This window comes from Helicobacter zhangjianzhongii (assembly GCF_030249855.1).
GTDB classification, from domain to species: Bacteria; Campylobacterota; Campylobacteria; order Campylobacterales; family Helicobacteraceae; genus Helicobacter_B; species Helicobacter_B zhangjianzhongii.
Window position 1 is genome coordinate 57,092 of record NZ_JANURN010000003.1, and the last position, 57,671, is coordinate 114,762.

Below are 57,671 nucleotides of genomic sequence, written 5' to 3' on the forward strand. Positions count from 1 at the left end.
GCCCTTAGGATTTTGCTAACAGGTGCTAGCCACGGACCGGATTTATCCAAGCTCTATGCGATTTTGCGACCGCATTTGCGGGAGGTTGTGGTGTGTGTGGGGAGCTAGCTTTGTTTGGTGGGGATTTGGCTTTACTAAAGAAGCCTGCTTGCGTGCCCCCGCCTTGCACCGCTTCGCTTGTTTTGCGCGATAAATCGTGGATTCTACGGCGCGGGCTTGCTCATTATCACCTAGATAAATCCCTGTGGGCGCGCCTTGAAAGCCTCACCGCAATGCTTAGAATCCTTAAAGAAGACAATCAGGGCGGTTTTGAAAAATCGCCCTCCTTTTCATTGCGAGAAAATCCGCAAGGATTTTTGTGGCGATCCACAAACCTTATCGCACTCCTAGAATCCACTTTTAGAAATTGCGGACAAAAATACAAAATGGATTCTAAAGGGCATAATGGATTGCCGCGCCTTGCTGTCGCAAGGCTCGCAATGACGACAAAAAAGTTTTTTCAAAAAGTGGATTCTAGGGAAATGCCAAAAATCCACAAACCTAGAATCCGCGTTTGAAAAACGCTTTAAAACGCCATAGGATTTTAAGATGTTTGACAAAAAGGCTCAAAGGTTAAAGAAGTCGCAGGCGGAAGGATTTTTGATGAAAAAGCGGGGTTGCGCAGCCTTTTGTGCGGAGATAAGCCTTGAGTGGCTATCGCACAAACAAAAGGCAAACTCCCCGCTTTTTCGCAAAAAGCCAACGCCACACTAAAAAAGGAGATGAAAAAATGGGAATTATCATTACCTCTATCGCCAATATGCTTCATATGCTAATTTGGGCATATATGTGGGTGCTAATTATTGCAGTCTTTCTTAGCTGGGTGCGTCCAGATCCTAGCAACCCTATCGTGCAGGTGCTTTACCGCCTAAGCTATCCGGTGCTGGATTTTGCACGCAGGAAGCTATATTTTCTTGTGTTTAATGGTGTGGATCTCTCGCCTTTAGCAGTGATTATTGGGCTGCAGATTTTGGATCAAGTGATTATGCAAGTGGCGTTTGCCCTAGCTCGCTAGCAAGGAGGGAAAATGCGTTTTATACTATTTGCTTTTTGTCTATGTGCCGCCCTATCTGCCAAGCCCTTGCTCACTCTAAAAGAGCTAGGATCCAAGCCTAAAGGCATTGCAAGGGATTTTTATATCTGGGAATTTATCAGCGATAAAGACACAAGCCTAGAAGAATCGCTTAAAGCGTATGATCTTGTGTATAGAGAGATCCCCAAGCTCAAATCCGCCCTGCAAGCCAAGGGCTACCACCCCAAGATACCCAAGAACATCGCCTGCGCCAAGCTCCCTATCACCGAGCTTGTAAAGCAAGATGAGCAGTGCATAGCCTTTGGGCTAAAGCTCTCCCAAGTCCCTACAATGCCCGCTAGTCAAATCACCACCTTGCAGCAAAAGCTAGCCAAAAGCCCAAATCTCCTTGCAAAAATAAAAATCCTGCGATCTAGCGATATAGCTCAAGCAATGTTTGCCGCAAATGCGCAAGTCTTTGCCGAGATTTTCAACGCCCTAACCTATCAGCAAAAGCTACAAATCTTTGCCAAAAGCCCAGATCCAAAAGCGATCCAAAGACTTGCCAACCAAAACGCCAGCTCCTTTAACCGCGTGTTGCAGCATATCATTTTGGATTCTAGGCTCCTAGCCTTTAAGCAAGCAATCGCCAAAGCAGACATCACCACTTCAGATAGCAACACTTTCTTCCTGCTAGGGATCAATGAGCTACTCAATGACTCCAAACAGCAAGCACTGCGGTATTTTGAGCGATCAAGAAATGCAGCTATTGATCCGTTTTTCAAAGATAGGGCGATGTTTTGGCAATACCTTGTAAGCGGCAATGTAGCGTTTCTGCACGATTTGCAGACAAGTAAATTTGTGGATATTTTTTCTATCTATGCGAATCAAAAGCTAAAAACAAAGCCAAATTACGAGATTGTATCAAGCTTTGATGGGCTAATCCTAAAAAAGCCCCCTATCAATATCAGTGATCCATTTGCGTGGCAAGTGGCAAGAGATAGTATCGGCTCTATCAAGGATATGACACGCTATGAAGAAGAAGTCAATAGATTCTACACGATTGATACCACTCCGCACCTAGCGCATTTCAGCAATCGTATCACTAAATATAGCGTGAATTACTACATTATGCCCTATGTGGATTTGGTGCATTGGCGCGATGATAAGCAAAAGGCGATGAGCCTAGCCATAGCCAAGCAAGAAAGCCACTTTATCCCAGCTCTTGTCTCGCGCTCTTACGCGCTTGGTATGATGCAGATTATGCCCTTTAACTTAGAGCCCTTTGCCAAAAAGCTTGGGATCAAACATAAGGTTACTTTAGAAGATTTGTTTAAGCCAGAGTTTGCCTACACCTTTGGGACGATGTTTTTAGAAGAGCTAAACGATGAGTTTAAGCACCCGCTTTTTGTCGCGTATGCGTATAATGGCGGTCCGGGATTTTGGCGCAGGACATTGGCGAAGGGGCAGCTATTTGTAAAAAATCGCAAATATGAGCCCTGGCTCTCTATGGAGCTAATTGCCAATGAAGAGCCTAGATTCTATGGTATGAAAGTGCTAGCAAACTACATCATCTATCAAGAGCTTTTGGGACATAAAGTGGATATAGAATCCTTGCTAAAACAAACCCTACGCTACTAGGGTGCAATAGATTCTAGCAAAGACTCTAGCCCTAGAATCCACTTTTTTAAAAGTGGATTCTAGGGAGTAGGCGATTCAGTCTTGGGCGAGCAATTCACGCCATTGAAAAAATTTAGGGCAGTCACTATCGCCAAGATAGCTCCTACCCTAAATTTTTTCAAAGCACGCAAAGCCCCACCGCAACTCTTAGAATCGTGTTGAAGTAAAACAGGTTTTGTAAAGCAAACCAAGCTTTTTGAAGTAAAACAGGCTTTGTGAAAAAGCCCATTTTCTCTCACTCGCGAGCCGATAAAGTCGGCGTGGCAATCCATAGCATAATCCTAGAATCCACTTTTTTAAAAGTGGATTCTAGGACTTTCTATCGCTAGTATCTCTCTATGGCTACTGCGCTTGGGCGCGCTCTTGTGCCATTTGCTCCACTTCTGCGACAAAGGATTCTAGGAGCTTTTCTTCTGGGAGCTTGCGTAGCACTTCACCCTCTTTAATGATCATTCCTGATTTATGCCCAAAGGCTATGGCAATATCCGCGTGCTTTGCCTCTCCTAAAGCATTCACCGCACAGCCCATAACGCTTACTTGCAGCGGCGTGGTGATATGGCTTAGTCGCTTCTCCACCTCTTTTACCATACTGACTAGATCTGCTTGTATGCGCCCACAAGTAGGACAGGAGATGATAGTGATGCCCTGCTTCTGCCGCCCGCTATATCGCAAGATCGCGCGCGCTAGGGCGATTTCTTGCTCTAGCTCGCCGGTGATTGAGCAGCGCATCGTATCGCCAATGCCCTCCATAAGCAGCCCCCCAAGTGCCATAGAAGACTTAATCGTGGAGTGAAACATCGTCCCTGCTTCTGTAACGCCTAGATGAAAGGGGTATTCCACAAGTGGGCGTAGCATTCTATATGCTGCCATTGTGCGCTCCACATCGCTGGCTTTGAGCGAGACTTTGAGGTTTGTGAAGCCAAAATCCTCTAAAAGCTTGATATTGTATAAAGCAGATTCCACCATACCCTTTGGAGTCGCGCCATACTTTTCTTCAAACTGCTTCTCTAAACTGCCGCCATTAACACCTATGCGGATAGGGATATTACGCGCATTGCACGCATCTGCCACGGCTTTGATCTTATCCTTTGAGCCGATGTTGCCCGGATTTATGCGGATGCAATCCACCGACTCTGCGGCGATAAGCGCGTATTCATAGCGGAAGTGTATATCAGAGACAAGCGGCAGCGGGGAGATCGCGCGCAAGTCTTTAAGCGCGTGGGCATCTTTGAGATCGCTTACTGCCACACGCACGATGTCCGCTCCAGCCAAAGCCAAGCGATCTAGCTGCTCTTTTGTAGCCTGTATGTCTTTGGTCTTGGTAAATGTCATACTCTGCACAGATATAGGCGCATCGCCACCGATAGCGACATTGCCAACTAGAATCTGCTTTGTTTTATAGCGCGGAGGAAGTGTGCTTGAAGTAGTGGTATTTGGCTCTAGCATAGTGTATCCTTAAGAGGTTGAAAGATTTGGGGCATTATAGCAGACTTCATAGCGCAACCACAAACACACCAAAATATGCTAAAATCCGCGCAAATACCAAGAAGAAAGACTCCAAAATGCACGAATACTCTGTCGTAACAGCCCTACTAGAGCAATGCGATCACTACGCGCTAGATTCTGGTGCGAGTAAGATAGAGAAGATTGTCGTGGGTATTGGCGAGCATAGCGGCATAGAAGTAGCTTTGCTACAAAGTGCGTTTGAGACCTTTAAAGAAGAGAGCATTTACACAAAGCACGCGCATTTAGAGATACAAATCCAGCCCATAATGCTTGCGTGTAGCTCTTGTGGCACTACTAGTGCGCCAAAGCAGCAAGACTACGCCACTTGCCCACAATGCGCGAGCAAGAGTGTGCAAATCACGCAAGGCAGAGATATGCTACTACTGCGGCTAGAAATGCTAGAGTAGGCAGATCAAGGAGAATCTATGGATACCCCACTTACAAAAGACTTGCTAAAAGACCTTGTCAAGCACGCCGATGAGCTGACTTTAGAGCAGATCAAAGAGAGCTGGGAGCTTGCTGGGGTGATCATAGATAAGGCAGATTCCTTGCAAAAAGAGCTGCAAAGCTACAAAGATGAAATCCTAAGCTCACAAGCCACGCTAAAAGACTTGCGCGCCAAAGAGAGTGCGCTAAAAGAGCAAATCCAAAAGCTAGAATCCAAAAAACGCAATGCGAGCAATGAGCTAGCCAAACTCCACGATGAAATCAGCGTGCAAAAAATCATAACCCAAGCCAAAAAAGCCAAGCTAGAGCTACAAGAATCGCGCAAGCAGATCCTACCCGGCAGCCTAAAAAGCGTGCAAATCTACCTAAAAGATGGCTCCATAGCCAAAGCAAAACCCGCGCAAAAAATCTTTAGCGAAGATGTGTATAAAAAATATCGCGTAGCATTCAAAGAAAACCGCACGCTAAAAATCCACATCTCCTCCCTTGAGCTAGAAAATAAACGCCTGCAAATCGAGCTACGCGACTTTTACTCCGATCTTGCCCTAGAGGGTATGGGCGCACTAGAATCTAAAGCCACGCAAGAGCAGCAGCTCCCCCTAGACTCCAAAGACATCATCGCCACAGAAGAGGATTTGAGCGATTTTAAAAAAATGCTTCAAGACCACAAACGCAAAAAAAGCAAGCCCCCCAAACACTAGCCCCCCAAACGCGCCACAAAGCCATTTGTCTAAATCCTAGCCTGCCCTTAATCTACCCCAAAAACCACCGCCAATATACAAAGGCAAAGATACTCACCGCTACAATCCCCACAACACTTAGCAAAAAGCCAAATCGCACCATATCCCACACTTTGATACCGCCTTTTTCAAAGACTATGGCATTAGGCGGTGTGGAGATAGGAATCATAAAAGAAAAGCTCGCACAAATTGTGATAGCAAGCATTGTGATTGTCGGCTCATCTGCGACCAAAAACGACTGCGTAGCGGTATAAATGATAGGTAGTAAAATAGCAATAAGTGCCGTTGTGCTTAAAAAGCCTGTGGCGATAATCGCACAAACACAAGCAAGGAGTAAAAATACAAAAAATGGCAAATTAGCAAAGCGCATAAAATAGCTTTCAAACACCCCGCCAAGCTCGGATTGAGAAAAGGCAGTGGCGATACAAAACCCCGCACCAAACAAAAATATCAGCTCATAAGGGATAGACTTAGAATCGTCCCAATCCAAAAACCCAAGCTTTGGCACAAACATAAGTAGCCCAAAGGCTAGTAAAATCACATTTTCATTTAGCCCCAAGCCATTGTAAAAAGGCTTAATAGGCGAGTTTAAAAATAACACAACAAGCAAAAGAGCGATGAAAAATAATAATCGCTTATGTTCAGCACGAACTTGTATATTTTCAAACGCCTTAAACTCCACGCTATGACCTTGTGTGCCAAAAGAGAGTATATAAATCATCGTATAAAGCATAAGGCAAGTAAGTGGAGCCATCATAAAAATCCAAGTGGTAAAGCTTATACCATCAAAGCCAAGCTTTTCTAAGAATCCTAGAAAGATAAGATTAGGCGGTGAGCCAATAGGCGTTGTAATCCCGCTGATACTCGCCCCAAATGCCACGGCGAGTAAAAAACGCATTTTAAGAAAATAATCCTGTGTGATTGATAAGGCAATAGGCAGGAGCAAAATCGCGGTTGTGGAGTTTGATAAAGCTGTGCCAAGCACACAAGAGGCAAGCCCCAAAGCAGAGATAACACCCTTAGGATTTTGCGGAAAAAGGGAGAGAAACTTTTTAGCGATGATTTTATGTAGCCCAATTTTTTCTGTGGCGGTAGCGAGCATAAAGCCACCCAAAAAGAGATAAATGATAGGATTAGCATAATTTGCCGTAGCACTTTTGGTATCAAGTATGCCAAAACTTGGGAAAAGGATAATGGGCAAAAGTGAGACAACGCCTAGCGGCAGGGCTTTATTCGTCCAGAGTGCAACAAGCAGGGCAATAATGCCAAGCAAGGCTGAAACCTTAAAAGACGCTCCAAGATACACTCTTGCCACAATCGCTGCAATAATGCCAAGCACAAGGGCAATGCCCACACCTAGAATGATTTTTATCACTCGTTGCTCTTGCGGGGTGGATTTTTGAGCGGAATCTAGCAGGGTGGATTCTGTGGAGTTGAGATTAGATTCTAGTAGAGAGTCTTTGGCAGAATCTAGCAAAGTGGATTCTAGCTTAGGTGGTAGCCTAGAGTCTTGCGCGCTAGAATCTAGGCTAGATGAAGCTTGTGTAAGATCTTTTTCCTGTGTGGTAGGCTGTGTAGATTCGTGCATAGATTTTCCCCTGCTGAGTCTTGCGCAATTCTAGCACACATTAGCGTGATATGGCTACTTGGCTCCTAAGGCTAGATCTAGTATTCACACCGCCCACTTATGCACTGATTTAAAAGCTCTGGCAAGGGCAAAAGTCCATTCCCTCTCCTATCGCTCCCATCACCACTGCAATCGCTCAAAGACACAATGCCTTCAAAGCCATTGCGATATGCCCTATCCACAGAAAATACCCCAAGCCCCACGACATTGATATGTCTCCCTGCAAATCGCCCCAGCCGCTCTCTAAGCTCGGCTACACTATTTGCAGGCACTAATCTCGCCCGATACTCCTCCATAGTTACAAGAGAGTTTGCGGGGATTGTTACCACGCCACTTTGCAAGCGTAAAACAGGCACAGCGTGCGCGGTTAGCGTGCGTAAATCTGGATCAAATCTCGCCATTGTAAAAAGAAACACACTCCCAGCAGGGGAGTTGATCACGCGCTGCATAAGGCTATCTACTTCAGCTTGTGTTACCCCTTGCCCAAGCATTGTCCAATCATACTGCGGCAGCATAGAAATACTGCTTGCATACGCCCTCTCCACATTGCGCAAAAACGAATCCCTACGCCCTGTAACAGGATAATTATAGTAGCTCATAATATCTTCTAGCGTTTGGTGCAAGATAGAGTTTCTAGCTTGAAAGGAGGGGAAAGGATTCCTACCCGGTGCTGTGTCAAAAAAATATCCGCCACTTGTAAGAGGGGTTTGAAAATGCAGTAGCTCGGCTATCATTTGATATGCTTGTAGCAGACATACACCGCAAATCCCACTTGCAGGGGTTGTCATATCTGTGCTGTAATCAATGGCAAAAAGCCGCTGTATCCACTGCTCACTTAAATTAAAGCTTGGTGGCAAGGGCGGGATATTTGTCTTTTTCTTATAGGGATCCCCAAGCCAATGCCCCGGAGCTGGACAATTATGCAAATTCCTCCCGGCATTCGCATAAATAAAGCGCAGCCACACTTCCATATAAGGATCAACAACAAAGGCAGAAGTAGGGCTTTTGCCCGTGTCTTTGGCGATATATCGCTTATTGACCGTATAAGGCACACCCCAATAATATCCATAGCGCGTTACACGCAGGATATTGCCATCTTTATCCTCAAAGGAGTAGAGATTCTGCCCCACAGGGATAGGCTTAAAATATGCACGATTGACTTTAGGGGGCTTTGTATCATCGCACAATGCCCACCACACCCAGTCCCAATTTTGCTTGCGTGTATCAGAATACATACAATACAATCGCCCTGTTGGCTCATAGTATTCTGCGATATGCCCACTCATTAGGTTGTAGTATAAAATCATCGTGTTTTTATCAGAATAATTACTGCGCAAAAAGTAGCGTTGCTGCCCATAGCGATCGATCAAATCCCAGCCAATCCACATAAAAATACTTAGATTTCCGGGCATAGCGATTGTCTTTGACCACTCTGTCATACTTGATGAAAGCTTATGAAAAAAGAGCTTTTTATCCCTTGGCTTTGCGGCATAGAGATAGCTACCATCATCTTTAATGCTATAAAATGCCTCGCGTGAGACAAACCGCCCATTTTGGACTTTCCACTGCTGGGCTTTGAGATTGATGACACAAGGGGAAAGGAAGAGATAGTCAAATGTCTTTTCTCTCGCCCATACAGAATCTGGCGCAGTCAAGCAAAGCCAAGTTTTGTTGATATTAAAGCCAATGCGCCCAAAGGCATCAAATCTAGCTGGGATTGCCCTCCTTGATGAGCAATCCACAAGCCCAATATAAGAGTAATGAGCTGCGTAGCTTGAAAAAGTAGGTGCATAGCACAGCTTGTAGCCTTTAGATGTAACAACCTGCAATGACCTATCTTTAGGCGGCTGGACTTTATGCTGCACCACAGGAGCAGGCTTAGATTCTAGCACTTCTGCCACTAACGGATATAAAGCACTTTGCAAGGCAAAGGCTATGGTGAATAATACTTTCATATATACTCCTTTGTTTGGGGTATATCAATATACTGCCACTTGTTCTAATGATTAGTTAATACCTTAAGAATTAAATACAAATCCATTGATAAGTAGTGTAAGTATCTCGTATAAATGAAGAAAAGTGGGACCTTGCACCTTAGAAATGCGACTAATGCTATCGTGTAGAATCTACACTGCTTGATCTATGCCAAGCAGTGTGCCATCATCTAAAAGGCTGGATAAGACTAGATCCCGCCATTTTCTTGGAAATCTACTTGATCTTGCTCAGGAGCCTTTGGGCTATCGCCGGGCACCTCTGCTACTTTTGGACTAGATTTTGGCTTATCATTGCTAAAGGGCGGTCCTTTGGCGATGATTTTGGTAAGCTCTGCGGCACGCTTGGCGTCCATTTTAGCTAGGATCTTTGCCATCTCCGCAGCAGTGAGTGATGAGAGTATAGTCGCTGCTTCTGCATCATCTAGCTCTGCGATAATTGGCGCGGCTTTAGAATCTTTCATACCAGAAAAACTCTTTGCGACTTTAGTGTTTGCAGATGATTGGATCTCTTTTAGCAAGGCTTCATTTTTAGCGATCAGTGCCTCTATGGCTTTTTTCTTATCATCTTGAAGTTTTGCTTGCTTTTGGGCTTCTTTGGTAGCTTCTTCTATTTTAGCTTTCAAGGCTTGCTCTTGCTCTTGTAGCTTTGCCTGCTTTTGATCTAGGATATTTTGTGTGGCATTTTTGTAGGCTTCGAGATTTTGCATTTTTTCATTCAAGGTGCGTAAGTTTTGAGCGATTTCATCTTTACGCGCTTCAAAGATTGCATTACACTGCAAAAGCGCGTCAGGATTTGGCTCCTTTTTCTCCGCATAGACCACAGACAACACACACACCAGCACTGCTACTAAAATTCTCACAATGGCTCCTTTTTGTAAAGTAGGATTGCAATTTCATCAAGCTCTTTGCGCTCTTTTTGCTTAAGTGCTTTAAGAAACTTTTCGCGCTCTTTATCGCGGATATGTTTAAGCTTTTCAAACTCCACACACAGCAGCCGATACTCTTGCTCTAACTCCTGTATCCGCGCCTTGTCGTGGGCGATCTGCTCTTGTATAGAATCTATTTCAAAGACAAACGCCCTTCTTTTGGCATTGGCTTGGAGAAACACACTAAAATCCCCTGACTGCGGGAGATTCATCGTGGCGATTTGCTCGATTAGCCCATTGACTTGGCTTTGCTTGGCGGCGATTTCGTTGTTGTAGCGGACAATATGCTGCTCACATAAAGAGAGCTTTTGCTCTTGGGCTTTGATAAGCTTGTCAAATGGTGTTTTCATCAAAAGTGGATTCTAGCGATAAATGATCTCGCTTCTCTCTGCACCTGTTGAGATAAGGGCGATTTTCACCCCCACAAGCTCCTCTAAACGCGCGATATACGCCTTTGCATTTTCTGGCAGGGCATCATAGCTTTTCACCCCCTTGCTCATCTCTCCAGCCCAGCCGGGCAGGATCTCATACATTGGCGTAGCATTTTCTAAATCACTTGGCACATACTCAATCTTTCGCCCTTGGTATTGATATGCCACACACACAGCAATTGTCTCAAATCCATCTAGCACATCAAGCTTCATCAGCGCGATTTTATCACAGCCATTAAGCTTGCACGCATAGCGCGCAGCAAGGGCATCAAAGCTCCCGCACCGCCGCTCGCGTCCCGTAGTCGTGCCAAATTCCACACCCTTATCGCGCAAGATCCTCCCATACTCACCACAATCTTCAGTAGGGAAAGGTCCGTGTCCCACGCGCGTGCAGTAAGCTTTCATAATCCCAAGCACGCTAGTAATATCGCGCGGGGCTAGCCCACTCCCAGCGCAAGATCCTGCGGCAATAGTAGTCGAGCTTGTTACAAAGGGGTAAGTGCCGTGATCAATATCAAGCATACTGCCTTGTGCGCCCTCTAGCAAAATCTTTTTGCCCTGCTCTTGTGCTTCCCAAAGTAGCGCAGTCGTATCAGTGATGAAGGGCGATAGAATCTTATGGGCGGATTCTAGGGACTCTAAGCTTGCTTGCACAAGCTCTTCTACACTAGAATCTAACACACCAGATTCTATCAAGCTCTGCACGCGCTCACTTAAACGCGCGGTGATGGCTTGCCTTTGTGCGGGGAAGTTGCGCACATCACACGCCCTTAGCCCTATACGCGCGATTTTATCCGTATAGCAAGGTCCTATGCCCTTTTTGGTCGTGCCTATGGCGTTTGTGGATTCTAGGCTAGAATCCACTTTTTGATGAAAGGGCAGGATAATATGCGCCCTATCAGAGATAAACAGCCTCCCAAGCAAAGCCTGCTCGCCGCCAAATTGTCGCATTTCTTCAATGAGTGCGCTAGGCTCGATCACCACGCCATTGCCAATGATATTTAGGCAATTAGGCGTGATGATACCTGAAGGGATTAGGTGTAAGGCGTATTTTGTATCACCCACAACAATAGTATGCCCAGCATTATGCCCTCCTTGATAGCGGACAATATAGTCATAATCCTTTGCCAGCACATCGACAATCTTGCCCTTGCCCTCATCACCCCACTGAATCCCCACAATCAAATCTGCCATATACTCTCCTTACTCTTTTGCTAAATTATGTGCCAGAATATGACCAATCACATTATCCACATAAATCCCAAACCCACAGCACAAGCACTCTTGGATATTGTATTTACCGCCAAGCACAAGCGTGTCATTCTCGCTAAAAATACGGAAAACCACATCATCATAATAATCCACAAGCGGCAACTCAAGCGGCGAGATTAGGATATGCTCATACCCACACGCGTGCGCTTTATGGGATAATCGCTCTAGCTCAAAGCGCACAAACATCGGCGCATCTGGCAAGAAGCTATCAAGATCGTGCAAGCTATTGATACGCAAAAGATCTTGCACAAAGCGTGCTTTTTGCGCGATCTGGCGCAGTGATAGGGATCTGTAAGTGTCTTTATCTATGCCAATTTCTGCTAGGGTAAGCTCTAGAATCTTAATATTGCTAAATTGCAATATCGCCTTAACACCACAACGAGACAAAATCTCAAGCCCAATACCAATCATACTCTGCAAATTTCCATCGTGGATGGATTCTGCGCCGATTTGATAAATCTCATTAGTAGGATAGCTAAACACAGGCTGGATATAAAACCACTTCTTATGGCTAGTCGCTCGCCCTAGCCTTTTGGTGATCGTGCGGATAGTATCGATTGTGGAGTCATAGCGCAGAGAGATTTGGTGATTGTTTTGGCTACTTAGGCGGATCAAATGCCGATCGGAGAAGTTTTGCTGATGCTCAAGGTAAGAAAAATACGGCGTAACCACTTCTTCAAAATTATGGCGATAGAATATCTCGCACGCCGCACTCTCTAGCTCGCGCTTGATCCTAGCACTCTTGCCAAAATACAGCTTCGTCCCCTCTGGGATCTCGTGTTCAAAAACCATAGCCACTCTTTACATAAATAGTGAATTGACACTTTCATTGTGGTAGATTCTACGCACAACTTCCGCAAACAATGGCGCGACATTTAGCACGGTGATCTTCTCACACGCTTTATGCAAGGGGATAGAGTTGCTTACAATCACCTCATCTAGCACGCTCTCTTGTATGCGAGAAATCGCCGGACCGCTTAAAATCGCGTGTGTGCCTAGAGCCATCACAGAAGTAGCACCTTTATCTTTGAGTGCTTGAGCGGCTTTGCACATTGTCCCAGCAGTATCGATCATATCATCGACCAAAATCACATCTTTACCACTCACATCACCGATGATATTCATCACTTCACTTTCATTTGCCCTCTCCCTGCGCTTATCGACAATGACCAAATCAAGCCCAAGCTTTTGCCCAAAATACCTAGCCCTAGCCACACCGCCAATATCTGGGCTAGCGATGATGGGATTTGGGAGCTTTTTGCTACGGATATGATCTTGGAAAATAATTGAGCCATAGAGATTATCCACCGGAATATCAAAAAAGCCCTGTATCTGCCCTGCGTGCAAATCCATAGTGATCACGCGATCAATGCCCGCATTTTGGATAAGGTTTGCCACAAGCTTGGCAGTAATTGGCACGCGTGGGGCGGCTTTGCGATCCTGCCTCGCATAGCCAAAGTAAGGGATAATCGCCGTGATAGAGCTAGCAGAGCTGCGCTTAAAAGCATCGCTCATAATGAGTAGCTCCATAAGATTGTCATTTGTGGGCATACAAGTAGGCTGGATTATGAAGACATCTTTGCCTCGCACAGATTCTTGGATCTGCACGCCAATTTCGCCATCGCTAAAGCGATTGATCATAATTTTACTAAGCACGACATCTAAATGCTTGGCAAACTCCTGCCCAAACTCTTTATGTGCATTGCCACTAAACACCTTAAACCCTCTCATACATAACCTTTCTTCATTAAGATATACACTGCATCTGCCCTAGATTATAGCACATTTTCTATCGCCTTATTTATGCGATCAAGCCGACATTCTAGCGCGTCATTTTCTGCGGCAAGATTCTTGCAGGCTACAAGTGCCTTTTGCAATGTCTCATCACACAAACGCCCTTGTGAGATAATTTGCTCTCCAAGTGCCAAAAGCCCATATCGGCTATCTTTGTATCGTGGATTTGAGCTGTGCTTAGATCTCTCAAAATAGCAAGCAGATTGTGGTGTGCTAGGCAGGGGGGCTATCTCTTCTATGGAGTGTAGTGAGCTTTCTAGGTGATTATGCTTAATAAGCTTAGGCGGACTATCTTTATAGAATCTAAAAAGCCTTTCTTCTCTATGTCGCTCATCGCGCACACAGCCGACAATCTCACCCTCATAGCGGATAAAAAATAGCGAAGCAATCCGCCCATTGATCGCCATACTAGGATGGCTTAAGACAATATCTGCTTGCAAGCTTGTAGGATCAAGGGTAAATGCCTCATACAAGGGCAGATGTGGGACAATGCTTGTATGCGTGCGAGCCACAGGCACACTAGAGCCATCATTAAACACATCAATATACCCTAGATACTCCACACGCATTGTCTCATCGCCCAAAGCAAAGTCCTCTTGCCATTTGCTCAAAGCCTTTTTACTAGAATCCACCCCATAGCCCGCACGAGCAAGATCGCTTGCTAAATGCTCTTCCTTGCCATCATCACGCAGCTGTGCGCTATAGGGGCAAAGATTTGGGCGATTTTTCTCCTGATAGTGCATAATGGCATAAGTAGGCGCAGGGTGCGTAAATAGCGGACTTGGGACAAGATAGATTCTATCGCCCCCGATGATATAGAGCCTTTCATCAAAAGGCAGCAGCAATAGCTCATCGACAAAATACGGCAAGCAGGCAACACCCTGCGTTGTAGCAACCCCTTTAGAATCCTTAGTGATAATCCCCACACAAGATCGCGCCCCTTGTGTAAAAATACGCACAAAAGCCTCTTGGCTCTGCCCATAGCTAGAAACAAACCAATGCGCACTAGCTGCTGGGGCATTTGTAGAATGCTCTAGCAGCAATGATGACACAACGCGCTTAAAACTAGGCAGGGCTACTTCTGCCCTAGAATCTAGGAAAGGCACAAGGGGCTTAGGCACACGCTCCTTGCTCCCGCCTGCGAGCAAATATGCACGGATATATGCCGCCAAAGTGCGCAAATGGTAGAATCCATTTAGGCGATACTCTAGCATTGCTAGAGTGAGATAGATCTCCTTATCATCGCGCTTTGCCCGATCATCTCTCATCGCTTGAAATAGCACGGCTTGTGCTTGTAATAATCTCTTCCTTGATGCTAGCTCTTTTTCAAAGGCTTTGGCACTTATGCGAAGTATTGCGCTTGGGGCAAATGCCAAGGACTCTGGGCTTTTATCGTGGATAAATGGCGCAAATGGATTGGCAACTAGGGGGAAAACGCCCAAGCTAGATTCTAGCTCCTTCGCCCTAGAATCTATGGCAATAGGCGTAGGAGCTGGGGTAAAAAACCGCACAAAATCCCTAGCCCCCACAAAGCTAAATGCCCTATGCTTGCACGCAGGATCCGCACTCTTTCTAGCACAATCTATGCTCACACCTAGCGCGACTGATACGCCAAGCACACAGCACACAAGCAATCTCATCATAGCCGCACCAGCTTCGCGCCATAGCCGCCCATATTTGGCGGTGCATCGCTAAAGGACACGACTTTAGGGTGATTTTGCAAAAAGTCTTTTACCACCGCTGAGAGCACCCCTGTGCCAATGCCGTGGAAAATCAGCACCTCATCAAAGCCCGCGATTAGGCTATCGCTGATAAAATCCCCAAGCTTTTGCAAGGCTTCTTCTGCTCGCAAGCCGTGTAAGTCTAGCTTCACACTTGCTTTTGGGGTATAAGATAGAGTCGTTTTTGTCGCATTGTGTGCTTGTAAGCTAGCTTTGTTTGGGCTCTTAAGCTGGCTTTTTTCTACCTTTAGGCGCATACCAGATTCTAGCTCGATAAGACAATGCCGCTTTTCACTGCGGAGGATACGCGCATTGCACTCTCCATAGCGTGCCAGATCCCCTGTGGCAAACTCCTTATGCACAGGCTTTGGACTAGGCGGAGACTTGGGCTTGTGGCGCACAATCTCGTGTGCGCGGTTGAAGTTTCTATGCAGATCTTCTTGCGTGTTTGCCTGTGCTTTTAGGGCTTGCAAGGCTTTGTTAAAAGTGGATTCTAGCTCCCTTTCCCTTGCTTTGTATGCCCGCTCTAGCTCATCGATTTTCTCACTATAAGCCTCTTTGGCATTGCGAGCCTTTTGGATACGCTTTTGTAGCTCTTGGGCTTTGGACTCTAGCTCTAGGCTAAGGCTGCTGCTTTGCTCTATAAGGGCGTTTAGCCGCTCTTTATCACTGCCATAATGCTCTTTGGCTCGCGCGATAATATGCTTTGGTATGCCAAATTTTTGCGCGATTTCAAAGGCATAGCTTTTACCAATACTGCCGTGCAAAAATGTATAGCTAGCGCAAGATTTCTCCACATCAAACATCGCGGCTGCTAGCTGGATCCTAGGATCTTTTGCCATAAGAGAGGCTAGGCGTTTGTGGTGGGTGGTTACTACAAGCTTGGCGTGCCTATCAAGCAAAAGCTCTAAAAGCACCTTATACAAGCTAGCAGCCTCGTCGGCATCTGTGCCTAGCTCGATTTCATCAATGCCTAAAAGCATATCATCTTTATCTAGCTGCCGGCTAAGCTCTAGCACCCTACCTGCAAAGGTGCTTATATCATCTCTAGAGCTTTGAGGATTTGAGATAATGGCATAGATATGCTTGTAGTGGGGGATATGGCTTTTGTGGGCGTTGATTTTCATAGGCAGCAAAAGCTTTGCCAAAAAGGCTGCACTTAGGAGTGATTTTAGCAGCATTGTCTTGCCCCCGGCATTGACGCCTGTAAGCAGCAGCAAGCCTTTGTCAAAGGTTAGGGTTAAGGGTTTGGGATTTTTCAAAATAGGGTGGCAGAAGCTATGAAGGATTATGGTTTTATTAGAGGATTTGGCTTTGTTTGGTTTTGGCGTTGGCTTTTCTAAAGAAACTTCGCTTCGCTTGTTTTGCGCGCTTTTCTGAAGAAACTTCGCTTCGCTTGTTTTGCGGGAGTCTGCGGCGAGGGCTTGGCTCTCCGCTAGGTAAATCCCTTCGCCCTCTCCTCGCCACGCGCAACCCACAAAACCAGCGACAGCGGTGCAAGGCGGGGGCACGCAAGCAGGTTTCTTTAGAAAATCATCACACAACGAAGTTTCTTTAGAAAATCCTTCCGCCTGCGAGTCGCTATCAAACACATTTTCTACTTTTTCATTTTGCGGCGTGTTTAAACTTTCAGCATTTTCCCTAGAATCCACTTTTTTACTAACGCCGTTTTTATCGTCATTGCGAGCAAGCGCGATAGTGCTTGCGTGGCAATCCATAGTTTTTGCGCTAGCAAAAAAAGCATTCCTAGAATCCACTTGCGTGGATTCTTTTGTGGATTGCCACGCCACTGCTTCCGCAGTGTCTCGCAATGACAGATCGCCACCCCTAGAATCCACTTTTTCAAAAGTGGATTCTAGCTCCGTCTGCTCGCGGCAGGATTTTTCACACTCAGCCCCTTTTTCTTTTTCTAGGATTCTAGGAATTGCGGTGGGGCTGTGGGAGCTTTGCGGATTTTGGGGAAAAGTGGATTCTAGGGGTGGCGTTGTTTCTGTAAAGCCATTTTGGGATTCTAGGGATTGGGCGGATTTTGCTTGAAGTTGCTCGCGGCAGGATTTTTGCGCTAAAAATGGGGCTTTGCAAGGCGATTCAAGGGATTTACCTTGCGTGGTAATGAGCGCAGAATCGCCGCCGCAATCGCCATTTTTAGCCAAAAAGCCAACGCGCCCATCAAAAACAAACTCTAGCCCTAGATCTTTAGCAAACCCCACCCTCCCACACAACAAATCCACCACATCAAACTGCCTATCCAAAAACCGCAAAAACCTAAGCTCCCCACGCGCAATCTCGCTAAGACTCTCACAAAGCTTGCGCACCTCTAGAGCATACACATCGCGCAGCTCTTGGAGCTTATCATAGAGCCTAGCAATCTCACTTGGCAGCACATAGAAAAACCCTCCTTGCGTGCGATCAAGCACAGAGCCCTTAAGCACGCGCGTGTAGCCCGCCTTTAGCAAGAGAGTTTGCGCATCATAGATGAAGTGGATTTGCTTATCCACAAGATAGGGGGCTAGACTCTCTTTTGCTAGCAGGGCATTAAGAGCTTGCTGGATGGAGCCTTGCGTGCTGGAGAGCTGTGCGCGCAAGTTATCAATATGAGCAAATCGCCCTGCTTGTATCTCGCCTTTTTCATCAAAGATACAAAACGCCTGAAGCAAATGCGCTGGGATAAGGATCTTTGCCACAAAAGCGTGGAATTGAGACTCTGGGTAAGGGTGCAAAGTCTCTTGCAAAGTGGCAAAAAACTCTAGCTCCCTAGCAAAGCCCCAAATATCTTGCAAGCTTAGCGTGCCACGCTTTTGCAGGAGTAAAAATGCGTGAGAGAAGTCCGCAAGAGCTGGCAAAGAGGGGAGCTGCATAGAATCCATCTCGCGCAACATCGTGTGATAGAGCTGCATATCACCTTGCAGATAAAGCAGCTTGGGGCGAGCTAGATAGGTATGAAAACGCGTGAGAAACTCATCTAGATCAAGGGCTTGGGCTAGATGAGAGTCTTGATGGGTTAGCATTAAATTGCCTTTTTGTAGTGCAGGCGTTGGCTTTTTACTAAAGAAACTTGCTTTGGCTTCGGCTTGCACCGCTTTGCTTGTTTTGCGAAAAAGCGGGGAGTTTGCCTTTTGTTTGTGGAAAAGCCAACTAGGCTTATCTCCGCACAAAAGGCTGCACAACCCCACTTTTTCATCAAAAATCCTGCCGCCTGTGGCTCGCTATCAAACACACTTTCAGTCCCTCTATTTTTGCCGCACAATCCTGCCGCCTCGCTATCAAACACGCTTTGGGCTTTTGTATTTTGCGGCTCGTTTAAACTTTTTGCATTTTCCCTAGAATCCACTTTTTGACTTGCGGCTATTGCTCCGTCATTGCGAGCGGATTGAAAATCCGCGTGGCAATCCACTCCCCCCACTCTGTCATTACAAGCAAGCACAGCAGCGATTGCGTGGCAATCCACTTTTTGCGATTTTTCAAAAGTGGATTCTAGGGGGTTGATATATTTTTGTATGGATTGCCACGCCGACAAGTCGGCTCGCAATGACAATAAAAAGGCTTCAATCCTAGAATCCACTTTTTCTAAAGAAGCTATGCTTTGTGTTTTGTGTTTGTAATTTTCAAAAGTGGATTCTAGGATTTTGGCGTTGTTTTTGTGGATTGCCACGCGAGCAAAGCTCGCTCGCAATGACGAGGGGGCGGATTTTTCAAAATCGCCCTGATTGTATTCTTCAAGGATTCTAGGAATTACTAAAGAAACCTGCTGCGGCTTCGCCTTGCACCGCTTCGCTTGTTTTGCGGTATTGCTTTCAAAAGTGGATTCTAGGATTTCAACTTGTTTTGTAAAGCCGCTTTGGGATTCTAGGACTTGTGTGGCGTTTGCATATCCAGCCCATTTTTCTTCAAGGATTCTAGGAATTGCGGTGGGGCTGTGGGAGCTTTGCGGATTTTGGGGAAGGTTAGCGAACTTGGCGTTCGTGCCTTTCACAAAATCCGCAACACTGCCGCATTGCTCACCCAAAGCTGAATCCCCGCCAAGCAAAGCCGAATCCTTACACTTTCTCACAGCTTCTCCACTTCTTGCAACACCATCATCGGCACCCCCCTATACGCATCCATCTGCATACTAAAGCTCGCTAGAATCCACTCTTTGACCCTAAGCTCCTGCTCGCAAAAAAAGCAAATCCCCCAAAGATCCGTGCCAAAAAACCGCAGCTTTTTATGCTGCTTTATGGGGCTTATCTGGCGGATTTGTAGCCTAGCTTGCAAGATAGGCTTTGGATTGCCCTGCCCATAAGGCTCAAATCTCTGCAAAAGCGCAAATAGCTCTGTGTCAATATCTTTAACATCAATAGGCAAAATCTCAAGCCCCTCTTGCGTGCTTTGGCATTGTGGTAGCTCGCACAAGCCCTCCAAATACGCACATAATCTATCAAATCGCTCACACTCCACACTAAGCCCAGCCGCCTTGCTATGCCCGCCAAATTCCCCTAGAATCTCCCTAGCCCCAAGCAGCACACTCATCAAATCCGCCTCGCCATAGGATCTCGCACTGCCCTTTAGCATAGATTCTAGCCCTAGCTCCTTAGTGCGTGCTAGCACGATAGCTGGCTTTTTGTAGTGGTTTGCCATTTGCGCAGCGACAATGCCTAGCACCCCCTCGTGCCAATCCTCTCCCTTTGCAATCACGGCATTATCATACACAATGGCAGTGGCTATGGCGGATTCTAGCACGGATTTTGCCGTGTCTTTGCGCTTTTGATTGAGCCGCAGCAACGACTCTAGCCCAGAATCCAACGCCCTAGCAAGCTGCGTGCTAATAGGGGCATTAGACTCTTGGCTTGCGTGCATATTTGCCTCTAAGCTACTAGAATCTAGCAGCAAAAACTCACTAGCAATGCGCCCTTCTTCCATACGCCCAGCAGCATTGAGTAAAGGTGTGAGTGAAAAGGAAATATCCGTAGCAGTGATATAGCGCGTCTTTAGGCGGGATTGCAGCTTTTGCAGGGCTGGGATTTGCGAGCTAGGCAGCTGCTTTAGCCCATAAAGCACGATGCATTTGTTGATTTGAGTAAGCGGCATCATATCAGCAATGGTTGCTAGCATCACAAGCTCTAAAAGCGGCGTGATTGCCACACTAGCCCCTAGGGCGATCTTTAGCCCCGCGCAAAAATACCACGCCACAAGCGCACCGCAAATTTCTTTTTGCGCAAAGGTGCAGTCCTTTTGCTGGGGATTTATAATGAAATCCGCATTAGGCAGCGTATCTTTGGGGATATGATGATCTGTGATGATAAGCGCGATGCCTTGCTGCTTACAATACTCTGCGGCTTCATAGGCGGTTATGCCATTATCCACGGTGATGACTACATCGCTTGGATTAGCTTCAATAATCGCCTTTGACACACCATAGCCATCGCTAAAGCGGCTTGGGATCACATAGCTAATGTGCTGATAGCCAAGCAAGGCAAAAAACTTCATCATAACCACACTAGCAATCACCCCATCAACATCATAATCCCCCACCACTAAGATCTTGCACTCTGGATTCTCGCGCATTTTTTGTGCTAGAAATTTACATGCCTGCTCGCAGGATTTGAGCTGATATGGGTGAGGGAGGGTTGATAGCGTGGGGAAGTCCCACTTCTTGGTGCGATCGTGTAAAAGGGTGTAGATGTCCTCTTTACTAAGCGGGCGATGAGACATCTTAGCTCTTTGGGTTAGATTTGGATTCTAATGCCTTTTTCACAAAGGCTAAGATGATAGGATTTGGGGCTTGCAAGCGCGAGGTAAATTCTGGGTGAAACTGCACGCCGATGAAAAAGGGGTGCTTCTCTAGCTCGATAGCTTCAATAAGCCCGCTCTTTGACTCACCGCTGATAGTCATACCATTTTTTTCTAGCAAGGCTCGGTAGGCGGGGTTTGCTTCATAGCGGTGGCGGTGGCGTTCTTTGATGATTTTGGCGTGATTGTAAGCAGTGGCGATATGGCTTTTAGGGCGTAGCACGCACTCATACTCACCAAGCCGCATAGTCCCGCCCATAGGGGACTTGATCGTGCGGATCTGGGAGTTGCCGCATTGATCGATGAAGTCTTCTATCAAGTAAATAAATGGGTAGGAAGTATCAGGGGCAAACTCACTAGAATCCGCTTTTTCTATGCCTAGCACATTACGGGCAAACTCTATAATACTTAGCTGCATTCCCAAGCATATCCCTAAAAATGGCACTTTATGCTCCCTAGCATAGCGGATCGCCAAAATCTTGCCCTCTATGCCACGGCTGCCAAAGCCCCCGGGGATCAAAATCCCATCAACATCACTTAGCTCCTCGCCTTGTGTATGCTCTAGGGCTTGGCTATCAATCCACTTAATATGCACGCGTGTGTCGATGTTTGCCCCTGCGTGGATTAGGGCTTCGGTTAGAGATTTGTAGGATTCTTTTAGGTGGAGATATTTCCCTACAAAGGCGATTGTAATCTCATCTTTTGGCGAGATGATCTTTTTTACCAGCATATCCCATTCATTCATATCTGGCGCGATAGGCTCAAGCGCGAAATGCCTAGATACAGGGGTTAAAATCCCCTCTTTTAAGAAATTAAGCGGGCATTGATAGATACTTTTAGCATCAAGGGCTTCAATCACGCTATCATCAGCCACATCGCAGCTCATCGCAAGCTTTTTCTTAAGCTCTTTGCTTAGAGGCTTTTCAGCCCTAGCGATGATGATTTGCGGTGTGATCCCTATGCGGCGTAGCTCTTGCACAGAGTGCTGGGTGGGCTTTGTCTTTAGCTCACCTGCTGCTCTAATGAGCGGGATAAGTGTTACATGGATACTTAAGACTTGCGTATTGGGCAGCTCGTGTTTGAGCTGGCGCATAGCCTCCAAAAATGGCAGCCCCTCAATATCTCCCACCGTGCCTCCTAGCTCGATGACTAAGAAGTCATAGCCCTTGCCCACAGCCTTTATGCGGCTTTTTATCTCATCGACAATATGCGGGACTACTTGGATCGTTTTGCCTAGATAATTGCCCTTGCGCTCATTCTCTATGACAGAGAGATAGACCTGCCCTGTGGTGAAATTATTGCCTTTGCTAAGGCTTGTGTTTAAAAATCGCTCATAATGCCCTATGTCTAAATCCGTCTCTGCGCCATCGGCTGTTACAAACACTTCTCCGTGCTCTAGCGGACTCATCGTGCCCGGATCGATATTGATATATGGATCGATTTTTAGGATATTGACCTTATAGCCACTTTGCTTTAGCAAGGTCGCTAGCGATGATGATGAAATCCCTTTCCCCAGTGAGCTTAACACCCCTCCTGTAACAAATATGTATTTTGTATGTGCCATTATTGAATCCTTACAATTTAATCCTTACATTACATTGCGCAACATTACACAACATTGCGCATCTGCGCTTGTATCACCTATGATTATGCTTACAATCCTATACAAAAACCCCTTACAAAGTTATTATTTTTAGATTTATATTTTTGTTTTACAATATTTAGCATAGCAAGGTTACTAAATGCGTAGCCTATATGTTTGTAAGGATATGAAGTATGATGATGTTTTGCCTTTGTTATGTGCTTTTTTTGACCATTCCTAGCATTGTGATTGATATACTGCAAATCTACCATATCAAAGCCTTTGCCAAGCGACAAGCCGTAATACTCCAGCCCAAAGACTATGTAGTCTCTGCTAGCTACTCTTTGGCAAACTTGCGCCTATCCATAATTAGCCATATTTTTGAAGCACTGATTTTTATCGCGTGGGTGAGCTTTGGACTTGCGGCGTGGCAAGACTTTTTGGCAGAAGAAGCAGCCTTTGGCTTCATCATCTTTGTGCTAGGATTTGTGCTGATTAACGCTCTCTTGCAGCTTCCTCTTAGCGCGTATAAGCAGCTGCGACTAGATAAACTCTATGGATTCTCGAATGTAACTTGGCAGATCTTTTTCATCGATACACTAAAGAGCTTCGCGCTTATAGCAGTGTTTGGATTCTTAGTGCTATGGCTTTTGCTTATTGTGATGGATTATGCGTATTGGTGGCTAGCGGGATTTGGCGTGGTATTTTTGCTTATGGTAGTGATCAATGCCCTATATCCCACGCTTATTGCACCTATTTTTAATACCTTCACACCGCTTAATAACCAAAACCTCCAAGACAAAATCCAAGAGCTTATGAGTAAAGCTGGCTTTAAGGCAAATGGGATTTTTGTGATGGATGCAAGTAGGCGAGATGGCAGGCTTAATGCGTATTTTGGTGGATTGGGGAGTGCGAAAAGAGTCGTGCTATTTGACACACTATTAGAAAAGGTAAGCTCTGAGGGCTTGCTTGCGATCTTAGCCCACGAGCTTGGGCATTTTAAGCACAAAGACATAATAGTCAATTTGCTGCTCTCTAGCGTGCTGCTCTTTGGGCTGTTTTTTGTCGCTGGGCATTTGCCTGCGGGGCTGTTTGATACATTGAGACTGCAAAACAACCACGCCACTTCACTGACGATTTTACTGCTGATCGCGCCTATTGTGTCCTTTTGGCTAATGCCGCTTATCGGCTATTTTAGCCGCAAGGCAGAATACCGCGCAGATGCTTATAGTGTCTCACTCACTAGCGCACACTGCCTAAAAGAAGCCCTAATCCGCCTTGTCAATGAGAACAAAACTTTCCCCCACTCCCACCCTGCTTATGTGTTTTTCCACTATACACATCCGCCGCTTTTAGATCGGCTAAAAGCCCTTGATATACCGCAAGCACATTGACCTAGCGCGATGGATATAAACACAGCCCTACAACACGCGCTTGCTTGCTTGCGCCAAGCCCATCTAGCCACTTCTCAAGAAGCCCCCCACCAAGAAACAAACCACCAAGAAATCTGCCAAGCCCCCGCACCACGAGCAAGGCTAGAGGCTGAAATCTTGCTAGGCTTTGTGCTAGGCAAAGAGCGCGTATGGCTACACACACACGATAGGCAAAAGCTAGATTCTAGGGAGCAAGAGCGGTTTTTCTCTCTCATTGATCAAAGAGCCAAAGGCTGCCCGATAGAGTATTTGACGCATAGGGTGAGCTTTATGGATTTTGAAGTGTTTGTGGATCCTAGTGTGCTAATCCCTCGCCCAGAGAGTGAGATTTTGGTGCAAAAAGTATGCGAGACTCTAAGCCACGATCAAAGCCCACATTTAACGCTTATCGAAGTGGGCATAGGCTCTGGGGCACTTAGCATAGCCATAGCCCGTGCATTCCCAAAACTCTCTATCATCGCCACAGATATTAGCCAAGCAGCCTTGCACACCGCTGCGCGCAATATCGCGCATTTTGACTTACAAGAGCGCATTATGCTTAGACATACTTCCTTGCTTGATGGCATAGATACTAGCTCCATCTCGCTAGTATTCTCAAACCCTCCCTATATCGCCACATCTTACCCCATAGCAAAATCTCTTAGCTATGAGCCTAGTAGCGCGCTCTTTGGCGGCGAAAAAGGCAGTGAAATACTTGAGAGTCTAATCGCTAAGTGCAGCACACACAAAATCCCCTACCTTGTGTGCGAAATGGGCTATGATCAAAAGCACCGCCTAGCACAAGTGCTAGAATCTAGCGGCTATGAAGCAGAGTTTTACACAGACTTAGCGGGGCTTGATCGTGGGTTTGTCGCTAGGCTTCAAAGCTAGCCCAAACACAAGAGATAAGCAAAGCCCTAAGGCTCAAGGCTTAGTGAAGGCACAAGTCGTATGCGGAATCCACTCTCCCCCACAAGCTCTATATACTCATCATTACCCTGCACGATAAATCGCCCATTAAAATTACGCGCAAAAATAGCTTCAAGATTGGATTCTAGGGCTTTAGCACACATCTTTTTACTCAAGCCCCCTGCCCCCACGACTAGCACCTTGCCTCCACCTTGCACTTGATATGGAGCAAAGAAGTTATTACACCCCACAATGCCACTTACCTGCGAGGAAGAAAAGAGCAAAAAGGCATTTTCTATCTCATAAGGCACAGCGATCTCATACTCGCCAAGCTGCATAAACTCTACTTCAAATCGCCCCACCTTGCCAAGTGTATAAGCACTCACACCAAGCAAGCTTTCACTAGCATTTAGCACGCTGCACATAAGCCCAAATAACAGCACCCAAAGCACTTTGCACACACGCATAATCTCTCCTTATCAATACAGCACCAAGCTCTTGCTATCATAGCTATAAATCCCAAACACCACGACATATAGCACAAATACAAAGCCTAGATTCTCCCACACCACACGCGGGATCTCCAAACGCTTGAAGTAATAAAACCCCCATTCAAACACCGCCAAAGCAAGAAATACCCACACGATTTTGCCCCCATACAGCGCAAAAAGCATCGCGTAATTTTCATTGCTAAGCAGAGCCAAAGCCTCTAGCACACTTGCGTGAAATCCGGGCACAAGATCGCTAGAGACTAAGCTAGGATAGGCACAAAGCAAATAGAGTAGCAATAGCAGCACATAATGCTGGAAAATCTTCAGCCTATCGCTAAGGATCAGCGCGAAAAATAGCACCAAAATCCCTATGAAATTCTCCGCATACAATGTAATAGCCCCAATAAAAGGCAAAAACACTAGATAAAAATACTGCAAAAAAGTGGATTCTAGCGCGGGGTCTAAAGTGGATTCTAGCGGAGAGCTAGCAGGCAAGGAGCGGGTATCAATCATCTCTAGCGCACTAGGTAGCAAGATAGCAAGCATAACAACATAGCCAAGAAACAGCATAAACATCTTGGCATTATAGCTACTAGAAAACGCGCTAGAGACAATCTGCTTGCAAAGCTTTATCATAGGTTTTGGCTATTTCAAGCTCTCATCAATGAGTGCGTAGAGGCGTTGGCTAAAGTCTTTGGCACTATCAAGACTGCCAGATTCTAGGAGTCTAGCACTATCATAGAGCAAATGCGCGACTTCTTGCGCCTTGCTAGAATCCACTTTTATAAGCTTGCTAAAAATGCTGTGATTGACATTGATTTGCACGCTTTTTTTGCCCTTTGGCAGCTCCTGCCCCATTTGACGCATAAGATTTACCATCATCGCATTTTGCTCCTCGCCCAAAAGCGCGATAGGCGAGCTTAGGCTAGCACTTAGCTCCACGCTAGCGATCTCTTCGCCCAGCGCATCTTTGAAAGCCTGCACGATAGGCGCAAATTTCTTGCTTGTCTCTTCATCGATTTTTTCTTCTCCAAGCTCTTGCAAAGCCTCTTTGCTTGTGGCGTCTTTTAGCGGGGTTTTGTCGTATTCTCCCACGCTTGGCATTACAAAGCCATCGACCTCATCGCTTAAAAGCAGCACATCAAAGCCAAGCTTTGTGTATTTCTCTAATAATGGCGAAGCTTTCAGCAGATCTTTATTCTCACCGATGATATAGTAGATACTTTTTTGCTCCTTTGGCATTGCTTGCTTATAGTCCTTTAGGCTAAGGTTTTCCGCCTTGCTGCTATCAAATCGCAAAAGCTCTAGAATCTTTTCTTTGTTTTCATAATCACTATATAGCCCCTCTTTTAGCACCCTGCCAAACTGCTCATAAAAGCCCTTGTATTTCTTGCTATCTTTGGAGAGCTTTTCTATCTCGCTTAAGATTTTCTTGGTGCTAGCGGATTTAATATTGGCTAGAATCTTATTTTGCTGCAAAATCTCGCGGCTCACATTAAGCGGGAGATCTTCACTATCAATCACCCCACGCACGAAGCGCAAATACTGCGGCAAAAGCTCCTTGTCATCATCAGTGATGAACACGCGCTTGACATAGAGCTTCACGCCAGAGCGATAATCCACGCGGTAGAGATCAAAGGGCGCGACAGAGGGGATAAAAAAGAGCGTGGTGTATTCTAAATTGCCCTCCACTTTTGTATGCACATAGCTTAGTGGCTCGCTATTATCGTGGGCAAAGCCTTTGTAAAACTCTTTATAATCCTGCTCTTTTAGCTCATTTTTGGGGATTTTCCACAGGGCTTTGGCAGTGTTTAGCTGCTCGCATTTTTGCAGCACTTCATCATTTTTGCCCTCTTTTTTCTCCTCTTCTGTGGCGTATTTTGTCTCCTCATAGTGCAGAAAAATCGGGAATCCAATGTGATCGGAGTATTTTTTGATGATAGATTCTATCTCCCAGCGACTTGCAAAATGCTTCTCATCATCTTTCAAATATAGCGCGATCTCTGTGCCGTGCGTGTCTTTCTTGCATTCAGTGATTTCATACTCTCCACTGCCATCACTCACCCAGCTAAATGCTTGCTCCTGCGCGGCTTTTTTGGTCGTTACCACTACCTTTTGTGCCACCATAAATGCCGAGTAAAATCCCACGCCAAATTGCCCGATAAGTGCGGAGTCTTTTTTCTTATCGCCGCTTAGGGCGTTTAGGAAACTTTTTGTGCCGGATTTTGCGATTGTGCCTAGATTGTCAATGAGCTCTTGCTCACTCATACCAATCCCAGAATCCACTATTTTTAGCACGCCCTTTTTCTCATCGAAGTGAATATCAATGCGCGGCTCAAAGGCGATATGCTTAAACCCATCATCGCTAATAGTGAGATAATTAAGCTTATCAAGCGCATCAGAAGCATTGCTTACAAGCTCGCGCAAGAAAATCTCTTTGTTTGAATAGAGTGAATGGATCATAAGATCTAGCAGCTGCTTAATTTCTGTTTGAAATGCCATTTTCTTTGCCATTGTGTATCCTTTGTAAAAATTTTGGCAATTATAGCAGGGAATTGATAAATATGCAAAAACTTTATATGATAACTATAAATCTTAGTGAGCCTATCTAACATAGATTTTATGACACTTTACACTAAACTATCCTTGCACAACCCCTACAAAAAGTGGATTCTAGCGGTGCGTTTGTGGAGTTGTGGGCGTGTGGGAACTTTGGGCAAAAGTGGATTCTAGTAGAGTGTGGGAGTGGAAGATATAGAGAGTGAGAAAAATAGAAAATAGATTGCCCTGCCGCCATTATCGGCTCACAATGACAGAAAAGGAGCTTTCACACCAGAATCCACTTTTTGCGATTATTGTGTTTTTAATGCTTATGGATTACTAAAGAAGCTGCGCGTTGCCACGCTCGTTTCACTCGCTCGCAAGTGAGAGAATTTATGCTTTATCCCTAGATCCTCGTTTTCTAAAGAAGCTGCGCGTTGCTTGCTTTGCGTTTTGTTAGCATTATTTCCAAAAGTGGATTCTAGGGATTGTGTGTTGTTTGTATGGATCGCCACGCCTTGCTGGCACAAGGCTCGTAATGACAGAAAAGGCGTTTTCACAAAGCCTGTTTTACTTCAAAAAGCTTGGTTTGCTTACAAAGCCTGCTTTACTGCCGCACGATTCTAAGAGTTGCGGTGGGGTCCTTGCGGGCTTTGGGGCAATTTGGGGGTGGGAGTTACCTAAGCGGTAATGACTACCCCCCAAATTGCCCCAATCGCGTCAAATTGCTCGCCCAAGACTGAATCGCCTACCCCCTAGAATCCACCTTGAAAGGGTGGGCAGAGATCGGCTATTTGCCTAGATAAACTTGCCTTGGGCGAGTGATCCTAGCGCGAGTGTTTTTAGAATGCTCGATAAGCTGCGCACACCAGCCCGGCATTCTCCCTAGCACAAAAATCGGCGTGAAGAGCTGTGTAGGGATCTTTAGCGCAGTTAGGATAATACCGCTGTAAAAATCCACATTAGGGTAGAGATTGCGCGCTTGGAAGTAGTCATCTTGCAGGGCGACTTCTTCAAGCTTTTCGGCAATATCGCTTAGGCGGTGGTCCATTTTTATACCCTTTTTATCAAGCTCATTTTTAAGAGCTTTAATCGCCTTGGCGCGTGGGTCGTAGCTTTTATACACCCTATGCCCAAAGCCCATAAGCCTAAATGGATCATTCTTATCTTTTGCCTTCTCAACAAAGCGTGCGACATTTTTCACATCGCCGATCTCATTAAGCTGGCACAGCACCGCTTCATTTGCCCCGCCGTGTGCTGGACCCCATAGGGCGTTGATCCCGGAAGCAAGGGCAGCATAAGGATGCACGCCTGTGGAAGCGACATTGCGCACGGTTGTAGTGGAGGCATTTTGCCCGTGATCGGCGTGGAGACTTAGGATTTTATCCAATGCTTCTACCTCAAGGGGCGTGATTTCTTGCTCGCCTTTTAGCGTGTGCTTAAGCCTGCCGTGCGGATAAGCGCGAAGCATATATAAGAAGTTTTCTACATAGCTTTTACTAATATCTGGCTCGATAAATGGCGCGCCCACAGAGTTGCGATAGCAGAATGCTATCATTGTGGGGATTTTGGCGATGATCCTTCGTGCCATTGTTTGATAGTCATCTTCATCGTCCATTTCTTTGTGATCATAGTAGAGTGTGGCTAGCACAGAAACAAGCGCAGAGAGCGTTGCCATAGGGTGCGCAGAATCTGGGAAAATACTAAAAATCCCCTTCAATCGCTCGTGCAAAAAGCTTCTATGGCGCAGCTCTAAGTCAAAATCTAGCGATTCTTGCGCATTTTTGGGTAGCTCATCGCTAATGAGTAGCTTACAAATATCGGTAAATTTGTATTTATCAACAAGCTCTTGGATCGGGATCCCCTTATAGAGTAGCTCGCCATCTTTGCCATTGACATAGCTAATTGTGGATTCACAGCCTGCTGTGCTGCCATAGCCCGGATCATAGGCAAAAATCCCTGTCGTCTCAAAAAGCTTAGAAAAATTCACCGCCTTTGGACCTCTGGTGCATTCGATGAGATCAAAATCCCAGCTTTGATTGGTTTCATTGTTGGTAAGAGTGATTGTCCCCATTGCGTGTCCTTTCAAATGTGATGTATAAATATTCTACACTATTTTTTGTATTAGGTAAATGTTTTTTTTACTTATTTGGGCTTGGTGGGGGCGTGCGATGTGGTGTGTAGTAATTGGGCTAGATGTCGCAAGGCTTGCGGCAGGGCAGATCCTAGTCTAAGCCCTGCTAGTGCGGTTTTTAGCTCTTGCAATCGCTTAGAATCCACTTTTGCGCCAGCCACTTTTGCATTAGAGCAGATACTTAGAAAATCTATGCCAAACTCCTTAGCTAGCTGATATAGCGCGTCTTTAGGGCTTAGGGCTTTTATAATCGCCCCCTTATCTGCAAAGTGCGCGATCTGGGCGCGTTGATTGGGGGCGGATTCTAGGATAATGCTAGGGATTTGCAGGGTAAGCAGCTCTAGCATACTCCCACCCCCTGCGCTAATGGCACAATCACACGCTTGTGCTAGAGAGAGAAACGCATCTGGGCTAAGGTCGCGATAGATAGTGATAGCTTCACTAAGCTCTGCTACAAGCGATGGGCAAAGTGTATGTGCATAGCCCCCACCTAGCACGATATGAAAATGCACAGAGCCTACTCTAGCCCCCAAGCAATCACGCAAGCCCTGCAAAAATGCCTGTGTCAAATCCCCAGAATCCACCCCGCCAAAATTCACAAAAATATGCTTTGTTAATGGGATTGAAGCGTGCGATATTTGAGGCTTAATTTGCGCGTATTGCGGCACGATAGCAAACTCCTCCCCACACCAAAGATGATAAGGCTTAGGCGCAAAATATGTGCTAGCCTCTGGCGTGGGGTTTAGGATATAGCTTTGTGGTGGATACACATCGCGCAGTGTGTCATCTAGGCAGATAAGCGCGCTTGCTTGTCGCTTGATATGCGCATATACCTCCCTAGTAGCCATATAGCTATCGACTATGGCAAGCACGCTTTCTTTAGGCTTTTTTTCTCTAAGCACGCTTGATAGGGTATCTTCACAAAACCACTCGTGTGTAAAAAAGTGGATTCTAGCACCAAGATCGCTAGGCACAATCCTGCCAAACTCTGGGGTAAAATCACCGCGATTATGGAGTGCTATGTGAGCGACTTCTGGGATTTGCGCCAAGATCCTAGCAAGCTTTATACAGCGATACAAATGCCCTAAGCCTATCTCCTGCCCACTCTCGCACAATATCTCAACGCTAATGCCACGCGTTTGTGCTATCTCCTTGCTTGCTCTGCTACCACTCGCCCCCTTGCTTTTACTTATCATCATAGAATCTAGCCTTAGAAGTTTAGCCGTAGCCCAGATCCCGCACGCGTTAGAGAGTAGTTAAACTCATACAAGCTATCCCCAAAGCCGTGTATCACTTGAAAATATATGCCCACGCGCTTGCTCAAGCGATAAGTATAGCCAAGCTCAAGCCGCCCCTTCCAGTCCCAATACTCCTTGCTAAAGTAGTTGTTAAAAATATTATTCACATAGAGTTCAAAAAGATGTCTTTTATACTCATACGACAATGCCATATCCCCAAAGCCGATATAAGAGGTGAGATTGTCATTATCCCCCATATCGCTGATCAAATGCTTGCCCACAGGCACCCACGCTCGAAGCGATAGCCCAAATCGCCCCCTTTGCCAATCAATCTGGGCGATAAAGCGATCAATAGACTTAGACCGCCGAAGCCAGCCCGGATCATCTTTGCTTAAGCCATCATTGCGAATATCTGCTTCTCCTACGACAAGATTATCCTTGCGCTCGCCATTGCTTAGGTGGATATAGCCTAGGCGCATTGTCGTGATATAGCCTCCTAAAAATGCTAGCTGCTTGGTGTAGTTAAACATAAAACTTGGGCTAAAGTTTATATCGCGCATAGGCTTAGAATCTTTGGCATTATAGATTTGAAACCAATGTGTTTGTGTATAAGCAAAGTCAAAATTACAATATTTGCACACAAGCTGCTCCAAAAACACCACGCGAAAGCTCACTTGAAACTTCATCTCCACGGGAATGTCATTCCTAGAATATGGCGGGCTAAAGCTGTAATATGCTGGCAAAATATAAATAGGGAGATTATTTGCTAGCTGGATATATTTGGTCTTTGGATTTATGGGGGCGTTTTGCTCTGCTGGGGCTTGAAGCAAGAGATTGTTCTGCAAGGATTCTGGCAGGTCTTGATACAGCTGGCTTGATGGTGTAGCGGTGGTCGTGCGATCTTTTGTCGTGTGATCTTTTGCAGAGCTAGAGTCTGCTCGCATAAGCAGCACACACATTTGCAGCACCCACACAACCACCAGCACCCTACGCACTTTTGCCCTTTAGCTTAAATCTAACAAAGCCTTGATTATAGTGTATTTTTACGCGCATTAGGCTAGAATCCGCCAAATCAAAGCTTCAAATCAAAGATTCAAATAGGGGTGCTATGAGTGCTGCTAATGTATTTGTGCAAGGTATGCTACTTGGCATTAGTCTTATCGTAGTCATAGGTCCGCAAAATGCCTTTGTGATACGGCAAGGGCTTGCTCGTAGCCATATCCTTAGCGTGATTTGCGTGTGCTTGGCGTGCGATATTGTAGTAATGGGGCTTAGTGTCTTTGGCATAGGCAGGGCAGTCAATCAAGGCAGCGTGTGGTTTTTTGTGCTTGGGGGGTGTGGGATAGGGTTTTTGCTCTTTTATGCCTTTGGCTCCTTTAGGGGTGCATATAGACTTCTTACAAGCAAAAACTTGCAACAATCCCTAGAATCCAGCCACGCAGCCACCACGCAAAAACGCGCCATAGCAAGCACCCTAGCCCTAACGCTCCTTAATCCAAACTTCTACATCGATACTTTTGTCATTATTGGCGGCGTGAGTGCCACGCTTACAGATCCTAGCGCGAAGGGGGTGTTTTTCCTAGGGCTTATTGGGGTGTCGTTTGTGTGGTATTTTGGCGTGGGATATGGGGTCCGGGTGTTTTCTAGCTTTTTTCAAAGCCCTAGGGCGTGGGCAGCTCTAGAGTGCTTCACAGGCTGCATAATGTGCGCTTTGTGCTATGGGCTAGGCGCAGTGCTATATACAGAATACAAGGGGCTATATGCCTAGATATACTAAGGCATTGCTGCAGGAGCTACTAGATCACGCCTACTATGCGCATAATCGCGCAGGGGCAATTAGCGAGCAAAATCTAGACCCCTTGCTTGTCGTCTATGAAAACTCTCATCGCGCCAATCTCCCCGCTATCGCGCTTGTATGCGCGCTTTTTGCGTATGGGAGCGTGGGGGCTATCGTGGGGTTTTTGCGCAAGCTAGATTTTAGCTTGCTTGGTGGGGATTCGGTCTTGGGTGAGCAATGCGGCAGCTTTGCGCTTTGTGGCAAAGGCACGACCACCAAGGTCGCTAACCTTTACCACAAAGTGCAAAGCTACACGGTCCCCACCGCAACTCCTAGAATCCTAGAAGAAGAAAATCAAGCCGAGTGTGAAAACGCTATCTCCCTAGAATCCACTTTTGAAAAAAGCTACGATTGTGGGGCAAACGCCTCTCTGTCATTGCGAGCTTTGGCGCAAGACAAAGCGCGACAATCCACAAGCACAAAAAACACCAAAGTGGATTCTAGTTTTGAAACTATGGATTCTAAAGAAACATCGGCACAGCCTAAGCGGTATCCCTTGTTTTCTAAAGAAGCTATGGATTGCCACGCCACTGCTGGTGCAGTGTCTCGCAATGACGATAAAAAAGTGGATTCTAGCGCAAGCCACAACGATTCTAGCACCGCGACAATTTTAAACGACTCTGCACAGGATTCTAGGATTTGTGAGAACAAAGCCCAAAGTATAACCGCACCACAGGCAAAAATGGATTCTAGTTTTGAAACTATGGATTGCCACGCCACTGCTGGTGCAGTGTCTCGCAATGACGATAAAAAAGTGGATTCTAGCGCAAGCCACAACGATTCTAAGCATTGCGGTGGGGCTGGGGTTGCTTTACACACATTTGGGGGTAGGAGTTACCTAGGCGGTAATGACTATCCCCCAAATGTGTGTAATCAATCGCATTGCCTACCCAAGACTGAATCGCCAAGACTAGAAAATATTTTGCGTGCGACCTTCCCCTACTACCGCTTCCAAACAAGCGACGATGTCAAGCTCCTCTTTGCAAGCCTAGCGTGCATTATCGACCAAGGCGGACTAGAATCCACTTTTGCCCACAAAGCCACGCCGCTAGCTATCATTAACGCCTTGCACCAAGCCATCTATCTCCACGCAAGCAGGATTCTAGCTAGCCCACTTTATGCGCCCTTTTTCACTCAAGATTACCGCGCGAGATTCTTAGCTAGCAAGACATTTTCCCAAGGCTTTAGCTTTCTTGTAGGCGTATCGCCTAGCTCGCCGCTGAAGCGGTGGCTTATGTTTCTACGCTGGCTAGTGCGTAAAGACCATATCGATCTAGGGCTATGGCAAGATCTTGTATCCCCTAGTGATTTGCTCCTCCCGCTTGATACCCACACCTTGCGTGTAAGCCGCGCTCTCTCCCTGCTAAAGCGCAAAAGCTATGATAGAAAAGCCGTGCTAGAAGTAAGCATAGCTCTTAGGCGATTTTGCCCGCACGATCCTATCCGCTATGACTTTGCCCTCTATCGCTTAGGGCAGAGTGGAGAGCTAGCCACGATGATAGCTAGGCTTAAGTAGCAAATTATGCCGCGCAGGTTTATAAACATTGTATAATGCCACCCTATGCGTAAAGCCCCAAAATAAGTGTGTATAGTAAGGAGTGTGAAATGGTGGATTATGGGATCAAATATTGGTCAAATGATGATTTTATCATCGAAGATGGGCTTGTGAAAGTCAATTACCAAAACAAGCCTGCCTTGCTTGAGATCGTGCAAGAAATCCGCGAGAAAGGCTACAAAGGTCCCTTGCTTGTGCGCTTTCCTCATCTAATCCACAAGCAAATAAACCAGCTGTTTAATGCCTTTAAAACTGCCATTGATGAATACCACTATAAAGGCTCTTTCAAAGCCGTTTTCCCGCTCAAAGTCAATCAAATGCCAAACTTTGTGCTGCCGCTTATGGACTGCGTGCAAGGGCTATCCTATGGGCTAGAGGCAGGCAGCAAGTCTGAGCTTATTGTCGCTATGGCTTATACCAATGCCAATGCCCCCATAACAGTCAATGGCTTTAAGGATAAAGAGATGATCTCCCTAGGCTTTATCGCTGCCAAAATGGGGCATCACATCACCCTAACCATTGAAGGGCTAAATGAGCTAGAATCCATTATCCAAGTGGCGAAAGAGCTTGGCGCACCCTACCCTAATATCGGCTTGCGTATTAGGCTACATAGCACAGGCACAGGCGTATGGGGCAAGTCTGGCGGGATCAATGCCAAATTTGGGCTAACTTCTACCGAGCTTTTAGAAGCGATACGGCGGCTTGAAGACTCCAAGCTCCTAGCGCAATTTACAATGATCCACTTCCACATAGGCAGCCAGATCAGCGATATTTCTCCGCTTAAAAAGGCGATCCGTGAAGTGGGCAATATCTACACAGAGCTGCGTAAAATGGGGGCAAAAAACCTTACTTGTGTCAATATCGGTGGCGGACTAGCCGTAGAATACACCCAGCACGAGGGCGAAAATAATCGCAACTACACACTAAGCGAGTTTAGCGGCGATGTGGTCTTCTCGCTTAAAGAAATCGTGCGAAACAAGCAAGAAAAAGAGCCGGATATTTTCATAGAATCTGGTCGCTTTGTCTCGGCAAACCACGCCGTTTTAGTCGCCCCTGTGCTAGAGCTTTTTAGCCAAGAGTATGATGAAAAAGCCCTGCGCTTGAAAGAAAACAACCCCCCGCTAATTGCTGAAATGCTCGATCTCTACCAAAGCGTGAGTGAGAAAAACGCCATTGAGTATTTGCACGATAGTCTTGATCATATGGAGTCGCTTTTGACACTTTTTGATCTAGGCTATATCGATCTAACCGATCGCTCCAACACCGAAATTCTCGTGCATTTAATCATCAAAAAAGTCATAAAACTCCTAAAGCACAAAAACCACAATGACATTATTAGAATCCAAGAGCAAGTCCAAGAGCGGTATTTGCTTAATTGCAGCTTTTTCCAGAGCTTGCCAGATTATTGGGGGCTTGGGCAGAGCTTCCCTGTAATGCCCCTAGATAGGCTCAATCGCCGCCCCACTAGAAGTGCGAGCCTCTGGGATATTACTTGTGATAGCGATGGCGAGATCGCCTTTGATGCCAAAAAGCCCTTATACTTGCACGATGTTGATGTGATGAAAGAAGAGTATTTCCTAGGATTTTTCCTAGTGGGGGCGTATCAAGAGGTGCTAGGTATGCGGCATAATCTCTTCACCCACCCCACAGAATTTAGCGTGGTGTTTGATGATGATCTCAACAAAGGCTATGAGATAGAAAATCTGCTTGAAGCGCAAAATATCCTTGATGTGCTAGATGACTTAGACTATGACACCAAGGAGATCGAGCGGATTTTGAAGCAGCGCATTGATGATTCTGGCATTAGCGATGATGATAAAAAAGAAGTGCTAGGAATGCTCTATGTAATGCTTAGTGAAAATGGCTATTTACGCACCATCACCAAAGACCAGTAAGGATTAAGACACTATGCAAGCCCCTAGCCTTTTTACTCTCATCAAAGAAGACTTCTCCACCCCAGCGCGCAAAGACCCCGCGCTAAAATCTAAAATCGAGCTGTTTTTCAACTATCCGGGCGTGATCGCGCTTGTGCATTATCGACTCGCCCATAGTCTTTATGTGCGTGGCTTTAGGGTGCTAGCGCGTATGATTATGGGATTTGCGCAGTTTATGACAAATATCGACATACACCCAGCGGCGTACATTGGGCGGCGTGTGTTTATCGACCACGGCATAGGCGTGGTGATCGGCGAGACGGCAATCATCGGCGATGATGTAACAATCTATCAAGGCGTGAGTCTAGGGGGCGTGAGTCTAGCACGAGAGAAACGCCACCCCACGCTAGAAAATGGTGTCGTCATAGGGGCTGGGGCAAAGGTTTTGGGCGATATTACTATCGGTGCAAATGCCAAAATCGGCGCAAACTCTGTGGTGATCAAAAATGTGCCCCAAGGCTGCACCGCCGTAGGCATACCAGCACGCATTATCACGCCAAAGCCAGAATCCACTTTTGCAAGCAAACCAAGCAATGAGCTATGCCTAGCCCAAAGCAGCGGGACAAATGCCCTGCTCCCTGATGTAAGCAAGCAGGCGTTTTTGTATCTGCTAGAACGCATAGAGATCTTAGAGAAGCAAGCCCACATAGCAGATATGGACTGCCACAAAGCCCAAGAATCTATGCAGGAGCTAAAAACACAGCTTGATAAACGATATAGAGAATATATCCAAGCCTTGCGAGACAAAGACTCTTGAATCCCACAATCCTAAACGCCCACACCACAAGGGGAATATCTTCTAGCAAGTTTATGTGCAGTCTTTGCGCAAGATTCTAGCATTGTGTTGCGCGACTAAAGCCCTATAAAGCCGCAACTCACCTATCTCTCATAAAAAGCTTAAGCCCTATCAACCCAAATGGCATAACTGCCTTATGGGCAAAAGGGAATCACCAAAATTCTGGTGGATTTAGTGTCTAGGCTTTTAAGTAGAGTTATTGATATTTTTACTGAATCCACTCTTTATCTACACTTGAATGTAATGTCTCCCCTACCAAAAATCGCATTGGGACTTTTTGGGGCTCCTTTATACCACTGCACTCAATGAGCATATACTCTCCAAGTGAAGAAATAACCTTTATCTTAGAAAGTATAAGCGTATTGTTTGCACCCTGTGTCGGCTGACACATAGCAATAGAATCTGCAGCTTCTTGTGTAAATACAAGCTTTTTTGCTGTGTAATTGCCTATGTGGAGTTTGCTTACAATAAGAGAACCTGAAAGGAAAAGCGTAGCCACCAAAAGCAGAACACTTCCCCAAAATAAACATTTCACCAAATTAAATCGTATGCTTGCTAAGAGCACCACAAAAAAAAACCGAACAAAAAACACTTCACTTTTTTGCTCCATATACTTATCAAAACTCTCAATAAGCACAAGCTTTTCATTATTATCTTTACACAACTCACGCAAAGTTTGTATAGATTCTTTTATATTTGCATATTGTGTGAAAAATAATTCCCTTTTAGCACAAAGATTTTGTAATGACACTTTCGCTCCTTATGTCTTTTGTTGGTATTAGCTAGATTCTACAAGTTTATTCATAACAAATATTAGCATTTGAATCGCTATTATTTTTGCCACCACTCCGCTTATCTCAACGCGCTCTCTTGCTTCTTATCCCTTTTCACATTAGCATTTTGCACATAGCCTACAATGGCATTACCATTAGGATTTGTATCCTTTGAAAACTCCATTAGCATAATCTTTGTAAAACCATTAAGAGATTTTGGTGCAAGTAGTATCGCCCCATAGTCCCTTGTTGCATTTTCCCCCTCACTATTTAGAATCTTTGTATAAAGCACAGGGGATTTTAGGCTTGGATTTTCATAGATTTTTACCGCACCTATCTGGCTTACTAGCTCTAGCGTTACTTGCTGTGATTTATCTATTGTTTCGTGTAATTCTTTTATGCGATGATTTATCGCTTGATACAAACAGGTTAAAAGCTCTTCGCCATCTTTTGCCTTAACACATTTCATATTACGCTCTTTTAGCCATTGTAGTTGCTCTTTTTTAAGCCTAGATTTTTGCTCATTGCTCCACGCAAAAGCAAGCGCATATTCAAACATCGCATTTAAGCTCACATCATCACGCAGAGTATAAAAGCTATTGCAAATGCCTTTTTCAATCTTACTCAAACCCTGCTTCTCACAATCAAAGCTCCCTCTAAATCGCGGATAGATTCCACTGAGAGTGCCTGCCCTACTCTCATCACTTGGCGTCTCACAAGTGCTAGAATCTAGCCCCTTGCTAGAGTGAAAATAAATCCCTTTAGAATCTATTTGTAGCTTTGCATTGTAGCTAAATTGTATTAAGCCAACACCCACTCTAAACAATTATTTATTTAATGGTAAAATTCCATAATTAAATCCAAGCAAGGACAATAATGCAAGAAACACAAAAGCTAGAGCTACAATACAACAAAGAAGGCAAGATCTATAGCCCACTAGGCAAAAGATACAAAGTCGCTACACCAGAAGAGATTATAAGGCAGAAATTTGTCTGCACGCTTGTAAATAGCTATAAATATAACCTAGAGCAAATGCAAGAAGAAGTCAAAACGCAAAAGGGTAAAAATGCCGCAAGGGCTGATATCGTAATATGGAAAAGCCCCAAAGATAAGCAGGATAAAAACCCACCCTTAATCATCGTAGAGTGCAAGGCAGATACCATTCGCATAAGCGAGGGAGATTATGCACAAGGGGAGAGCTATGCGAGACTCACTAACGCCCCATTTTTTGTAACGCACAATAACTATGAGACAAGATTCTGGCGTGTGATAAAGGATAAAATGCCCGGCTTCACCCAAGAGATAGCCAATATCCCAGAAAATAACGCAAGTGATAAAGAGATAGATAAGCTACTCAAAGATTTAGTTGTTTTTAAAGAAGATGAGTTTGCTAAAATCTTATGGGAGTGCCACTGCCACATACGCGATAATGATAAGTTTGACCCCACAAAAGCCTTTGATGAAATCGCAAAAATTTTGTTTATGAAAGTGTATGTAGAGAGAAAGCTCATAAAGGGCGAGGCGGATAATAAATTTACAATAGAATATGTAAAAGAGGCAGAAAAATATAATCCAAACTACCTAGAATGGCTCTTTAATGAAACGAAAAAAGAATTTGCAAAAGACCAAATTTTCATAGATAACGAAAAAATTGAACTAAAAAACGCCACTATTTATAAAATCATAGAAAGACTTCAAATTTACAATCTATCCAACACTTCAAGCGATATTAAAGGCGTGGCATTTGAGAAGTTTTTAGGGCAGACTTTTAGGGGAGAGTTAGGGCAGTTTTTCACCCCGCGACCCATTGTAGAATTTATGATAGAGATGATAAACCCACAAGAAAATGAAGTCTCCTGCGACCCTGCAAGTGGTAGCGGGGGCTTTCTCATTAGAATCTTTAGTAAAGTGCGTGAGCTTATCCAGCAAGATATTATCAAGCAATATGAAGCCTATAAACAATCCATAGTCAAAGATATAAACAACATCACCGACATAGAAGCAAAAAAGCTAACTAGCAAAAAGAATGAGCTAGAAAAACAGCTAGAGACCGACACGCAAGGCACAAGACTTTTTAAGCTTTCAAACCACTGCATTTATGGCACAGATGCAAATGACAGAATGGCAAGGACTTCTAAGATGAATATGATAATGCACGGCGATGGACACGGCGGGATCCACCACCACGATGGGCTACTAAATATCAATGGAATCTTTGAAAACCGCTTTGATATAATCCTAACCAACCCTCCCTTTGGCTCAAATGTGAGAAAAGAAAACACCATACGAGCCGAAGACGCCCAAACCTACCTAAACAACAATGGCGAAGTTTCTTACACAGAAGAGAAAAAAGAGCAGATAGAAAACTACTACAAAACCTATGGCAAAGAGACCTACCAAAATGCCCAACGAAAAATCCTAGACAACATTGGTAAGCCTATCGCCTCACTCTTTGCCCTAAAGCCCAATTTAGAATCTGATAAAACCGAGCATTTGTTTATAAACCGCTGCCTAGATTTGCTAAAGCCCGGGGTAGAATGGGAATCGTTTTGCCAGAAGGTGTGTTTAATACGCCAAATGCAGAATATGTGCGAGAGTTTGTAGAAGGCAGGGCATTTTTACGCGCTGTGATTTCACTACCACAAGAGACTTTCACAAGCAGTAAGGCGAGTGTGAAAAGCTCTATTTTATTCCTACAAAAATTTAGCCAAAATGAGCAAAATGAGTTTAACTCTATCGTAGAAAAACACACAAAAGAGCTAAAGCAAAAGCACAAAGAGACGCTAGACAAACTAGAATCTATTATCAACTATCGCAAAGCAAAGGGCGAGAAGAGTGCCAAATACAACGCAAACGACAAAGCCAAAGCCAAAAAAGAGCTAAAAGAGCTAGAATCTAATATTAAAAAGCAAGCATTCAAACGCACCAAAATAGACTTTGACTACCCCATATTTATGGCAGAGCCGGAGTTTGTGGGTATCACTAGCACAGGGGAAATGGGCGAAAATGTCAAAAATGAGCTACTAGATAGCTATGAAGTGCATAAAGATGAGAATGGCAAAGTGCTTGAAAAGATATTAGAGCAAAAGGGGATTTTAAGCCATTTTAGAGAGTTTTTACAAGAATACAACATACAATGGAATCAATAATGCAAGAATTTATCCCACAAGAATTACCAGTTAGTTTAAATCTAACACTTAAAATCTATAAGCTACTAACTACTGCTTCAAGAAAATTAGCCGAGCTTAATGGATTTGCAAAAATTATCCCAAATCAAGATATTTTAATCAACTCCCTTGTTTTACAAGAAGCAAAGGATTCCAACGCTATTGAAAACATAATCACAACGCACGATGAGCTTTTTTTAGCCCAAATTGATGAAACTAAAATCACCAAAAACGCAAAAGAAGTGCAAAATTACGAATTAGCCCTTAAAACAGGTTTTAAGCTCTTGCAAAAAGATAACCTACTGCTTAATAAACATATTTTAGAAATCCAAAGATACCTAGAGAGAAATAATGCGGGTTTTAGAACCCAAAGTGGCACAACACTAACCAACCCACTAACAGGGGAAATAAAACATATCCCGCCTCAAAATGCAGATGATATTAAAAGACTTATGAGCAATTTAGAAAAATACATCAATGATGATACCGATGAGCTAGACCCACTCATAAAACTTGCTATCATTCACTATCAATTTGAGACAATCCACCCTTTTTATGATGGTAATGGCAGAATAGGCAGAATCCTAAATATCCTCTATCTTGTTTATCATAAGCTTTTAGACTTGCCTATTTTGTATTTGAGTGCCTATATCATTGCGACAAAAGATAAGTATTACAAACTTTTAGAAGAAGTCAGTAAAACAGCAAGCTTTAACGATTGGATAGAGTATGTGTTGATTGGTGTTGAGAAAACTTCATATGCGACAATATCTAGGATAAAGGCTATTGATTTAGCGATGCAAGAGATAAGCCAGACACTCCAAAAACAAAAGGATACCATTTATAGCAAAGACTTTGTAGAACTGCTCTTTTCACATCCTTATACAAAAATACAATCCATAGAAAAAGGCTTAAAAGTTCATCGGCACACAGCCTCTGTTTATTTGAAAATCTGTCAAGAATTAGGAATTTTAGATTGCATAAAAATAGGCAGAAACAAATATTTTATCAACATTAAGCTTTTTGAGATTCTAAGTCAGGAGCTGATATGTTAAAAATTTTGCATTTTTTCGACATATCACGGCGATATGTCGAATTTTTCAATTTTTTTCTACATATCTCATAAAAGGAATAAAAATGAGTAAAGTGCAAATTGTATGGTTTAGGGATTTAGTGCGGTGGGATATAAAACACTATCTAACCGAATTTAAATCAAAATTTCCTTTAGTGTCTTTAAAGGATTATATTGTAGAGAAGAAGCATAGAATTAAGCCCTCAAATTTTCCAAACGAAACCTTTGATATTTTAGGTGTTAATAATAAAGATGGAGTATATTTTAATGAGTCTTTACTAGGCTCACGCATAAAGCAGCCTTACTATCAAGTAAGAAGTGGAGAAATTTTTTACAATCCTTATCGTGTGAATGTCGGCTCAATAGGTATTGTCCCACCAGAATTTGATTTGAAATATACAAGCCCTGCCTATGTTATCTTTCAAACAGATGAAACACGACTACTTTCACAATATTTAGTGTTTGTTTTAAAATCGGCTTGGTTCAACGAGCATTTACGAGCAAAAACAAGGGGTTCTGTAAGACAAAATCTATCTTTTGAAGCTTTATGCGATTTGCAAATCCCACTACCGCCCCTTGAAGTCCAAAAACAAATAGTCGCCAAGATAGAATCTATAAAAGCACAAATCAAAGCCTTGCAAGTTGAAGAAAAACGCCTAAAAGATGAGATAGAGGCATATATATATAGCACTTGGTTTAGAGAAAAAGCAAGAACTACAAAGGCAAAAGGTATTCATCGTCCGCTTTAAAGATTTAGACCGCTGGGACACAAGGCATAATCAAAGCATTGCTATAAACCTTTGCCACACTGATTCTACCCCTTGTCATACTGATACCACTTCCACTTGTCATACCAACTCCCCTACTCATCATTCTAACCCTCTCTCTTGTCATACTGAGGCGATAGCCGAAGTATCTACAAACATAGAATCTAAATTTGTCATTATGAGCGAAGCGAATAATCTCAAAAAATATAATAGAGATATTTCGCCTACGGCTCAATATGATAATGAAATGAGTAGGGATATTTCGCTACCGCTCAATACAACAAACCTAGAATCCTTACTAGATTCTATCCCTACCCCACCACCGCACGGCTGGGAAGTCAAAACACTCGGCGAGATTTGTGAGACTAATATAGGTTTGGTTTATACCCCTGCAAATGTCTCAAATGATGAAAAAGATATTATTGTATTGCGTTCAAACAATATACAGAATGGCAAAATCGTTTATGACGACTTAATACGCGTTAAAAACATAAAAATCAGTCCAAATAAAATAGCCAATAAGGGCGATTTGTTAATGTGTGTTAGGAATGGAAGTGCAAATTTAATAGGCAAAACAGCAATGATAGATAGAGACGGAGTATCTTTTGGTGCTTTTATGGCAATTATTAGAAGTAAATACAATAAATTTCTTTATCATTTATTACAATGTGATTACTTTAGAAATTATACAACACAAAGCAGAACTTCAGGTATCAATCAAATATCCCAAAATGACATTAAAAATTTCAAAATCCCCCTGCCACCTTTATCCGTGCAAGAAAAAATCCTAGCCCATATACAAAAGATAGAATCCAGCATTGCCGCCACACAAGAGAAAGCAAAAGCCCTAGGGCTAGAGCTTACACACTATATAGAATCCACTTTATAGATTCTAAAGCACTGCCCCCAAGCCTAGAATCCAAAAACGAGATTCTAAGAATCTTAAAGTATAATTATTTACTACAAAATACTAAGGAGATTTTATGCGAAGTGATATTGTAAAAAAGGGGCATAATCGCGCGCCTCACAGAAGCTTACTAAGGGCAACAGGGCTAAAAGATGAAGATTTTAGCAAACCCTTTATCGGCGTGGCAAATAGCTATATTGACATCATTCCGGGACATTTTTTCTTAAACAAATACGCCGAGATTGTAAAGGACGAGATACGCAAGGCAGGCGGTGTGCCTTTTGAGTTTAATACCATTGGCGTAGATGATGGCATCGCTATGGGGCATAGCGGTATGCTCTACTCCCTGCCTAGCCGTGAGCTGATTGCTGATGCAATAGAATCTGTGATGAACGCCCACGCCTTAGATGCGATGATTTGCCTGCCAAACTGCGATAAAATCGTGCCCGGAATGCTTATGGGGGCATTGCGTGTGAATGTGCCGACTATCTTTGTAAGCGGTGGTCCTATGAAAGCAGGGCGGCTAGAAGATGGCACAATACTAGATTTAAACTCCGCATTTGAAGCAGTAGGGGCGTATGAGAGTGGCAAAATTGATGAGAAAAGATTGCACGAGATAGAGTGTCAAGCCTGTCCTAGTGGGGGGAGTTGTAGCGGAATGTTTACTGCAAACTCTATGAATACACTCTGTGAAGCTATGGGCGTGGCGTTGCCTGGCAATGGCACGATCCCAGCCCTAACACCTGAAAGGGAAGAGTTACTACGCAAGGGGGCTAGACGCATTGTAGAGATAGCACTTGATTCTAGCTTAAGTGAAAAGTTTAGATTCCGCAATATTTTGAATGCAAAAGCCGTGCATAACGCCTTTGTCGTGGATATGGCAATGGGGGGAAGCACCAATACGATTTTGCATATGTTAGCCATTGCCAAAGAAGCGGAAGTGGATTTTAACCTAGAATCTATCAATACTATCGCTGCAAATGTCGCCCATATCGCCAAAATCGCCCCGGCGTTAAGTAGTGTGCATATGGAGGATATAAATCGAGCGGGGGGAGTGTCGGCAGTAATGAATGAAATCTCTAAGCGTGGCAATTCATCTTTGGGTAATCATAGCGGCGATTTTGTGGATTTTACAAACCAAGATTCTAGTATTCTTTACCTAGACGCTCTCACAATCACCGGGGAGACTTTAGGCGAAAGAATCCAAAACGCAAATATAATAGACCCAGAAATTATCCGCCATAATGACAACGCCTACTCGCAAGTTGGCGGATTAAAAATCCTTTTTGGTAATCTCTGTAAGCAAGGAGCGGTGCTAAAAGTCGCAGCCGTGGCAGAATCTATGAAAGAATTTAGCGGTAAAGCGATTTGCTTTAACTCCCAAGATGAAGCGATTAAGGGCATCGCAGGGGGCAAGGTAAAGGCTGGAAGCGTGGTAGTTATCCGCTATGAAGGACCAAAGGGTGGACCGGGAATGCAAGAGATGCTAAGCCCTACAAGTCTTATTATGGGAATGGGCTTGGGTGAGAGCGTAGCACTCATAACCGATGGGCGATTTAGCGGGGCGACAAGGGGGGCGTGTATCGGGCATATAAGCCCAGAAGCGGCTGAAGGGGGGCTTATCGCACTTATTGAAGATGGCGATATGATAGAGATCTCTGTCTCGCGTGGGAGCTTGGAGCTGAAAGTGGATTCTAAGACTTTAGAAGCACGCAAAGCTAAATGGAAGCCAATACAAAAAGAGATAACAAGCAAATGGCTTAAACGCTACGCCCTGCTTGTAAGCAACGCTGCAAATGGCGCGGTGCTAAAAACAGAGCTGTAGGGGTAGATAGCAATAGTATGAAAGTGTGTGATATTTTGTGGCATTTCACTTATATTTTCACATTGCAAGAGCGGAGTTTGATATATCTCTAAAAAGGCGATGAGATGAAAAGTCTAAAGATTATCAAGACTATGCTATTTGGAGGTGTTGAGCCAAAGAGTGAGACCTCTTAGAGCAAAGACTAGCGTTTTTCATAGGGCTTGTGCTTTTCATTACCAGCTTAATAAAACGATCAAAAATCTTGCTGGGTGGAATCTAAGCGATAGTTTATAACTATGGAGCGTGCAACTAGTCTTGGATTGTTTTTAAGGAATCTTAAGCATTTAGCGGTATTCATTTTCAAGGCAAATGCCTATTTTACGCGCAATGTTTAGTGGCGAGATAGATTCCCACTATATTGTAGAGCGACATAGTCTTGTGGTAAGAGGGGATAAAATGATAGGGAGCGTTGAAATAGCAAAAGGGATTAAAGGTGCTAAAATGAGCGATATAAAATCCACGCAAAATAAGGACTAAGCTATGCGAAATGTCAATACAGAATCAAGCCCAAATCCCACAAGCCAAACACAAATCCCAGCAGAATCTAAACTTGCAAATCTACCTATCGCATTATTTGCTTCAGTTATGGGGATAGGTGGCTTAAGCCTTGTATTGAAAAAAGCAAGTGTGGCTTTTGGGAGCGAGGCACTTGCAAATGCGTCCTTTAATAGCACAACACTTAATAGCGGAGCAAACGCACTAGAATCCAGCCTGGATTCTAGCTCATCGTGGCAAGGGGTAATCGCACCATTTCTATGGTGGGGAGCGTATGGCTTTGCGGTGTTGGCAGTGGTTGTTTTCGCCCTTTTGCTTGTGTGTTATGGTGCGAAAATGCTTTATCATTTCAATGCGTTTAAAGCAGATTTAAAACATCAAGTAAAGATTAACTTCCTATCAAGCATTCCTATTAGTATGCTTATCATCGTAGCATTTTGGAGTGATTTAAGTAGCGGGGTAGATGTGCTATGGCAAGGGATTTTGGGGCTTTTTTATGTGGCAAGTGCCTTGCAGCTCGTGCTTAGTTTATATGTGATGAGCTTTTGGTTTAGGGAGAGTATGAAGAGTGCTTTGCTATCCCCTGCGTGGTTTATACCGATTGTGGGCAACTTAATCGTGCCTTTAAGTGGTGGCTTAATCAACGCTCCAAAGGAATTATTACTCTTTTTCTTCTCAATTGGTTGCTTTTTTTGGATACTTTTGAGTGCGATGATAATGCAGCGGCTCATCTTTGAGCAGAGTTTGGAATCTAAATTTATCCCTACACTTTTTATTTTTATCGCACCACCTAGCATTTTTGTGGTGGATTTTCATAGCCTTTTTGGATTCCATAATGCGTTGAGTTTTGTGGGCTTTAATGTGGCGTTGTTTTTCGTGCTATTGCTTTTAAGTTTAGGGAATATTTTTACTAAGCTTAGTTTTGCGCCATCGTGGTGGGCTTTTACCTTTCCGCTGTGTGCCTTTGGGATAGCGAGTTTTGATTTATATATGATTGATTTTAAGTGCTTTTATGGGATTTTAGGGATTTTAGGGCTTGTGATGGCATTTTTTGCGGTGGTGTTTATCTCATATAAGACCTTAGGGCTGTTGCAAGTGGAGCGATTTTTAGAGAGCCTTAAGTTTCCCTTAGGCATTGCTTAAGCAGGGCTGTGGTAGCTTGGATAATTTTTTGGCATTGGGCTTTGGTGAGCTGATCCCTTGGAGCTTCTAGGGTGATGTAGTGGAGATCTTTATGCCCCCAGCGCGGCTTGTCATACTCGGCATAGAGCCCAATGCTTGGCACTCCTAGATTTAGTGCTAGGTGCGTTGTGCCTGTGCTTGGGCTAATGCACAAGCTCGCGCGAGTAATTAGCGCGATAAGGTGGGGGAGTTTATTGTTGGCAAAAATGATGAGATTGCGCGAGTTAAGCTCCCTGCATCGCTTGTGGTCTCTCAAAGCTTGCATAAACTCTCTATGCACGGCAGGATAGGTGATCACTAGCACTTGGTGGGTTTTGCACACTTGCGCTATAAGCTCTAGCCACGCGTGCTGTGGGAGTGAGTAAGCGTTATTGACATTAAAGGGATTGATCACAATTAGCCTAGAATCTTCTAACCCCCCCCCCCAAACACGATTTGGCAAAACGCTTTTTATAGATATAGCGCAGGATTGTATCAGCTTGGGCTTGGATAGGCTCTGGCGCACAGAGCCTAGCAGGAGAGAAGTCAAGCCTTGCGATACTAGTATCAAAGGCTTTGGGGTTAATGAGTCGCACCAAATGCAGCAGTATATTTTCAAAGCTCATTTGCTTATAGGTCTTGCTTGCATAAATAGGCAGAGTCCTTGCACGCCACGCAAAAAGGCTCACAAACTTCCTAGCGCATAGCACACGCCTAGCATTGGTAGCAAGCCCAAAGCGCAGAAATGAGCTTTTGCTATCACTTAGGATAAGATAGTCGCAAGCAAAGCTATTGATTGCAGCAATTTGCTTACTAATACTCTCTTTGGGGCTAGAATCTAGCTGCCATACATCAGTCCCCATATCTAGCAGTGTGTCAATATGGCTTGCTTGTGAGTAGAGTGCGGTGGTCGTGGCATTGCCAAAGACTATAAGCCTGCAAGAAAACAACGCCTTAATCGCATACAAAGCTTTAGCATAGATGACATTTGAGCCAAGCTCCCTTGAAGCGCATACAAATCCCACAACCACGCCAGCGACCCCTATGCTTTGAAAAATAAAAATTCCTGTGCTTTTTGCTTGTCAAGCGGCTCTACTTCTAGGATAGATTCTCCCACCTGCACGCGCTCCTTTGCCCCGCTGTGTTTGGCATAGGCAAGCGTCAAACGCGCTGCTAGGATTCTATCTCCATCACTCGCGCTAGATTCTACAAGCCCAAGCGGTCCTTTAGAATCTAGCAGAGTGATATGCGACATTTTTGGGTTGGGGGCGGAGAGCTTTTTGTTTTCCTCATCATTGCGAGCAATCACACAGCGCGCGCCATCTGGCAGCACCATATATCGCCCTACTTTTACCAATGCCACATCTTCTAGCACCATTGTCCTATGCGCGCTTAGATCTTTGATTTTATTTGCCACGCTTAGATCTGTAAGCAAGCAGCCTCCGCCGGGGTTTTCATAATATTGAAAGCCCCATTTTTTCACCATCTCAAGCTGTCTCGTGCGCCCTCTGCCGCTTATATCAAGGAGTTTTTCTCTATCGACCCAGCCCATTTTCTCCGGGAAGCTTGGCTCTAGGAGCTTGGCACACATCGGTCGCAGCAGCAGCTCATCTAAATACTGCGGTTTGCTAGAATCCACTTTATCTTGTGCTAGCAAATGCGCAAACCTCTCATCACTCCCAAAGCCCCGCACAAGCTTTCGCACTTGATCTAGGGCTTCTTTGCGCTGGGATTTGGGACGCTGCCCTAGCACCTCTCCGCTTATCACAAAGCTAGCCCCTAGCTCATCAAGCCGCAAAAACGCTTGGGCAAACATATTAGCGTGGCAGTCGATACACGGATTAAAATACTTGCCATAGCCGTATTTGGGCGTGAAAAGCACATTGTCAAAAAACTGCTTTCTAATATCAATCAAAACAAGCTCTGCGCCCACTTGCTCTGCGGCATTGCGCAGATACTCGCTTTTGTCCTTATTGCCCCCAAAGCCTATGTTAAAATGCACGGCTTTGACCTTGATCCCTTGGAGTGTGAGTAGCTTCATCGCAATGAGGCTATCACACCCACCGCTAAAAAGTGCTAATGCTGTCATATTGGTTGTAGTTTCCTTTCTGTGGATTTGGTAGTTTTAAGAGATAGAATCTTAGCGCGAAGTTGGGAAATTTGCGCGAGATCTTTTGTCTGCTTAAGTTTGGATTCTAAAAAGCGCAGGATAAATATGCGCAGCTCCGCTTCAAATCCCCCCTCACACAAAGGCAGCGGATCTAGGGCTATGCCCAAAAGCTGTGGGTGGCTAGGGTCATTGACACACAGGGCATCAAAGGCTGCTTGATACTCGGTAAAAATACTTCTATCAATATAGAGCAAGGCTTGATTAAGCAGGGCTTCATCTTCAAGCATATAGCGCAAGATGAGCCGCTCTAATTTATCGCCGCTAGATTCTGGGGCTTGGATGGGCTTTGGCTTTGGGGCTTTGGCTTTGGGGTGCAAAAATTGCAATGGCACTTGGAGAAGATCTGCGCTAAATTGCGCGTATTCTTCTTGCATAAGGGGGCTAAGGGTGTGTAAAAAGGCTTTGATTTCTTTAAGCGCGTCTTCTTTGCTAAGGGGGTTGGCGAGATTATGCTTGCTTGCAATCATTGTAAGACCAAATTCGATAAATGGCGTGGGACTTGCAAAAAGCTTTTTCACTTCTTGCTCCCTGCCTGCTAGGATCATATCTGCTGGGTCTGCGCCATCTGGGAAGATCACCACGCCGCCCTTTTTGCTTAAGGGTGCTAGCATACTGCTTGCGCGAAAGGCTGCGTTAATGCCAGCCTTATCGCCATCATAGCTTAGGATAATCTCTGGCTCGCCTTTATTCAGCAAGGGGATATGCTCTTTGGTAAGGGCTGTGCCAAGCGTGGCGACAGCGTTGTTTATGCCAGCTTTGTGGAGCATTATGGTATCGATATAGCCTTCTGTGATGATGATTTGCCTGCTAGCAAAAATCGCTTGCTTGGCTAGGTGGTAGCCATAAAGCAAGCGCGATTTGTTAAAAAGTGGATTCTGGGGAGAGTTTAGGTATTTTGCCATTGCGCCTTCTTTGATACTGCGCCCACCAAAGCCCACGACCTTGCCATTTGCCGAGTAGATAGGAAACATAATGCGCTCACCAAAACGCGGATAAAAGGGCTGATTATACTGCTCATTTTTGCCGATGATGCCGTTTTTTAGCAGCTCATCTGTGGGGAGATTTTGGGCGTTGATAAAGGCTTGGTGTCTAGCGTGGCTTGGGCAAAATCCTAGATTCCACTGGGCGATCAATCTATCATCAATGCCGCGCTTGTGGAGATAGGCAAGCATAGGCGCGGAGTCTAGCAAGCTAGTGTGGTAGAAAGCGGCGATTTTCTCTAGGGTGTCGGTGCGCTCCACGCGCTCTTTGCTGTCGTATTCTAGGCGGAAGTCAAGCATATCGGCGATTTTTTCAATGGCTTCGACAAAGCCTAGCTTCTCATACTCCATTACAAATTTTATGCTATCGCCCCCTATGCCGCAGCCATAGCAGTGGAAGATCCCCTTGCTCGGTGAGATCATAAAGCTTGGGGACTTTTCATTATGAAAGGGGCAGGTCGTAGCATAATTGCTCCCCACGCGCTTTAGCTCAAGATAGTGGCTTATGATTTCAAGAATATCAATGCGGTTTTTGAGATTCTCAATCGATGCGCTTGTGATCATTATATGCCTTTGGTGGGCTTAGTAAGCCTAGAATCTACGATGATAGCTAGATTGGTGGTTAGTGTCGCGATTGTAGCGCGGATTTTATTAGAAGCGTATAAAGTGGCAAAGTGGATTCTAGGGGGTTTGGGCTTGTTTTGTAAAGCCATTTTGGGATTCTAGGATTTCTAAAGAAACCTGCGAGCTCACGCTCGCACCGCTTCGCTTGTTTTCACACCTTGCGGCGCAAGGCTCGCAATGACAAAGCAAGGAGCGGTGTCGCTAGAATCCACTTTTTGTAATTCTGCGGTTTTTTCAAAAGTGGATTCTAGGGGTTGAGCTTGTTTTGCAAAGCCATTTTGGGATTCTAGGAGTTGCGATGAGAAAGCAGGGTTGTGTAGTGGCGAGCAAGGAGATAAGACTTGGTTGTCTATCGACGAAGCGAGCCACAAACTCCCTGCTTTATCGCGCAAAGCCGAATCCCCACAAAGCAAAACCGAATCTCCAGCACTAGAATCCACTTTTTGTAGCAATAAGCTCTAGCACGAGATTTGCCTGATGTGCCGCGCAGATATTCACCCTTGGAGCCATTAGCCCCTGTCCCACTTGCGCCGCGCTTACTCCATCGCCGCAGATATAGAGATAGGGCGCAAACTGCTTGGTTTGGATCGCATTGCTTTTGCCATAGCCTGCTAGCCCAGAAGCGCAGATGAGAAAGGTGCGCGGGTAATGCTTATGGAAGTTTTGGGCTAGCATTGCTTTGGCTAGGGCGTTGTCAAAGGCTTCGCACACAATATCTACGCCCTTAAAAAGCGTGGGGAGATTATCTTCATCAATCTTTAGCGTGTGGATATGCGTGGTGGTGTAGGGATTGATTTGGCGGATATGTTCTTGCAAGGCGTTAGTTTTATACTTGCCTAGGTCGCTTATCTCATAGGCTTGGCGGTTGAGATTACTAGGCTCTATCACATCAAAATCTATAAGCACAAGCTCGCCTACTCCGCTTCTAGCAAGCATTATAGCTATATGAGAGCCTAGCCCGCCAAGTCCGCAGATAGCGACTTTTGCCTGCTTTAGCTTCTCGTGTAGCTTTGGCGTGTGGCGTGCTCTCATCATAGAATCTAACGCGTCTTTTGGCGGTAGCACGCCCTTTTGTATGCAAAATAGCTCATCGCCATTTTGTAGGGCTATAGGCTCTTTGGTGGCAAATCCATTGACAATCCACACATCACTCTCCTTGCCCCCAAGACTTTGGAAAAGCTCTAGGCTTGTGCGTGCGCGCGTGGCTAGGGGCGCGCCATTTAGCGTGATATGCAAAAGTGGGGCTGGATCTTTGGGGCTTGGCATCACCCCCCTCCTACAAAGCTTACGATCTCTACCACATCGCCTTGCTTGAAAACAAGCGTGGCAAGCTCATCTTTAGGCACGATTTTGCCATTTAGCTCTATGGCTATGGTCTCTATGGCAAGCTTATGCTCTGTGAGATAGGTTAGCAAAGGGAGAGAGTCTAGGGTAAATATCTGTCCGTTGATTGTCATACTAAGCCTTTGTGCGTGGTTTGCTAGCCTTGGTGGATTTGCTAGCTTTAGGGTGTTTGGGCGTTTTTTGCGCAAGTATTTTTGGCGTTAGCGTGAAAGCCCCATTGCTATAATCAATCCACACAAGCCCCCCAGAATCTAGCCTACCATCGATGATAAGCTCGCTTAAAGCGGCTTTGATATGCGTGTCGATAAGCTTTTTGATCTCCCTTGCCCCAAGCGCGCTTTCAAAGCTTTGATTAGTGATAGCATTTAGCGCACTAGATTCTAGTTTTAGCACGATATGGCGCGTAGCAAGGGTGGCATTTAGATCATTTAGCACCTTTTGGGCGATTTTTTTATATGTGGCTTTGGTGAGTGGGCTAAAGTGGATAATGCCATCAAGCCTGCCGCGAAACTCTGGGCTAAATGTATCCTTTAGCGCGGCGTTTTGGCGTAGGGAGCTATCTTTGGTAAATCCTATGGCATTGCCATCTTTGCTACCGACATTAGAAGTAAGGATAAGAATAGTATTTTCAAAATGCGCGACATTGCCCATATTATCAGTAAGCGTGGCATTATCCATAACTTGCAAGAGAATATTATAAATATCGCTATGGGCTTTTTCTATCTCATCAAGGACTAGCACGCAGTGGGGATTTTTACGCACTTTATCTACGAGAATCCCGCCATTTTCATAGCCCACATAGCCAGCAGGCGCGCCAATAAGCGTGGCGACACTATGGGCTTGGGAGTATTCACTCATATCAAATCGCTCAAAGTGCATTCCCAAGTGCTTGGCAAGCTCTTTTGCTAGCTCTGTTTTGCCCACGCCGCTAGGTCCGCTAAAAAGAAAGCTCCCAATGGGGCGATTAGGCTCTGTGAGGTTTGCCTTAGCGATTTTGATTGCGCGGGCGAGCTTTTCTATGGCTTGCTCTTGGGCGAAAATGCGTCTTTTGAGCTTGGATTCTAGGGATTTGACTTGTGATCGCTCGCTGGCATTTATCTGGGATTTGGGGATATGGTAGGTTTTAGCTATGGTGTGTTCGACATCTTTTTGCGTGATTACGCGCTTTAAAGGGGCATTAAGAGTAAGGCTCGCTCCCACTTCATCAAGTAGGTCGATCGCCTTATCCGGGAGAAATTTGTCATTGATATAGCGGTGGGATAGATCTAGGCAGGCTTGCAGCGCGCTCTCATCATAGCTGATATTATGATAGCTCTCATACAACGGCTTAAGCGCGTGCAAAATCTCTAAACAGGATTCTAGGCTTGGCTCTTTTATATCTATCGTGCAAAAGCGGCGTGAAAGGGCTTTGTCCTTGCCAAAGGTGCTTTTATACTCGCTAAAGGTGCTAGCACCAATGCACTTAAATGTCCCATTTGCTAGTGCGGGTTTTAGCAAATTTGCCGCATCCATTGTGCCGCCCATAGTCCCTCCAGCCCCTACAAGCGTGTGGATCTCATCGATAAAGACAATGACATTATCAAGCTCTTCTATCTCTGCTAGCACACTTTTTAGCCGCTTTTCAAAATCTCCTCTATACTTACTCCCAGCCACCATAGCCCCCAAATCAAGCGCATAGACCTGTGCGTTTTCTAGCTTTTTGGGCACGCGATTTTGTGTGATAGCAAGGGCTAGCCCCTCTACTATGGCAGTTTTGCCAACTCCGGGCTCGCCTAGCAAAATGGGGTTGTTTTTCTTCCTGCGGCAGAGGATTTCGCACATTCTTATAAGCTCATCATCGCGCCCGATGAGAGGATCGATTTTCCCGGCAAGAGCTAGGGTGTTTAGATTTTTGGCAAATAGCTCTAGGGCTTTTTGCCGCCTTGTGCCAAAGCTCCTAGAGGTAGAAAAATCCTTGCTAGATTCTTGGCTAGAATCCTGACTAGAATCTGGGGCTGGGATATTTTGCAAAATATCTAAGCGCGTGATATTCGCGGCTTTAAGGAGCTTGGCGCAGTAGCTGTCTTTTTCCTCAATGGCAAATGCCAAGAAGTCCCATAGCTCTATATGCTCATCGCCAGAAGATCGCGCGTGGTTTAGCATCGCTTCAAACACGCGGTGCAAGGCTAGAGTTTCCTTAGGTAGAGAAATATTAGCATTTGTGGGGATATGGTGGGTAAGATAAGCACGCAGGGGCTTTGTCAGCTCGCTTGTGCTGATCTCACAAAATGGCTGCAAAAACTCCCTGCCACTTGGGTGCTCTAAAAGGCTTAAAAATATATGCTCGATTGTCAAATACTCGTGCTGGGATTCTCTAGCGATTTTTACAGCGCGGTTAATGATGTCTTTAAAAACGGGGCTTGTCATTATGCTAGATGGATTCTGTGAAGATTTTGAGCGGGTAGGAGGCTTTTTTGGCAGCTTGGATTGTCTCTTGGGTCTTTGTCTCGCCGATGTCATAGGGATAGATCCCACACACACCCTTGCCGTGATTATGCACTTCAAGCATAATTTGCTGGGCTTCTATCAAGCTTTTGTGAAAAATACTTTGCAAAATCTCTACGACAAATTCTTGGGTGGTGTAGTTGTCATTGAGTAGCACGACACGCACCATTTTTGGCATCTCTAGCTCAATTAGGGCAGAAGTATTGCAGGCTTGCTGCGCACTAGATTCTGGCATTGGGCGATCCTTTTGTGATTTTGGGGATAATTGTAGCTAAAAAGTAGCATAAACTATGCTTAATCACCTAGAATCCACTTGCGTGGATTTGTGGATTGCCACGCCTTGCTGTCGCAAGGCTCGCAATGACAGAATGTGGGCATTTTTATCACAAATCCTAGAATCTACTTTTGCATAAGCGCGGTTAAGGCATCTCGCAAATAAGCGCGGTCTCTACGGATATGGTGTCATCAATGGGCTTGTATAGGCGAAATGTATAGCCTAGATTCCACGACTCTATCAAGGGCTTAATGCCAAAAAAATCACTTGCTTGATGATAGATACTTAGTAGCATTGTGGGCTTTTGCGTGCAGATGGTGTGCTTGGCACCTTGTAGAAACTCCATTTCAAAGCCCTCTATATCGACTTTGATAAAGCCTACTTGGATATTGTGCTTTTGCACATACGAATCTAGTGTGATAACTTCTGCCATTTCGCTGTTTGAGTCATTTTGCTCTTTGATTAAATGCGCCCCAAGACCTCCGCCGCTAATGGCTAGCTTCTCTTCTCTTGCTCCTAGGGCGTTATTGATAGGGATAATGCGTGTGGTGTTGTTTAGCCGTAGGGTTGTAAGTAGCTTTTCATAGGTGCTTTTGCTCGCCTCAAAGCAGTGGATAGATTTTTGCGTATAGTCTTGAAAGATCAATGCGCTATCGCCGATATAGCCACCTACATCGATGATGTCTTTAGTCTTTAAGCGATCAAGGTGGCGCAGGGTATCAAGCCCGTGTTTGTAGAAAAACACAGAGCATTCAAGATTGTCTTCTGGGAGAAAGTAGCCATTGTAGTAGCATAGATTTGGTGCTAAGGGCAGGATCTTGGCATAAAACTCGTGGGCAAGTGTGTATAGGGCGTCAAGCTCTTGCTGTGTGAGCGTGTAGCAGAGCCTAGTGCGGCTTGATATTGGGCTTGTTTGTATTTCTCGTGTGATGATTGTATAGGCTAGATTTACGCTTTCTTGTGGCATACCTGCTGTGAGTTTGGCAAGCTTTGGAAGTATATCTGGGTCATTAGTAAGCGTGGGCTGAAGTAGTCCATTTGGCTTTAAAGCTGTGAGATGCACAAGCTTGCGATAATTTCTTGTAGCATAGCACAAAATCCCACAGAATCTAAAGGCATAATCAGTGATATGGATATGATTATTAAACGCAAGCATACGCTTACTTAGGAGTTCCCCCCCCCCCCCCCGTTTGCTACGAGACTTGTATATCTCTTCCTTTGTATAAGTGGGAGTCCAAAGACAAGTAGGCTTAGGACATTATGGCTTTTTACAAGTGGGAGCCCTAGGATCTTGCGCTTTAGGCTAGCACCCCTATACTCCCAGAATCCAAACAATGATCGCAGTTTCATAATCGCTCCTTAAATGATAGTGTAATAGTAGCTTGCAATTATAGCCTAGATCTCGCGCATAATGCGATCATAGAGCTTCTCACTAGATTCTACTTGCGCGCTTGGGAATTTGGCGCGGATATAGGTGGCTTGGCGTTTGGCAAGCTGGCGCGTGTGGGTGGCGATAAGCGGCTCTAGCTCGCTAGATTCTAGCTCTCCGTCAAAATAATCAAGGCACTCTTTTAGCCCTATGGCTTTAAAGGGCTGGATAGATCGCCCATAGTTTTCTAGCAAAAACCGCGCTTCATCAAGCAGCCCAGAATCTAGCATAGCCTTGGTGCGCGCCTCTATGCGTGCGTGAAGCTCTGGCTTTGGCGTGTGTATGGTGTAGATTGGTGGCTTTGGGATTAGGGGGGATCTAGCGTGCGTGGCGAAATACACACTTGGGGCGAGCTGTGTAGCAAAGTAAATGCTTAAGAGCTTTTGCACTCTATAAGTATCACTTGGGGCTATGCTCTGCGCACTTTGTGGGTCAATATCGGCTAAAAAGGCATAAGGACTAGCTAGATTGCGTATGCGCTCTTCTATACCTACTTGCTCTTCTTGGCTTAATCTAGGCATAGCTGATAGCCCTTCATACAGGCAGCTTAGGTAGAATCCACTTCCGCCTACGATGAGCAAAAACTCTTTTTGACACGCTTGCAGAGCTTGGGCAAAAAGCGTGCAAAAGACTTCCGCGCTGCAATGCTCGCTTGGCTCAAGCACATTTATGGCGTGGTGGGGGATCTGGGATAGGGCTTTTTGGCTAGGCTTGGCAGAGGCGATATTGATGTGCTTATAAATGCTTAGAGAATCTATGGAGAAAATCTCTGC

Annotated in this window: 56 protein-coding genes (2 of these 56 running past the window's edge); 21 read left to right on the plus strand and 35 right to left on the minus strand. The window is 44.9% G+C overall.

Going from position 1 to position 57,671, the window contains the following annotated elements; genetic code table 11:
* The 4 genes from gltX to NYG90_RS03625 form a co-directional block, all read left to right on the plus strand.
* Positions 1-108, plus strand: the 3' end of a protein-coding gene (gene gltX, locus NYG90_RS03610) for a glutamate--tRNA ligase (protein WP_285257088.1). The gene continues 1,212 nt to the left of window position 1, outside the view; the window shows 108 of its 1,320 coding nt (coding positions 1,213-1,320); its start codon lies off the left edge, out of view; its stop codon occupies positions 106-108.
* Positions 93-557 (plus strand): hypothetical protein, encoded by a 465-nt coding sequence (locus NYG90_RS03615; RefSeq protein ID WP_285256945.1) that lies wholly within the window; start codon positions 93-95, stop codon positions 555-557. The genes gltX and NYG90_RS03615 overlap by 16 nt, the downstream gene beginning before the upstream one ends.
* A gap of 212 nt (positions 558-769) precedes the next feature.
* Positions 770-1,054, plus strand: a complete 285-nt coding sequence (locus NYG90_RS03620; RefSeq protein ID WP_115012092.1) for a YggT family protein — start codon at positions 770-772, stop codon at positions 1,052-1,054.
* 12 nt (positions 1,055-1,066) lie between these two features.
* Positions 1,067-2,692 (plus strand): lytic transglycosylase domain-containing protein, encoded by a 1,626-nt coding sequence (locus tag NYG90_RS03625; RefSeq protein ID WP_285256946.1) that lies wholly within the window; start codon positions 1,067-1,069, stop codon positions 2,690-2,692.
* A gap of 381 nt (positions 2,693-3,073) precedes the next feature.
* Here the strand turns inward: NYG90_RS03625 and ispG are convergent, their stop codons facing one another.
* Positions 3,074-4,177 (minus strand): flavodoxin-dependent (E)-4-hydroxy-3-methylbut-2-enyl-diphosphate synthase, encoded by a 1,104-nt coding sequence (gene ispG, locus NYG90_RS03630; protein WP_285256947.1) that lies wholly within the window; start codon positions 4,175-4,177, stop codon positions 3,074-3,076.
* Positions 4,178-4,293: 116 nt separating this feature from the next.
* Between ispG and hypA the strand changes: the two genes are divergently transcribed.
* Positions 4,294-4,644, plus strand: coding sequence for a hydrogenase/urease nickel incorporation protein HypA (hypA, locus tag NYG90_RS03635; protein WP_115012357.1), 351 nt, complete (start codon positions 4,294-4,296; stop codon positions 4,642-4,644).
* A gap of 18 nt (positions 4,645-4,662) precedes the next feature.
* On the plus strand, positions 4,663-5,385 hold the full coding sequence (gene mua, locus NYG90_RS03640) for a nickel-binding protein Mua (RefSeq protein WP_285264713.1): 723 nt from the start codon (positions 4,663-4,665) through the stop codon (positions 5,383-5,385).
* A 52-nt stretch (positions 5,386-5,437) separates the two neighbouring features.
* On the opposite strand, the gene NYG90_RS03645 is transcribed toward mua, so the two are convergent.
* The 12 genes from NYG90_RS03645 to pyrG all read right to left on the minus strand — a co-directional run bounded on the left by NYG90_RS03645 (position 5,438) and on the right by pyrG (position 22,522).
* A complete protein-coding gene (locus NYG90_RS03645) occupies positions 5,438-7,012 on the minus strand; it encodes an SLC13 family permease (protein WP_285256949.1) in 1,575 nt (524 codons plus the stop codon).
* Between the two features lie 77 nt (positions 7,013-7,089).
* A complete protein-coding gene (locus tag NYG90_RS03650; protein ID WP_285256950.1) occupies positions 7,090-9,006 on the minus strand; it encodes a DUF1561 family protein in 1,917 nt (638 codons plus the stop codon).
* A 227-nt stretch (positions 9,007-9,233) separates the two neighbouring features.
* Complete coding sequence (locus tag NYG90_RS03655) at positions 9,234-9,905, minus strand: MotE family protein (RefSeq protein WP_181814263.1); 672 nt, start codon at positions 9,903-9,905, stop codon at positions 9,234-9,236.
* Positions 9,902-10,321 (minus strand): flagellar FliJ family protein, encoded by a 420-nt coding sequence (locus NYG90_RS03660; RefSeq protein WP_285257089.1) that lies wholly within the window; start codon positions 10,319-10,321, stop codon positions 9,902-9,904. Before NYG90_RS03660 ends, NYG90_RS03655 begins: the two co-directional genes overlap by 4 nt.
* Positions 10,322-10,333: 12 nt before the next feature.
* The gene (locus NYG90_RS03665) at positions 10,334-11,596 is read right to left on the minus strand and encodes an adenylosuccinate synthase (protein WP_285264714.1); all 1,263 of its coding nucleotides are present in this window, start codon (positions 11,594-11,596) and stop codon (positions 10,334-10,336) included.
* A gap of 9 nt (positions 11,597-11,605) precedes the next feature.
* Entirely contained in the window at positions 11,606-12,466 is an 861-nt protein-coding gene (locus tag NYG90_RS03670; protein ID WP_115012099.1) for an ATP phosphoribosyltransferase regulatory subunit, read from the minus strand.
* A 9-nt stretch (positions 12,467-12,475) separates the two neighbouring features.
* Positions 12,476-13,405 carry a ribose-phosphate pyrophosphokinase gene (locus NYG90_RS03675; protein WP_115012100.1) on the minus strand — a complete coding sequence of 310 codons (930 nt, stop codon included), beginning with the start codon at positions 13,403-13,405 and terminating at the stop codon, positions 12,476-12,478.
* A gap of 44 nt (positions 13,406-13,449) precedes the next feature.
* Positions 13,450-15,111 (minus strand): hypothetical protein, encoded by a 1,662-nt coding sequence (locus NYG90_RS03680; RefSeq protein ID WP_285256953.1) that lies wholly within the window; start codon positions 15,109-15,111, stop codon positions 13,450-13,452.
* Positions 15,108-18,197 (minus strand): Smr/MutS family protein, encoded by a 3,090-nt coding sequence (locus NYG90_RS03685; protein ID WP_285256954.1) that lies wholly within the window; start codon positions 18,195-18,197, stop codon positions 15,108-15,110. Before NYG90_RS03685 ends, NYG90_RS03680 begins: the two co-directional genes overlap by 4 nt.
* The gene (locus tag NYG90_RS03690; RefSeq protein WP_285264715.1) at positions 18,197-19,240 is read right to left on the minus strand and encodes a hypothetical protein; all 1,044 of its coding nucleotides are present in this window, start codon (positions 19,238-19,240) and stop codon (positions 18,197-18,199) included. The genes NYG90_RS03685 and NYG90_RS03690 overlap by 1 nt, the downstream gene beginning before the upstream one ends.
* Positions 19,237-20,880 carry a single-stranded-DNA-specific exonuclease RecJ gene (recJ, locus tag NYG90_RS03695; protein WP_285264716.1) on the minus strand — a complete coding sequence of 548 codons (1,644 nt, stop codon included), beginning with the start codon at positions 20,878-20,880 and terminating at the stop codon, positions 19,237-19,239. The genes NYG90_RS03690 and recJ overlap by 4 nt, the downstream gene beginning before the upstream one ends.
* Position 20,881: 1 nt before the next feature.
* Entirely contained in the window at positions 20,882-22,522 is a 1,641-nt protein-coding gene (gene pyrG / locus NYG90_RS03700; protein ID WP_285264717.1) for a glutamine hydrolyzing CTP synthase, read from the minus strand.
* Between the two features lie 212 nt (positions 22,523-22,734).
* On the opposite strand from pyrG, the gene NYG90_RS03705 reads away from it, so the two are divergent.
* Complete coding sequence (locus tag NYG90_RS03705) at positions 22,735-23,934, plus strand: M48 family metallopeptidase (protein WP_285256958.1); 1,200 nt, start codon at positions 22,735-22,737, stop codon at positions 23,932-23,934.
* A gap of 9 nt (positions 23,935-23,943) precedes the next feature.
* On the plus strand, positions 23,944-24,843 hold the full coding sequence (gene prmC, locus NYG90_RS03710) for a peptide chain release factor N(5)-glutamine methyltransferase (RefSeq protein WP_285256959.1): 900 nt from the start codon (positions 23,944-23,946) through the stop codon (positions 24,841-24,843).
* Between the two features lie 26 nt (positions 24,844-24,869).
* Here the strand turns inward: prmC and NYG90_RS03715 are convergent, their stop codons facing one another.
* The 7 genes from NYG90_RS03715 to NYG90_RS03745 all read right to left on the minus strand — a co-directional run bounded on the left by NYG90_RS03715 (position 24,870) and on the right by NYG90_RS03745 (position 32,260).
* On the minus strand, positions 24,870-25,328 hold the full coding sequence (locus NYG90_RS03715; RefSeq protein ID WP_115012106.1) for an META domain-containing protein: 459 nt from the start codon (positions 25,326-25,328) through the stop codon (positions 24,870-24,872).
* A gap of 12 nt (positions 25,329-25,340) precedes the next feature.
* Positions 25,341-25,988: a hypothetical protein gene (locus NYG90_RS03720; RefSeq protein ID WP_285256960.1), complete on the minus strand. Its 648-nt coding sequence runs from the start codon at positions 25,986-25,988 to the stop codon at positions 25,341-25,343.
* A gap of 9 nt (positions 25,989-25,997) precedes the next feature.
* Positions 25,998-27,866, minus strand: a complete 1,869-nt coding sequence (htpG, locus tag NYG90_RS03725; RefSeq protein WP_285256961.1) for a molecular chaperone HtpG — start codon at positions 27,864-27,866, stop codon at positions 25,998-26,000.
* A 356-nt stretch (positions 27,867-28,222) separates the two neighbouring features.
* Entirely contained in the window at positions 28,223-28,453 is a 231-nt protein-coding gene (locus tag NYG90_RS03730) for a hypothetical protein (RefSeq protein ID WP_285256962.1), read from the minus strand.
* Positions 28,454-28,683: 230 nt separating this feature from the next.
* Complete coding sequence (locus tag NYG90_RS03735) at positions 28,684-29,967, minus strand: citrate synthase (protein WP_115012110.1); 1,284 nt, start codon at positions 29,965-29,967, stop codon at positions 28,684-28,686.
* A gap of 71 nt (positions 29,968-30,038) precedes the next feature.
* Positions 30,039-31,226, minus strand: coding sequence for a hypothetical protein (locus NYG90_RS03740; protein WP_285256964.1), 1,188 nt, complete (start codon positions 31,224-31,226; stop codon positions 30,039-30,041).
* Positions 31,227-31,237: 11 nt separating this feature from the next.
* Positions 31,238-32,260: a phospholipase A gene (locus tag NYG90_RS03745; protein WP_285256965.1), complete on the minus strand. Its 1,023-nt coding sequence runs from the start codon at positions 32,258-32,260 to the stop codon at positions 31,238-31,240.
* A gap of 113 nt (positions 32,261-32,373) precedes the next feature.
* Between NYG90_RS03745 and NYG90_RS03750 the strand changes: the two genes are divergently transcribed.
* The 4 genes from NYG90_RS03750 (at position 32,374) to cysE (ending at position 37,348) form a co-directional block, all read left to right on the plus strand.
* Positions 32,374-33,033, plus strand: coding sequence for a LysE/ArgO family amino acid transporter (locus tag NYG90_RS03750; protein ID WP_285256966.1), 660 nt, complete (start codon positions 32,374-32,376; stop codon positions 33,031-33,033).
* The gene (locus tag NYG90_RS03755; RefSeq protein ID WP_285264718.1) at positions 33,026-34,618 is read left to right on the plus strand and encodes a TIGR02757 family protein; all 1,593 of its coding nucleotides are present in this window, start codon (positions 33,026-33,028) and stop codon (positions 34,616-34,618) included. Before NYG90_RS03750 ends, NYG90_RS03755 begins: the two co-directional genes overlap by 8 nt.
* Before the next feature lie 89 nt (positions 34,619-34,707).
* Positions 34,708-36,552 carry an arginine decarboxylase gene (gene speA / locus NYG90_RS03760; protein ID WP_285256969.1) on the plus strand — a complete coding sequence of 615 codons (1,845 nt, stop codon included), beginning with the start codon at positions 34,708-34,710 and terminating at the stop codon, positions 36,550-36,552.
* Between the two features lie 13 nt (positions 36,553-36,565).
* Entirely contained in the window at positions 36,566-37,348 is a 783-nt protein-coding gene (gene cysE, locus NYG90_RS03765; protein ID WP_285264719.1) for a serine O-acetyltransferase, read from the plus strand.
* Positions 37,349-37,595: 247 nt separating this feature from the next.
* On the opposite strand, the gene NYG90_RS03770 is transcribed toward cysE, so the two are convergent.
* Together NYG90_RS03770 and NYG90_RS03775 are read right to left on the minus strand one after the other, a co-directional pair.
* Entirely contained in the window at positions 37,596-38,138 is a 543-nt protein-coding gene (locus NYG90_RS03770; protein ID WP_285264720.1) for a hypothetical protein, read from the minus strand.
* Between the two features lie 101 nt (positions 38,139-38,239).
* A complete protein-coding gene (locus NYG90_RS03775; RefSeq protein ID WP_285256972.1) occupies positions 38,240-38,977 on the minus strand; it encodes a lysozyme inhibitor LprI family protein in 738 nt (245 codons plus the stop codon).
* A 59-nt stretch (positions 38,978-39,036) separates the two neighbouring features.
* On the opposite strand from NYG90_RS03775, the gene NYG90_RS03780 reads away from it, so the two are divergent.
* The 8 genes from NYG90_RS03780 to NYG90_RS03815 all read left to right on the plus strand — a co-directional run bounded on the left by NYG90_RS03780 (position 39,037) and on the right by NYG90_RS03815 (position 47,575).
* Entirely contained in the window at positions 39,037-40,764 is a 1,728-nt protein-coding gene (locus NYG90_RS03780; protein WP_285264721.1) for a type I restriction-modification system subunit M, read from the plus strand.
* A complete protein-coding gene (locus NYG90_RS03785; protein ID WP_285264722.1) occupies positions 40,710-41,309 on the plus strand; it encodes a hypothetical protein in 600 nt (199 codons plus the stop codon). The genes NYG90_RS03780 and NYG90_RS03785 overlap by 55 nt, the downstream gene beginning before the upstream one ends.
* Entirely contained in the window at positions 41,309-42,382 is a 1,074-nt protein-coding gene (locus NYG90_RS03790) for a Fic family protein (RefSeq protein ID WP_285264723.1), read from the plus strand. The genes NYG90_RS03785 and NYG90_RS03790 overlap by 1 nt, the downstream gene beginning before the upstream one ends.
* 82 nt (positions 42,383-42,464) lie before the next feature.
* Positions 42,465-43,148, plus strand: coding sequence for a restriction endonuclease subunit S (locus tag NYG90_RS03795; RefSeq protein WP_285264724.1), 684 nt, complete (start codon positions 42,465-42,467; stop codon positions 43,146-43,148).
* 196 nt (positions 43,149-43,344) lie between these two features.
* Positions 43,345-44,055 carry a restriction endonuclease subunit S gene (locus NYG90_RS03800; RefSeq protein ID WP_285264725.1) on the plus strand — a complete coding sequence of 237 codons (711 nt, stop codon included), beginning with the start codon at positions 43,345-43,347 and terminating at the stop codon, positions 44,053-44,055.
* A gap of 94 nt (positions 44,056-44,149) precedes the next feature.
* On the plus strand, positions 44,150-45,898 hold the full coding sequence (gene ilvD / locus NYG90_RS03805; RefSeq protein ID WP_285256975.1) for a dihydroxy-acid dehydratase: 1,749 nt from the start codon (positions 44,150-44,152) through the stop codon (positions 45,896-45,898).
* A gap of 348 nt (positions 45,899-46,246) precedes the next feature.
* On the plus strand, positions 46,247-46,414 hold the full coding sequence (locus NYG90_RS03810) for a hypothetical protein (RefSeq protein ID WP_285256976.1): 168 nt from the start codon (positions 46,247-46,249) through the stop codon (positions 46,412-46,414).
* 3 nt (positions 46,415-46,417) lie between these two features.
* Entirely contained in the window at positions 46,418-47,575 is a 1,158-nt protein-coding gene (locus tag NYG90_RS03815) for an SLAC1 anion channel family protein (protein ID WP_285256977.1), read from the plus strand.
* Here the strand turns inward: NYG90_RS03815 and NYG90_RS03820 are convergent.
* The 10 genes from NYG90_RS03820 to NYG90_RS03865 are packed head-to-tail and all read right to left on the minus strand — an operon-like array spanning position 47,550 to position 55,430.
* Positions 47,550-48,056 carry a glycosyltransferase family 9 protein gene (locus NYG90_RS03820; protein WP_285264726.1) on the minus strand — a complete coding sequence of 169 codons (507 nt, stop codon included), beginning with the start codon at positions 48,054-48,056 and terminating at the stop codon, positions 47,550-47,552. The two genes, NYG90_RS03815 and NYG90_RS03820, sit on opposite strands and share 26 nt — an antisense overlap.
* The gene (locus tag NYG90_RS03825; RefSeq protein ID WP_285264727.1) at positions 48,016-48,618 is read right to left on the minus strand and encodes a hypothetical protein; all 603 of its coding nucleotides are present in this window, start codon (positions 48,616-48,618) and stop codon (positions 48,016-48,018) included. The genes NYG90_RS03820 and NYG90_RS03825 overlap by 41 nt, the downstream gene beginning before the upstream one ends.
* Positions 48,619-48,635: 17 nt before the next feature.
* Positions 48,636-49,682: a 7-cyano-7-deazaguanine synthase gene (locus tag NYG90_RS03830; protein WP_285256980.1), complete on the minus strand. Its 1,047-nt coding sequence runs from the start codon at positions 49,680-49,682 to the stop codon at positions 48,636-48,638.
* A complete protein-coding gene (gene dnaG, locus NYG90_RS03835) occupies positions 49,679-51,307 on the minus strand; it encodes a DNA primase (protein ID WP_285256981.1) in 1,629 nt (542 codons plus the stop codon). The genes NYG90_RS03830 and dnaG overlap by 4 nt, the downstream gene beginning before the upstream one ends.
* Positions 51,307-51,456, minus strand: coding sequence for a hypothetical protein (locus NYG90_RS03840; protein ID WP_285256982.1), 150 nt, complete (start codon positions 51,454-51,456; stop codon positions 51,307-51,309). Before NYG90_RS03840 ends, dnaG begins: the two co-directional genes overlap by 1 nt.
* Positions 51,457-51,492: 36 nt before the next feature.
* A complete protein-coding gene (locus NYG90_RS03845) occupies positions 51,493-51,819 on the minus strand; it encodes a hypothetical protein (RefSeq protein ID WP_285256983.1) in 327 nt (108 codons plus the stop codon).
* Entirely contained in the window at positions 51,797-52,603 is an 807-nt protein-coding gene (gene thiF / locus NYG90_RS03850) for a thiamine biosynthesis protein ThiF (RefSeq protein ID WP_285257090.1), read from the minus strand. The genes NYG90_RS03845 and thiF overlap by 23 nt, the downstream gene beginning before the upstream one ends.
* Positions 52,604-52,632: 29 nt before the next feature.
* Complete coding sequence (gene thiS, locus NYG90_RS03855; RefSeq protein ID WP_285256984.1) at positions 52,633-52,824, minus strand: sulfur carrier protein ThiS; 192 nt, start codon at positions 52,822-52,824, stop codon at positions 52,633-52,635.
* A gap of 1 nt (position 52,825) precedes the next feature.
* Positions 52,826-55,117, minus strand: a complete 2,292-nt coding sequence (locus NYG90_RS03860; protein WP_285256985.1) for an AAA family ATPase — start codon at positions 55,115-55,117, stop codon at positions 52,826-52,828.
* 4 nt (positions 55,118-55,121) lie between these two features.
* Entirely contained in the window at positions 55,122-55,430 is a 309-nt protein-coding gene (locus tag NYG90_RS03865; protein WP_115012127.1) for an ATP-dependent Clp protease adaptor ClpS, read from the minus strand.
* A 55-nt stretch (positions 55,431-55,485) separates the two neighbouring features.
* Between NYG90_RS03865 and NYG90_RS03870 the strand changes: the two genes are divergently transcribed.
* Positions 55,486-55,608, plus strand: a complete 123-nt coding sequence (locus NYG90_RS03870) for a hypothetical protein (RefSeq protein ID WP_285256986.1) — start codon at positions 55,486-55,488, stop codon at positions 55,606-55,608.
* Positions 55,609-55,614: 6 nt separating this feature from the next.
* Here NYG90_RS03870 and NYG90_RS03875 read toward each other — a convergent pair whose 3' ends face one another.
* The 3 genes in view from NYG90_RS03875 to miaA are tightly spaced (at most 45 nt apart) and all read right to left on the minus strand, a layout consistent with a single transcriptional unit that may run on beyond the window.
* Positions 55,615-56,625, minus strand: a complete 1,011-nt coding sequence (locus NYG90_RS03875; protein ID WP_285256987.1) for an FkbM family methyltransferase — start codon at positions 56,623-56,625, stop codon at positions 55,615-55,617.
* Between the two features lie 8 nt (positions 56,626-56,633).
* A complete protein-coding gene (locus NYG90_RS03880) occupies positions 56,634-56,819 on the minus strand; it encodes a hypothetical protein (RefSeq protein ID WP_285256988.1) in 186 nt (61 codons plus the stop codon).
* Between the two features lie 45 nt (positions 56,820-56,864).
* Positions 56,865-57,671, minus strand: the 3' portion of a protein-coding gene (gene miaA, locus NYG90_RS03885; RefSeq protein WP_285264728.1) for a tRNA (adenosine(37)-N6)-dimethylallyltransferase MiaA. 123 nt of this gene lie beyond the right edge of the window; only the last 807 of its 930 coding nucleotides appear in the window; the start codon falls outside the window, past its right edge — the gene reads right to left on this strand; the stop codon is at positions 56,865-56,867.

What these genes read in the sequence shown, in the direction of transcription:
- NYG90_RS03620 (WP_115012092.1), top strand. Translation starts at nt 770, where the DNA reads ATGGGAATTATCATTACCTCTATCGCCAATATGCTTCATATGCTAATT.
- NYG90_RS03625 (WP_285256946.1), top strand. Translation starts at nt 1,067, where the DNA reads ATGCGTTTTATACTATTTGCTTTTTGTCTATGTGCCGCCCTATCTGCC.
- ispG (WP_285256947.1), bottom strand. Translation starts at nt 4,177, where the DNA reads ATGCTAGAGCCAAATACCACTACTTCAAGCACACTTCCTCCGCGCTAT.
- hypA (WP_115012357.1), top strand. Translation starts at nt 4,294, where the DNA reads ATGCACGAATACTCTGTCGTAACAGCCCTACTAGAGCAATGCGATCAC.
- mua (WP_285264713.1), top strand. Translation starts at nt 4,663, where the DNA reads ATGGATACCCCACTTACAAAAGACTTGCTAAAAGACCTTGTCAAGCAC.
- NYG90_RS03645 (WP_285256949.1), bottom strand. Translation starts at nt 7,012, where the DNA reads ATGCACGAATCTACACAGCCTACCACACAGGAAAAAGATCTTACACAA.
- NYG90_RS03650 (WP_285256950.1), bottom strand. Translation starts at nt 9,006, where the DNA reads ATGAAAGTATTATTCACCATAGCCTTTGCCTTGCAAAGTGCTTTATAT.
- NYG90_RS03660 (WP_285257089.1), bottom strand. Translation starts at nt 10,321, where the DNA reads ATGAAAACACCATTTGACAAGCTTATCAAAGCCCAAGAGCAAAAGCTC.
- NYG90_RS03665 (WP_285264714.1), bottom strand. Translation starts at nt 11,596, where the DNA reads ATGGCAGATTTGATTGTGGGGATTCAGTGGGGTGATGAGGGCAAGGGC.
- NYG90_RS03670 (WP_115012099.1), bottom strand. Translation starts at nt 12,466, where the DNA reads ATGGTTTTTGAACACGAGATCCCAGAGGGGACGAAGCTGTATTTTGGC.
- NYG90_RS03675 (WP_115012100.1), bottom strand. Translation starts at nt 13,405, where the DNA reads ATGAGAGGGTTTAAGGTGTTTAGTGGCAATGCACATAAAGAGTTTGGG.
- NYG90_RS03680 (WP_285256953.1), bottom strand. Translation starts at nt 15,111, where the DNA reads ATGATGAGATTGCTTGTGTGCTGTGTGCTTGGCGTATCAGTCGCGCTA.
- NYG90_RS03685 (WP_285256954.1), bottom strand. Translation starts at nt 18,197, where the DNA reads ATGCTAACCCATCAAGACTCTCATCTAGCCCAAGCCCTTGATCTAGAT.
- recJ (WP_285264716.1), bottom strand. Translation starts at nt 20,880, where the DNA reads ATGTCTCATCGCCCGCTTAGTAAAGAGGACATCTACACCCTTTTACAC.
- pyrG (WP_285264717.1), bottom strand. Translation starts at nt 22,522, where the DNA reads ATGGCACATACAAAATACATATTTGTTACAGGAGGGGTGTTAAGCTCA.
- NYG90_RS03705 (WP_285256958.1), top strand. Translation starts at nt 22,735, where the DNA reads ATGATGATGTTTTGCCTTTGTTATGTGCTTTTTTTGACCATTCCTAGC.
- prmC (WP_285256959.1), top strand. Translation starts at nt 23,944, where the DNA reads ATGGATATAAACACAGCCCTACAACACGCGCTTGCTTGCTTGCGCCAA.
- NYG90_RS03715 (WP_115012106.1), bottom strand. Translation starts at nt 25,328, where the DNA reads ATGCGTGTGTGCAAAGTGCTTTGGGTGCTGTTATTTGGGCTTATGTGC.
- NYG90_RS03720 (WP_285256960.1), bottom strand. Translation starts at nt 25,988, where the DNA reads ATGATAAAGCTTTGCAAGCAGATTGTCTCTAGCGCGTTTTCTAGTAGC.
- htpG (WP_285256961.1), bottom strand. Translation starts at nt 27,866, where the DNA reads ATGGCAAAGAAAATGGCATTTCAAACAGAAATTAAGCAGCTGCTAGAT.
- NYG90_RS03735 (WP_115012110.1), bottom strand. Translation starts at nt 29,967, where the DNA reads ATGGGGACAATCACTCTTACCAACAATGAAACCAATCAAAGCTGGGAT.
- NYG90_RS03740 (WP_285256964.1), bottom strand. Translation starts at nt 31,226, where the DNA reads ATGATGATAAGTAAAAGCAAGGGGGCGAGTGGTAGCAGAGCAAGCAAG.
- NYG90_RS03750 (WP_285256966.1), top strand. Translation starts at nt 32,374, where the DNA reads ATGAGTGCTGCTAATGTATTTGTGCAAGGTATGCTACTTGGCATTAGT.
- NYG90_RS03755 (WP_285264718.1), top strand. Translation starts at nt 33,026, where the DNA reads ATGCCTAGATATACTAAGGCATTGCTGCAGGAGCTACTAGATCACGCC.
- speA (WP_285256969.1), top strand. Translation starts at nt 34,708, where the DNA reads ATGGTGGATTATGGGATCAAATATTGGTCAAATGATGATTTTATCATC.
- cysE (WP_285264719.1), top strand. Translation starts at nt 36,566, where the DNA reads ATGCAAGCCCCTAGCCTTTTTACTCTCATCAAAGAAGACTTCTCCACC.
- NYG90_RS03780 (WP_285264721.1), top strand. Translation starts at nt 39,037, where the DNA reads ATGCAAGAAACACAAAAGCTAGAGCTACAATACAACAAAGAAGGCAAG.
- NYG90_RS03790 (WP_285264723.1), top strand. Translation starts at nt 41,309, where the DNA reads ATGCAAGAATTTATCCCACAAGAATTACCAGTTAGTTTAAATCTAACA.
- NYG90_RS03795 (WP_285264724.1), top strand. Translation starts at nt 42,465, where the DNA reads ATGAGTAAAGTGCAAATTGTATGGTTTAGGGATTTAGTGCGGTGGGAT.
- NYG90_RS03800 (WP_285264725.1), top strand. Translation starts at nt 43,345, where the DNA reads ATGAGCGAAGCGAATAATCTCAAAAAATATAATAGAGATATTTCGCCT.
- ilvD (WP_285256975.1), top strand. Translation starts at nt 44,150, where the DNA reads ATGCGAAGTGATATTGTAAAAAAGGGGCATAATCGCGCGCCTCACAGA.
- NYG90_RS03810 (WP_285256976.1), top strand. Translation starts at nt 46,247, where the DNA reads ATGCCTATTTTACGCGCAATGTTTAGTGGCGAGATAGATTCCCACTAT.
- NYG90_RS03815 (WP_285256977.1), top strand. Translation starts at nt 46,418, where the DNA reads ATGCGAAATGTCAATACAGAATCAAGCCCAAATCCCACAAGCCAAACA.
- NYG90_RS03830 (WP_285256980.1), bottom strand. Translation starts at nt 49,682, where the DNA reads ATGACAGCATTAGCACTTTTTAGCGGTGGGTGTGATAGCCTCATTGCG.
- dnaG (WP_285256981.1), bottom strand. Translation starts at nt 51,307, where the DNA reads ATGATCACAAGCGCATCGATTGAGAATCTCAAAAACCGCATTGATATT.
- NYG90_RS03840 (WP_285256982.1), bottom strand. Translation starts at nt 51,456, where the DNA reads ATGGCTTTACAAAACAAGCCCAAACCCCCTAGAATCCACTTTGCCACT.
- thiS (WP_285256984.1), bottom strand. Translation starts at nt 52,824, where the DNA reads ATGACAATCAACGGACAGATATTTACCCTAGACTCTCTCCCTTTGCTA.
- NYG90_RS03860 (WP_285256985.1), bottom strand. Translation starts at nt 55,117, where the DNA reads ATGACAAGCCCCGTTTTTAAAGACATCATTAACCGCGCTGTAAAAATC.
- NYG90_RS03865 (WP_115012127.1), bottom strand. Translation starts at nt 55,430, where the DNA reads ATGCCAGAATCTAGTGCGCAGCAAGCCTGCAATACTTCTGCCCTAATT.
- NYG90_RS03870 (WP_285256986.1), top strand. Translation starts at nt 55,486, where the DNA reads ATGCTTAATCACCTAGAATCCACTTGCGTGGATTTGTGGATTGCCACG.
- NYG90_RS03875 (WP_285256987.1), bottom strand. Translation starts at nt 56,625, where the DNA reads ATGCTTGCGTTTAATAATCATATCCATATCACTGATTATGCCTTTAGA.
- NYG90_RS03880 (WP_285256988.1), bottom strand. Translation starts at nt 56,819, where the DNA reads ATGAAACTGCGATCATTGTTTGGATTCTGGGAGTATAGGGGTGCTAGC.